Origin of the sequence: Williamsia sp. 1138 (assembly GCF_002095435.2) — a bacterium.
Taxonomy (GTDB): domain Bacteria; phylum Actinomycetota; class Actinomycetes; order Mycobacteriales; family Mycobacteriaceae; genus Williamsia.
Window position 1 is genome coordinate 1 of sequence record NZ_MJEJ02000026.1, and the last position, 57671, is coordinate 57671.

Below are 57671 nucleotides of genomic sequence, written 5' to 3' on the forward strand. Positions count from 1 at the left end.
GGGCCGTGCTCGGCGATGGCGGTGGTGAACATGTCGATCGCGGCGGGCTTGTTTTCGGTGTACTCGATGCGCCAGCAGACCGGGTGGCGGGAGAACACGTCGATCGCGAGGTAGAGCTTGTAGCGGTCGTCGTTGGTCGGGCCGTGCAGGTCGGTGATGTCCCAGGACCACAACTGACCCGGGCCGCTGGCATGAATGATTGGTTTGGATCGACTGTGGTTGCCGGGGCTGCTGTGGTGGCCGCGGCGGCGGTCACCGACCGTGCCGTAGCGCGCAGCGATCCGGTAGAACGTGCGTGGTGAGCAACCGATCTCACGCTTGTCGAAAGCGCGCCAATATGTTTGCTGCACAGACAGATCCGCGTATTCTTCACGGTTCAATATCTCGACAATGACCTCTTCTTCGGTGGCGGTCAGCGCAGCCGGCTGGAACCGCTGCGTGTGCGGCACCGGATCCTGGACCGGCTTGTAATGACGGTAACCGCGCTCGATCCGGTAGTAGGTCGAGCGAGCCAGACCGGTCAATGCGCATGCGGCTTTGACCCCGATCCAGGTGTGAGTGGCCAAGGCGGTGACCAACTCGGTCAGGAAAGATGATGTCGCTTGAGCCAGGCCTGGTACTGCTCGGCGCTCATCAACGCCGGTGGGATCTGCGGACCCTCGTCCTCGGTCGAGCTCTTGGTGATCCCGTCCAAGAGCTCGAAGGCTTTTCCCATGATCTCCAACGCCGCCTCGGACTGGGCGTTCTTCTTCTCCAACCGGGCGACTTTGGCGCGCAACCGGGCCAGCTCAGCGCGGTCTTGGCTGTCCATGCGGTCCCTCGTTTTGTCGGCGGCAGCGACCATCGAGTCACTGAACGCACCAGACTCGCGGGCCTCTAACCACTCTCGCACGGTCGCCCGAGTCAGGTTGTACTCACGCATCAACCGAGTCTTGGCGCCGCGTTGCACCGCCAGGTCCCAGCGCTGCAAAAACGCAACCCGGAACGCGATCGGGAACGACCGCCGCCCCTTCGCTGACCGTCCAATCGGGATATCGATCGGGGTATCCAACAAATCCATGTCACACTCCATCCCCACCACCCCTACCACACCTTGTGTCTTACGACCAGGATGGCAGAGAGGGAATTGCGGGTGGGCACTGGGAATTCGGGTGGACCGGAAGTGTCAGGCGTCCAAGCGGAGGAGCATCGAGCCCGCCTCGGGACCGCCACCAATACCTACCGCTGCGACAGACAGATCCTTCTTGATCTGCCGGTCTCCCGCCTCTCGCCAGAGTTGAGTGCAGGCTTCGTGAAGGAATCCGTAGCCGTGCAGGCGTCCGGCAGAGAGTTGTCCTCCATGAGGATTGATGGGCAACGTGCCATCGATCGCGTAGTAGCCCTCATCGTCGAGGAACTGCCCGACCTTCCCGTGATCGGCGAATCCGAGCGCTTCGATCCACTGCGAGCACAGATAGCTGAATCCGTCGTAGAGGGTCGCGAAGTCCACGTCGGCCGGCGTGAGGTCGGTGCTGTCCCACATCGATGCGGCGGCATCGTGCGAAGCCATGGTGGTGAAATCGGTGCGCTGGTCCCACGTGTGCCGCTCATAGAGGGCCGAACCGGCTGCCTCGATGGTGATCGGCGTATGGGCGAGCCCACCGGTCTCCTCCCGCCGAGACAGGATGATCGCCGTTGCGCCATCGCACGGCACATCGCAGTCGTAGAGCCCCATCGGTGTGGAGATCATCCGCGCATCGAGGTAGTCGTCCATCGTCATCGGCTTGCGGTAGATCGCGTTTGGATTCAACGCTGCGTTGTTGCGGGCGTTGATCACCAACTTGCCGAGATGCTCACGCGTCAGACCGAATTCGTACATGTAGCGCTGGGCGTACATGCCGATCCAGTTCGCGGGAGAGGCAGCCCCGAAAGGCATTCTGAACTCTGCGTGGCCCGATGCCCGCATCGCCTTCCCGGTCAGGGCAGCAGCCCGCCCGGATGCCTGCGCGGTGGCCTCCCATACGGACCGGAAGCACAGGACATGTGTCGCCCGCCCGGACGAGATCGCTGCCGCGGCGTCGAGCAAGGTGCCGATCTGGCCGGAGGTCTCGACACCGCTGACGTGCCACTTGGTCTTGAGACCGAATGCGTCGCGAACGTCATGAGTGGTGGCTCCGACGAAGCCGCCCTCGGCGAGGACCGGTCCGGGATAGCTGGCGACGCCATCGATGTCGTCGAACGACAGGCCGGCGTGGGCCACTGCCCGTTCGGTGGCCTCGAGTGCGAGATCGATGCCCGAGCGTCCGATCCGCCTGCCGATCTGTGATTGGCCGATACCGCTGATGACGGCCTTGTCGTCTACGAAGCTCATGCCGCCACCGGCCTGAAGAATGGCAGGGCCACGTCGTCATGCTCTTCGAAGACGACCTCGACCGCCATCCCGATCTCGACTGCGTCGACGTCGATCTCGACGATGCAGGTGGTCAGCCGCACATCCGGCTGGTCATCCAGCTCGACGACTGCGATGACGTACGGCGGCGGGAATGCAGGCAGCCATGGGTGATGGTTGATGGTGAAGGACGCGATGCGCGCACGTCCGGACGCCGCTTCGGGCCCGACATTCCGGCTCCGGCAGCGCCAGCAGGCGCCGACCGGCGGATGGATCCAGCCGCGGCAGTCCTGGCAGCGGTAAATGCGGAGTTCGCCCTCGAATCCACCAGTCCAGAAGGCCTGGGATTCCAAGGTCACCTCCGGGAGCATCCGGCCTGTCTCAATAGACATCGTCTAATTCCTTCCGAAAACCACTGGTTGCCCAGGTGGCAGTACGTGGTGCCGGGCGTGACGCCGGTCACGAGAGGTCAGGCTACCACTTATGGTCATACCGTCAGATCACTTCAGCCCGATCCAGTGGTGGACGGGCACAATCTTCCCAGATAGTCCTTTGCACCAGCAGTATCGTCTCAAAATTTGGTAGTGATGCGCGACACAAAACGGACAAAATTATGTGTACACTCAGTCAGATACTGGTCGATGGGATACGCCGACACTCGGTCGCGATCCGTTCCATCGAAGTCTGGACCGAAAGGAACAATGCCGTGGTCGGTGTGATGAATGGAATCCGTGTCGTCGAGGTGGCGGCCTGGACGTATGTGCCGGTCGCGGGGGCGATCCTGGCGGAGTGGGGGGCCGACGTGCTGAAGATTGAGCACCCCGAATCCGGCGATCCTCAGCGCGGTCTGGTCACGTCCGGCCTGATCCCGGCTGGCGGGGTCAACCACATGTTCGAACTTCCGAACCGCGGAAAACGCAGTGTTGCAATCGATCTCAAGTCCGAAGAGGGACACGAGATTCTCATGAAACTGATTGCGACAGCTGACGTCTTCCTCACCAACTTCCGCCCCGACGCTCGCAAAAAGCTCGGACTGGACGTCGACGACGTCCGGGCGGTCAACGACAAGATCGTCTACGTCCGCGGATCTTCGACCGGCCAGCGCGGCGAGGAATCCAACCGTGGTGGATACGACATGACGTCCTTCTGGAGTCGTGGCGGGGCTGCCGACAACGTCAGCCCGGACGAACTCGATTACCGACTCACCATGCCCGGGCCCGCCTTTGGCGATGTCCTCGGGGGACTGACCATTGCCGGTGCTATCTCCACCGCACTCCTGCACCGCGAGCGGACCGGCGAGGCACTCACCGTCGACAGCTCGCTGCTGGCAATGGGCGCCTGGTCGATGGGTGCCACGATCGCAGGTGCGCACGCATTCAACATGGAGCGCTACCCGAAGCACACGCCGTCGACCGCCGCGAACCCCTTGGTCAACATGTACAAGACGTCGGACGGCCGGTTCATCTCCCTGGTGATGCTCGAGTCCGATCGCTTCTGGCCGGAGCTGGTCACCGCTCTGGGTATTCCGGAGATGATCACCGACCCCCGATTCGAGAACCACGCCAAGCGCGGCGAACACCGGCTCGAGGCCATCGAGGTTCTCAACAACGCCTTCGGCAAGCGGACCCTCGAAGAATGGAAGAAGGACCTGGCCAACATCGACGGCTCCTGGTCCGTTGTCCAGACACCTCGCGAGGTCGTCACGGACCCACAGGTCCTCGCCAACGGATACATCTCGGACCTCACCGATTCCAACGGCGTGGACTACAAGTTGGTCAACACACCGATCCAGTTCAACGAGACGCCCAACGAACTGACCCGAGCACCCGATCACGGCGAACACACCGACGCCGTGCTCGAAGAGCTGGGACTGTCGATGGACGAGATCATCGGATACAAGGTCAGCGGCGCCATCCTGTAGCTCGCAGTCAACGAAAAGGGAGTGCACCGAAAGGTGCACTCCCTTTTCCATTGCCGTCGATCGTGCTCTAATCGCCATCGACCGTGCCGTTATCGCCGCCAGGGCACGGTCGGCGTGCGCGGATCAAACTCCGGCAGAGGCGGTTTCCAACACAGCGGCATCGGCGGCATCGGCGGCCGGATACCGCAGGATGCCGCGGACGTTCTTACCGGCACGCATGTCGTCGTAGCCGTCGTTGACACCCTCGAGCGGGTAGCTGCGGGTCACCATGGCGTCGAGGTCGACAAATCCGCCGCTCCACAGTTCCAGGATCTTGGGGATGTCGGCACGCGGGTTGGCCGAGCCATAGAGGCTGCCGACGATCTGCTTTTCCTGCAGGGTCAGGTCCATCAGATTCACCGACACCTCACGCTCCATCATCGGATGGATGTTGGTGACAACGAGCCGTCCGCGTTTGGCGGTCATGGCCAAAGCCTTTGCGATCAAACGACCTTCACCCACACCCATGGCGCAGATGAACTTGTCGGCCCCCCGGTGCCAGGTCGCCTCGGCGACCACCTCCGGCGCTTCTTTCCACGACGCCGCGACGTGCGTGGCTCCCATGGACAAAGCGATCTCGCGCTTGTACTCGGACGGATCGATCACCGTGATGGTCCGGGCACCGGACAGCTTTGCGCCCTGGACCGCGGCGGCACCGATGCCGCCGACACCGGCCACGACGACGTTCTCCCCCGGTTGCACGTCTGCGGTGTAGACCGCCGAGCCCCACCCGGTGATGAATCCGCAACCGAGCAGGCAGGCACGGTCGAGCGGATGGTGCGGTTCGATCTTGATGCAACTGGCCTCGTTCACCACCGTGTGGTGGGCGAAGGAACCGACGCCGCACGACAGTGCCAGGTCTTCACCCTTGGTGTGATGCCGGGCGGTGTCGTCCTGAATCTGATTGCCGGAATATATCTTTGCACCGAGATCGCACAGGTTCTGGTGTCCGTTCGAGCACGACGGGCACCGGCCACACGACGGGATGAATCCGAAGACCACATGATCACCCGGCTCGAGCCAGGACACATGGGAGCCAACCTGCTTCACGACACCCGCACCTTCGTGTCCACCGATGCAGGGCAACCGGAACGGCATGTCGCCGGTCACGATGTGCTCGTCGGAGTGGCACATTCCCGACGCATGCAACTCGACGAGCACCTCTTGCTCCTTGGGTGCATCGAGTTCGATCGTCTCGATCTGCCATGCAGCATTGCGCTCCCACAGGACCGCGGCCTTGGTCTCCATATTGATTGTCCTTCCACACTGAGTTTTTGACGAGACGTCAGAGAATGATCGATTGCGACTCGAGATATGCCGCGATGCCTTCCGGCCCACCTTCACGCCCGATACCCGACTTCTTGAATCCACCGAAAGGACTTCCGAAATCAAGCGGCGCGGGAGAATTGATCGACACCGAACCGGTTTGCATACGCGTCGCGACGCGCGTGGCCCGGGCGGGATCGGCCGACCAAACCGCACCCGCAAGTCCGTATTCGGAATCGTTGGCCACGGCAACCGCATCGTCATCGTCGTCATAGGCGATGACAACGGCCACCGGACCGAACAACTCGTCCCGGGCGACCGCCATGTCGTTGTCGACATCCGCGAGCACTGTCGGGCTGACATACGACCCGTTGAAACCCTCCGGCCGGTTTCCGCCTGCGACCACGCGGGCGCCGGCCTCGATCGCGGCGGCTACTGCAGTCTCGATCCGGTCACGTGATGCGACGTTGATCACCGGGCCGACTTCGGTGTCGCGCTCCGCCGGATCACCGATTCGCATCGCGGTGACGGCAGCGGCGAAAGGTTCGAGTATTTCGTCGTAGCGGCTGCGCGGCAGCAAGATACGGGTCTGTGCGGCGCAGATCTGACCGTTGTTGGCCATCACGCCGGTGACCAGACCCTTGATGAGTTTGGAGTCTACGACGACGTCGTCGAGAACGACGGCGGCCGACTTACCGCCGAGTTCCAGCGTGACGCGGCGGACGTCCTGCGCGCAGGCGGCGCCGATTTGCTTTCCGGCACCGGTCGATCCGGTGAAGCTGACCTTGTCGACGCCGGGATGCGAAACGAGTGCCACGCCGGTGTCGACGCCACCGGAAACGATGTTGATCACGCCGGGCGGGATCCCGGCCTCTTCGATGCACTCACTGAGCATCGACAAACCAAGAGGCGCATCCGGCGACGGTTTGAGGACGATCGTGCACCCGGCGGCCAACGCCGGCGCCATCTTCAGCGCGGCGGTGAACAACGGGGCGTTCCAGGGAACGATCGCTCCGACCACACCGACCGGGACTCGGCGGACCAGTACCTCGCCACCCATCACGGAAGGACGTTTCGCCTCGAACTCGTAGTCCGGAACGATTGCGGCACAGGACCGGTAGACGCCGAGAGTGGTGGCCAGCTGACCGAACGGTGTCCACTTGCGCGGCGAGCCGACTTCAGCCGAGATGACGTCGGCGAAGACCTTGGTCCTGGATTCGATCGCGTCGGCCAACGCGCCGATCGCCGCAGCGCGCTCGGTGGGGGTGCTGCGGCTCCAGGGACCGTGCTCGAGGGCCGCGCGGGCAGCCTCGACGGCGACCCCGACGTCGGATGCCGTCGCCTCGCTGACCCGTCCGAGCACTTCACCGGACGCCGGGGACCGAACCTCGATCTCGGGCCCGGACGTCGGGCTCCACTTGCCCGACACGTACATGCCTTCGTATTCGTACAACGTGCAACCTTTCATTTCTTCTCCGCGAGCGTCGGAGCCAAGGTGCAGCGGTCGCCCATCGAATCGGATCAATTCTGGCAGTAATGTCACTCTAGGGCAAGGATCGCTCCCTGCCACCGTTTCAGCCGAACAGGGGCCCGAGTTGATCAGGCGTGCTGCCGTGTAGGACCAGTTCGTCGGCACCGGCGTCGCGGTACTTCTCGAAGGTCGCCCAACAGTCGCTCGCCGAGCCCACCGCTGACGCGGAGCGGATCCACTCCTCGGGCAGCGAAGACGCCACCTCGGTGAGTTGCTCGCGCGTCCGCACCGAATCCGCGGCCCCACGCACGCCGACCAGGTGTGGGTGGGCACGCAAGGCGTCGAGGTCATCGACCGACCAGCCGTTGACCTTCGCCAACTGCTCGCCGAAATTGGGTATTTGGTAATACGTGACCGCACGTCCCCCGACGACGGCCATCTCCTCGGCGGGATCGAGGCCGGTCGCGACAACGACCGTCGCGTAAACACGCACGCTGCCGGCCGGCCGGCCGGCTTCCTTCTCGGCCTCCCGAACAATGTGCACCGAGCGTCCGACCGCCTCCGGCGTCAGGAACGGGTGCAACAGGACCCCGTCAAAGTGCCGGCCGGCGATGCCGAGCCCCTTGGGCCCGATGGCCGCGAACACCAGCGGAGGAACCCGCTGGTCAGGAAGGTCCGTGAGTCGCAGGGACGGGTACTTGCCTGCGGGCCCGTCATATTTGACCTTCTCCCCGCGACACAGTCGCCGGAAGAGTTCCACCGAATCGACGATCGACGCATTCGTCGACGGCGGCAGGCCGACGGCTTTCCACATCGCGTCGACGGACCTACCTATACCGATGACGATGCGGCCATTCGACATCGCCTGAGCAGTCATCGCCATCGATGCGAGCATCGCCGGATGCCGGGACTGAAAATGCGTGATGCCCGAGGCGATCTTGATCGAATCGGTGACCTGGCCCATCGCACCGGCGAGGACCCCGAAATCCTTGGTGCCCCATCGTTCGCTGAGCCAGAGTGTGCGCAGCCCCAGTCGCTCGGCCTCGATCGCCTGACCGATCGCCGGTCGCGGATCGGGCACCCGCCCCGGAAGCGTGTACGCACCGAGCGCGAGGGACGTCTGCTGCCCCGCGTCACCGATCGGGTTCGGCGCAATTTCCACATTGTTGGATTTTCTGTCCGTCATAGCCCTATTCTGACAGTATTGGTCACTTTAGGAAAGGGCGTTCGCTTCCGAGTTCTCGGTGGCGTGCAACCCAGGGAAGGCATTCGCATGGTTTACACACCGACCCGAGGTGAACTCGGCGGCGGCGCTCGCGAGATTCTGGACTCGTGGTTGCCCGAACGTGTCGCTCCGGGCGGCACCGGATTCGAGATCTCGGACTTCTCCGCGCCCGACGCGGGCTACTCGGGCAAGACAGTCTTCTTCACTGCCAATTGGACGGACACCACCGGCACCCGGCAGGAAGTCGATCTGGTGCTGCGCATGCAGGCTTCCGACCATCAGTTGTTCACTGAACCGGACGCTCCCCGGCAGGCGGAGATCATGCAACGTCTCGGACGTAGCGCCGGCATCGCGGTGCCCCAGATCGTTTGGATCGAACACGACGACTCGATCCTCGGAGCCCCGTTCTATCTGATGCGTCGCGTCACCGGCCGGACGCCATCCGATGTCCCCAGCTGGCACAAGCGCGGCTGGACCACCGAGCTGTCGACATCCGAACGAGAGCTGTTGTGTGACAACGCGATCAAATCGCTGGTCGCAATACACCAAGTCGACGACCGAGAACTGCTGAACTTTCTCCGCGCCGACCCGGCCACCGGAACCACCGGGCTGGCGCGCTATCTCGACAACCTTCGCAGGTGGTACGAGTGGGCGCGCGAGGACCTCGTGGTCGGCGCCGATGTGCTGGAGCGGGCATTCGACGTCATCATGACCGAGGCCCCGGCCACCGACCGCGACGGCGTGGTGTGGGGCGACGCCCGGGTGGGCAATATGTCTTTCGCCGACGACATGTCCGTCGCCGCGCTCTTCGACTGGGAAACCGCCACCACAGGCCCACCCGAGATCGACCTGGGTTGGTGGTTGATGTTCGAGGAGTTCCTCTGCGAGGCCTTGGGGTTCGCCCGGATGCCGGGAGTTCTCGACACCGACGGCACCATTGATCGCTACCTCGAGTTCGGCGGCCGGATCGACGGCGACATCACCTATTACAAACTGGTGGCTGCGTTTGTGTTGTCGCTCATCAACAATCGACTGGCCGTCCTGCTCGCCAGAGACGGCCTCGACGTCGATGTCGCACACAGCTATCCGAAAACCGTTGTCGCACTCGTCGAGCGATACCTGTCCGAACTGCATACCGAAGGAACGAGATGACCAGCACCTCCAACCCAGAAGCCTCGCCTGTCGGCGCCACCGGGCAACCCTGGGACATGGTGATCGAACAGGGCAAGATTCGTGAGTTTGCGGCCGCCATGCAGTCGGACAACCCCGCATACCAGGGTCCGGACGCGATCATCCCTCCGACCTTTCTGGTCAACGCCGCGCACTGGGCCCCGGCCGGCGTACGGGTCACAGTCGGATTCGAACGCAAACGTCTCCTGCACGGCGAACAGGAGTACACATTCATCGGTCCACCGCCGAAAGTCGGTGATGTGTTGACCGCGCAAGAACGGCTTGTCGACCGATACGAGAAGCCGGGCAAGCGAGGCGGGCAGATGCGTTTCGCAGTGGTGCTCACCGAGTACCGCGATCGGGACGGCAACTTGGTTGCCCAGGCACAGGCCACCTTCATCGAACGAGCGGCACGAGGAGCATCTCAATGACCAGAACACAGGCCTCACTCGCCGTCGGCGACACTGCGACCCCGCGCGACTTCGGCCCCATGACCCGTCAGATGTTCGTCCGCTATTCCGGCGCCTCGGGTGACCTCAACCCGATGCACTACGACGACACCATGGCGCGGAGTGCTGGAAACCCGTCCGTGTTCTCCCAAGGCATGCACCAGTCGGCACTGCTGGCGACGTTCGCGACCGACTGGCTCGGCGCCGAGAACGTGCGACGGTTCGGCGTCCGGTTCCGCGAGCAGGTCTGGCCGGACGATGTCTTGACCTGTACCGGGACGGTCACTGCGATCATTGACGGAGCCGGCGGCGAGGTCCTGGTCACCGTAGAACTGCTCTGCACACGGCAAACCGGTGCCGTCGCGATCGCGGGATCAGCCGATTTCGTCGTCCCAGGGGCCACGACGTGAGGAAATCGACGGCACCCGACCCGGGCTGTCGTTCGTCAATCTCGCCGATCAGCAGTTAGGCTGACCTCCAGTGTCAGATACAACGCCGATTACACGCAGAGCCAGCTACGGCCCGTCCAGCCCCGACGTGGGCAGCCGGGGCGCGAACACGCGTACCAAGATCGTCGACGTCTCGTTGGAGCTGTTCGGCCGGGTGGGGTTCTTCAACACCTCGGTCGATGCCATCGCCAAAGAAGCCGACATCTCCAGGGCCACTCTCTACCAGTATTTCCCGGGCAAGGACGAGATCTTTCTCGAGCTGCTCGATGTCTGCGGGCGGGCTCTCTTCCGCGTTGCGCGGCGCATCGGGCCGCTGGGCCCGACCAAGGTCGGGTTCGACAATCTGAACTGGTGGCTCGGCGAGTGGAGTTGGGTCTTCGACCGGTACTCGACGATGTTCGTGCAGTGGACGAGTGTGGCGATGGCAGACACCTCGGTCCGACCGCAGATCGATACATTCATGTCCGGATACACGAGAATGGTCACCGCCCGCCTCGAGCAGTCCGAGTTGCAGGGCATGGAACCGCGGGTGGCTTCGATGGCGATGATCGCGATCGTGCACCGCATCAACCTGTTCCTGGCCACCGACCGAACCTACGGGCGGGACACCCAGGCCGTCGTCGACTCGCTGTCCGTCTATCTGCAGTTGCTGCTGTTTCCGGAGACACCGTCATCCGTCCTGAACAGCATTCCCCTGGAGACGCCACCAGAAGATCCGGTCATCGAAGTACCCCCGCTGCCATCGACCGCCGGCCTGTCGGCCGCCGACCGAACCGCGAACCTCAGCAAGCGTGCGGTCAATACCGTTCGCACCCTTGTCGATGCCGGAGCAACCCAGTTCCAGCTCAAGGGCTACCACCGCACCAGCGTCGACGACATCGTCGAGCAGGCCGGTCTCGCCCGCGGAACGTTCTACAAGTATTTCAGCGAAAAGCAGGATCTTCTCGTAGCCATCAGTATCGAGGGAACCGAGCAGGCGATCGACCATGCCGCACGCTTGAGCAAGATCGATCTCACTGATCCCGACACGACTGAACTCCGCGCCTGGATCAGCAGCTTCACCGCGTTCATGACGCGATACTCGGGTTCCATCGGTGCCTGGACCGAGAAGACCACGGACAACGATGTCGTGACCCAGTTGGGTATCTGCGGCCAGGCGGCGATGGATTCGGCCATGGTTGCGGACCTCATCACCAGAAAGCGGGACTACCCTTTCGATCCCGTGGTCGCGGCCATCATCTTCAGGTCACTTGTCGCGAGGATCCCGCAAGCCGCACAAGAGCTTTCACCGCCGTTGTCGGACGAAGCAACTGCCGACCTCTTGATCGACTGCATCAGGCGCGGTTTCTTCACCCACCTGACCTGAGTCACCCCTCTTGAATCTGACCACAGATCTTCATCTTCTGGCAGTCATTAGTACTGCCCTACTGCGTGTTTGAATCTCGATCACCGGCGCTCTTGATTGTTTCTGACAATTATGTCATCTTTGATGAGGTTCTATTCGCCACGTCGGTACTCGATCGGGGTACCGCGGCAGGAGAGGAAACTCCAGATGGATATAAGTCGCGCATCCGCACTCGTCACCGGTGGCGCCGGTGGTCTCGGCGAGGCCACGGTTCGCACCCTGGCCGCAGCCGGTACGTCGGTCGTCATCGCCGACCTCAATGACGAAAAGGGCAAAGCTCTCGAGGTCGAACTCGGTGACCACGTCCGCTACGTCAGCACCGATGTGCTGGACGAGAACAGTGTCAACGCGGCACTGGCGGTCGCCAATGAACTTGCGCCACTTCGTATTGTCGTCAACGCCCACGGTGGTTCCGCGGGTGCATCGCGCGTTGTCGGACGCGATGGCGAGCCGGCATCGTTCGAACAGTTCCAGTGGTACATCAACCTCTTCCTCAACGGCACGTTCAACGTGCTGCGCCTGGGCGCTGCCGCGATGTCCAAAAACGAGCCCGATGAGGTCGGCAACCGTGGCGTCATCGTGAACACCGCGAGTATCGCTGCGTTCGAGGGCCAGATCGGCCAGACGGCCTACTCGGCCGCGAAGGGTGGTGTCGTAGGACTGACGCTGCCTGCCGCACGCGATCTGACGAAGCAGGGCATCCGCGTGATGGCCATCGCCCCCGGCACTTTCTTCACCCCCGCTTTCCAGATGGAACGCGAAGAGGCCGAAAAGCACTGGGGATCAACGGTTCCCTATCCGAACCGGATGGGCAGCCCGTCAGAGTACGCGGCTCTGGTCGAGCACATCGCCAAGAACGATTACCTCAATGGTGAGGTCATCCGTATCGACGGTGCACTGCGCTTCCAGCCGAAGTAGCAGGTTCGACACGTACGACGAACAAAGTACACCGTTCAGTCACAACCACATGTGGTCATGTCTGAACGGTGTACTTTGTGTTGCGGCCGGCTATCGCGCCACGGGGTCGCGCGGCAGACCGAGCAGGCGTTCGGCGATGGTGTTGCGCATGATTTCCGACGTGCCACCGGCGATGGTCAGACAACGCGCGAAAAGGTACGCGTAGGTCAGCTCCGGGGTATCCCCCGTGACCGCCGCGGTACCGGCCAGATCGATACCGAGCTCGGTAATACGCTGCGAATGCTCCGCTTTGACCAATTTCGTCACGTTGGCCTCCGGTCCAGGACCGGCGCCGATCACCGCGCGAGCAGCCTGCCGGAGATTGAGCAGACGGAGTGTGTGAGCCTCGGCAATCATCTCGCCGACGCGGTGCTCGCCGTCAGATGAGCCGGTCTCATCGAGCAACTTCACCAACTCTGCGGTACCGAATGCGATGGAACCGCTACCGCCACCGATGGATACGCGTTCGTTGCCCAGGGTCGCGCGGGCGACCTTCCAGCCCTCGCCCACTCCCCCGACCACATCGGAGTCGGGCACGAACACATCGTCGAAAAACACCTCGTTGAACAGCGCATCACCGGTGATCTCACGCAATGGGCGGATCTGGACACCCTCGGACGAGAGGTCGATCGCCATCATCGACACTCCCGCATGCTTCGATGCATCAGGATCGGTCCGCACGGTTGCCAGACCCCACTGACATTCGAGTGCCACACTGGTCCAGACTTTTTGACCGGTCACGCGCCAGCCCCCGTCCACCTTCTTCCCGACGGTCCGGACGGCGGCGGCATCCGACCCGGCGCCGGGTTCGCTGAACAATTGGCACCATTGGTCCCGCCCGCGGAGCACAGGCTCGATCCAGCGGTTGCGCTGATCATGCGAACCCACCTGCGCGATGGTCAGATTGACCCAGCCTGTGATTCCCAGGTCGGGCAGGTCGATGCCCTCGAATTCTTCCTCGATGACCAACTGCTCCATGGCCCCGGCCTCGCGTCCCCAGGGCTTACGCCAGTGCGGGACAAGATATCCGCTGTCGACGAGGTGGTCACGGCGTTCCGCCTCCGACAGGGGCCGTACGGCGTCCGCTTCGGCGCGCGCGGCGGCCCTGAATGCCTCGGCTTCCTCGGGGAGCTCGAAGGACGCACCCTGTGCCTGTCCGGCCCGGTAGGCGGCGACGATGTCGGACAGCGGATCAATATCGTCGGACAGGATGGCGGCGACCGTGGTCGCGCGCCGCAGGTACAGGTGCGCGTCGTGCTCCCAGGTGAAGCCGATGCCACCGTGCAGCTGGATGTTCATCCGTGCGTTCTTGAGTTGTGTCGGGCCCGCGTAGGAGGCCGCGACAGCCGCGGCGAACCAGGTTCCGTCGATGTCGTTCGCGCGAGCGGCATCCCATGTGCTCGCAATGGTCGCCTCGGTGGCGATGAGCATGTTGGCGCAATGATGTTTGACCGCCTGGAATGAACCGATGGTCCGCCCGAACTGTTCGCGAACCTTCGCGTACTCGGTCGCCATCTCCAGACATGCCAATGCACCGCCGATGGCCTCGGCCGACGCGAGAATCCGCAAGATGCTTCGGCTCGAACGCGCTGCGCCGCCAAGGATTCGATGGGCCGGGGCCGCGACGCCGGCACACGAGACAGTGCCGAGACCACGCGTGGTGTCGAGAGCCTTCGCGGCGGTGACCTCCACTCCTGCGGTGTCCTTGTCGAGGACGACGATATCGTCGCCGAGCGCGAGAACCAGCACGTCGGCCTCTGGCGCTGACAGGACGGCGCGCACCTGGCCGCTGATCAAACCTTCGGCGTCCAGCGTCAATCCAGCGGACAGCCCGACGCCGCCGACCGCGGATCCATCGCCGAGACCCTCGAGGAGTGCCGACTTGAGGCCGGCGTCGCCCGCATGCGCGATGACAGCCGATGCGACGACTGTCGCCAGAAACGGACCGGGAGCAAGCTCGTGACCCAGCGCTTCGAGCACGACGGTGAGCTCCGCGATGCCGTAGCCCGAGCCGCCGTATTCCTCCGGGAGATGCAGGCCCAGCCAGCCGAGGTCTGCCGTGCTCGACCAGAATTTGGCTAGGTCGGCCGATCCATCGAGGGAATCACGCGCAGCACCGCGGACATCGTGGCGCTGCAGATGGCCGGCGGCGGCATCGGCCAGCTCGATGTGTTCGGAGGATATGGCAAGCGCCATCTCGGCCACCTTTCGATTGCGAACTCGTTCTAGGGCTGTCGGCATACGCAACTGACCCTAGATGTCAGATGAAGGATATTCAAGGTTCAGTCCCAGACGGCTTTGGGAACCGCCCCAGACACCGTCTGGCAAAGATCGATACGTGCTGAACTGCACAAACAAACCCATGTGAAGCCACAGAAAACCGATTCGTCCAACTCGTAGACAATGTGTCAGATGATCTACTATGGTTTCAGCCAGGAGTGACCCACGTCATTCACATGAGAGATTTGGAAGTCTTGTATGAGCATCTCGCTGATCTTGGACATGGCGATGTCGGGCAACCCCGACCAGAAGGCCATCACGGTCGATGGAACCTCGCTGACCTACGCCGAGTTCGGCGGGCTGGTCGCCGGTGCCGCAACCGTCATCGCGAAGGCCGACGCCAAGAACGTTGTCTTCTTGGGCAACTCCGGACTGGAACTCCCGGTGCTGTTGTTCGCCGCCGCCCATGCGGGTGTGCCCTTCGTTCCGGTCAATTACCGGTTGGCCACCGCACAGCTCGAACAGTTGATCGCACGCACGGAATCACCGCTGATCATTGCCGACCCCAGATACGTGTCCGAGCTGTCGTCCTTCCCCGGTGTGATGACGACCGACGAGGTCGCGACCGCCGCGCGTGCTGCCGCGGCCGATCCGCTGCCGGCCGCGATGGTCGATCCGGATGACCCGGCCATCGTTCTGTTCACCAGCGGAACAACGTCCGCGCCCAAGGGCGTGATCCTCCGGCACAGCCACCTGCTCAGCTATGTGATGGGCACCGTCGAATACGGTTCGGCGGCGGAGTCGGACGGCGCACTGATCAGCGTTCCGCCGTACCACATTGCGGGTATGGGAACGATTCTGACGAACGTCTACGCCGGGCGCCGCATGATCTACCTGCCGCAGTTCGATGCGCGGGCCTGGGTGGAACTGGTGCGCCGCGAAGGTGCGACGTCGGCGATGGTCGTGCCGACGATGCTGGACCGTATCGTCGACGTCCTGGCCGGCGAGCAAGCGGATGTCCCCAGCCTGAAATCACTGTCGTACGGCGGTGCGCGGATGCCGCGTCCCACCCTCGAAGCGGCTTTGCGTGCCTTCCCAGGTGCCGGTTTCGTCAACGCCTACGGTCTGACCGAGACCAGTTCGACCATCGCACTTCTCGGGCCCGACGATCACCGGGCCGCCCTCGAGAGCGACGTCCCGTCCGTCCAGGCCCGCCTCGGATCGATCGGACGCCCGGTGCCCGGCATCGAGATCCAGCTACGGAGCGCCGACGGCATCCCGGCTGCATCTGGCGAGCAGGGTGAACTGTGGGTCCGCGGACCGCAGGTGTCCGGCGAGTACATGGGTGCCGGTTCCGTCCTCGACGCCGAGGGCTGGTTTCCCACCAAGGACCTCGCGTACACCGATGACGAGGGGTTCCTGTTCATCGTCGGTCGGAACGACGACACCATCATCCGCGGCGGTGAGAACATCGCGCCCGCCGAGATCGAAGACGTCCTGGTGAATCATCCACTGGTTCGCTCGGTGGTCGTTGTCGGTGTGCCCGATGATCATTGGGGCGAGGCCATTGTCGCCGCCGTGGTCGTCGAGCCGGCGGCGAACCCCGATCCCGAAGAGCTGCGCACCTATGTTCGTGAACGCCTCCGGGGCTCGCGCACACCGGATCGCATCGTGTTTCTCGACGATCTCCCGACAACCGCGACGGGAAAGATCCTGCGCAAGAAGGTCGTGGCAGACATCGTCGAGCCATCGGCGGTATCCCGCTCGTAGTAGCGGACCGAACTGTTGAAGTAACAAACCAGAACAAAGGAGACACCGTGTTGAAAACCGGAAGTCGTCTGCAGAGCCAGGTGTGCGGTACGCAGGTCATCGTCATCAAAGCCACGACAGCCGATTCAGAACTCGATTGCGGCGGCCAGCCCATGGTCGATGTGGCACAGGCGCCGTCGTCCGGACTGACCCCGGCGGCCGGGTTGGACGGTGGAACGCAGATCGGTAAGCGTTACGTCGACGCCGCCGACACCGTCGAAATCCTCGTCACCAAGTCGGGTGCCGGGAGTCTGTCACTCGGCGGCACGCCACTGGACATCAAGAGCGCCAAGCCACTTCCCTCCAGTGACTGATCGCAGCATTCCTGCCGGCGGTCCGCTCGCCGGAATCCGCGTGCTCGAACTCGCGGGCGTCGGTCCCGGTCCCCACGCCGCCATGGTGCTGGGAGACCTGGGTGCCGATGTCGTGCGGGTTCAGCGACGTGGTGGACTCCCGACACCCGGGACGCCGTCGAGCGCCGGCCTTCGCAATCGGACGATCGTGGAGGCCGACCTCAAGAACCCTGATGACCTGGTGGAAGTGAAACGATTTGTGCAACAAGCCGACATCTTGATCGAAGGATTTCGCCCGGGTGTGACGGAGCGGGTCGGCCTCGGTCCTGACGATGTCACCGCCCTCAATCCCCGGCTCATCTACGGTCGTATGACCGGCTGGGGCCAGACCGGACCCCGAGCAATGGAGGCGGGTCACGACCTCAATTACATCGGGCTGACCGGACTGTTGCACGCCGTGGGGCGACCGGGTGAACGCCCGGTGCCGCCACTGAACCTGTTCGGCGACTTCGGTGGCGGCTCGATGTTCCTGGTGATCGGTCTGATCTCCGCGCTCGTCGAGCGCCAAACGTCCGGGCGCGGACAAGTCGTGGATGCGGCGATCGTGAACGGCACTCCGGCTCTGGGCCATCTGTTGTGGTCCATGCGCGGATCCGGCCGGTGGTCTGATGATCGTGGTGAGAACGTCTTCGACGGGTCCGCGCCGTTCTACGACACCTACGAATGCTCCGACGGCAAGTACGTTGCGGTCGGAGCCTTGGAGCCCCAGTTCTTTTCGACGCTACTCGACACTCTCGGTGTCGATCCCGCCGAGGTGGGCGCTCAGCGCGATCCGGAGAACTACCCGCGAATGCGCAAACTCTTCACCGAGCGCTTCGGCTCTGCGCCCAGGGACCATTGGGCAGCTGTCTTCGCCGGAGTCGATGCCTGCGTCACCCCGGTGCTCACCTTTGCCGAGGCCGAAGCCGATCCGCAGCTCATTGCCCGTGACGTGTTCACGACCATCGACGGAGTCACCCAGCCCGCACCGGCGCCCTCGTTCTCCCGCACTCCGTCCTCGACTCCGGCGCCACCACCGCGACACGCGGTCGCGGCCTCCGACATCTGGGCTTGACGATCAGCATTGCCAAACAACAACTTCTAAGGAATCGACATGACCGAAACACTCGAAGCCCCCGCTCTCATCGAGCGCCGCGGACACGTCATGCTCATCACCCTCAATCGTCCGCAAGCGCGTAACGCCGTCAACGCCGAGATGTGCATCGTTGTCGGCGATGCGCTTGCCGAAGCGGACAAGGACCCCGACGTCCGGGCAGTGGTTCTCACCGGTGCCGGCGACAAGGCGTTCTGCGCGGGCGCCGACCTCAAGGCCCTCATGCGCGGCGAGGCCGTGATCCCGCCCGGACGCGAGAAATGGGGCTTGGCCGGTTACGTCGGGCAGGCGATCAGCAAACCCACAATCGCGGCCGTCAACGGACCGGCGCTCGGTGGTGGCACCGAGCTGGTACTGGCCAGCGACCTCGTCGTCGCAGCCGACACCGCGGTGTTCGGATTGCCGGAGGTGACGCGAGGCCTGATCGCCGGAGCCGGCGGAGCGTTCCGCCTCGCCGCCAAACTCCCACCGGTCGTGGCCATGGAGCTGCTGCTGACCGGTGAACCGATCACCGCAGCGCAGGCACTCGCGCTGCACCTGGTCAATCGGGTCGTGCCTGCTGCCGACGTCCTCGACACCGCACTTGCCCTCGCCGAGAAGATCGCGGCGAACGCCCCGCTGGCGGTCGCCGCCACGAAGCGCATAGCGCTGGCACAGGGCGAGTCCGGGGAGCGACCGGATGAGAGCCTCGGCTGGGAGATGACCAACGCAGCTCTCCCGGGCATCGCCTATTCCGAAGATGCCAAGGAAGGTCCGCTCGCGTTCGCCGAGAAGCGCGCCCCTGTGTGGCAGGGTCGCTGACCGGCACCCACGCCAACTGAACAAGGACTGCCCCGCAGCAACGTTGCTGCGGGGCAGTCCTTGTCGCCGTCTGTCAGTGCGAACGGACGCCGAAGTCGATCTCGTGAATACTCGTAAATGGCGTGAAGCCTTCGCGGTCGACCCAGGAGGGCCGGGCCACGTGTCCGGGGTCGGGTCGGGCCCATTCGACCCATGGGCCCCAGTCGTTGCGGCTGAGCTTCTCGTCGATCGTCTGCGGCCACTGTGCCGATGCGTCGGCGTAGGTCTTGGCAAAAGCCTTCATCTCCCCCATCACCCACACGTCCTCTTCCGACCGCCACTTACCGTCACCGGCGTACTCGATGATCTGGAGCGAGTAGAAATCTATGGGTGGGGCGCCGGGCTCGGGATTGTCAGCGCGGTTGACCAGCTTGTAGACCACCCGATGGCCGTCGATGACGTACCAGACCAACGGGTTGTACACATGTGGCGCACCGCCCATTGTGCCTTCGATGAAGCGAACGATCTCGTTCGGTCCGGTGAAGGTTCCGTAGAAGTGGTCGGTGTAGGTGGCGTCGTCGGTGAACAGATTCGCCCACGCTTCCCAATCCTCGGCTACTTGACCCACCATGAAGTAGTGCCGGAACGCGGCCTCTACTTCTGCTCTGTCGAAATGCGCCATCGAAGTTCCGTTCTCCCGTGCTGTCGAGTTGCTTGTCGTGTGCGTCTCACCGCGAGACGGCGAGTCCCATTCCGGTGATCCATTCCTCGACCGGCTGGTAGACGACCGCGTCGAGCGGCTTTCCACCGCCCGCGGCTCCCGCGGCGAGCCAGGTTCGTACCTCGTTGGCGCCGACGCCGGCCTGGGCGCGCGCATCATCGGTGAGGGAGGCCAGCTCGGCGCCATCCCACTCGGCCAGTGCACTCAAGAATGCCTTGTCCCACTCGGGCCTTATCTTCTTGCGCGCAGCGGCAGCGCCTTCGGCGATCACGCGGCGTCGCTCTTCGTCGCTGATGTCGTAGGCATCGAGTTCCAGGCTCGGCGGCGAGTGGGACAGCCCGCCGGTTCCGATGACGAGCACGCGAGCATCGATGGTGTCCAGATACTGTCCGACGGCTTCTCCGAATGCGAGCACCCGTGCCGCCGACGGTAGCGGCCCGGTCGCGCAGTTGATCGGCACCGGGATGACCGGATAGGTGTTCAGGTCACCGGTGAGATCCCGGAGGGGCTGCGCAAAAGCATGGTCGAGGCCGACGCCCCGGCAGATCGAGATGTCGAACTCGGCGTCGAGGAGATGTGCGGCAAGATCAGTCGCGACGTCGACCGGGATGTCGAGTGTCCCTTCGTCATGTCCGCCTTCGGGCAGGATCGATGCCGACATGGCGACAGCGAACGTCGGCACGACGTGCCGGAACGCCCGGCGGTGGTCGCCGCCGAACAGGATCGTGAAGTCGGGATCGAACTCGGTGACCATGGCGCGCGCATCTGCGAGACCGGCCCGGAACTCGGAGCCGAAGACATGCTCGGTGTCACGCTCCATGCCCGGGCTGTGACTTGCGCACACCACCAGGCGCTTCTGTTCGGTCATGACACTCCTTGTCAGCACCCGTTCGGCCGCCCGGCCGACGCGGTGTGCGAAACCAATAGTGACACTGACGTTAGATCAAATTCTGGCGCTAGTCGAGAGTCAGGTCTTACACACTTGACAGAACGGTATATCGCCACCCAAAGTGGACGTAACTGTCAGATACTGGAGGGCGACACTCGTGGCTTTTGTGATCCTGCAAGCTTGTTGCAATGACGCCTCGTGCGTCGACGTATGCCCGGTCAATTGCATCCACCCCACACCCGATGAACCGGACTTCATGCGTACCGAGATGCTGCACATCGATCCGCAGACCTGCATCGATTGCGGCGCGTGCGTTGAAGCATGCCCCGTCGAGGCGATCAAGGCCGAGGACGAATTGGACGACCCCGAGCTCCCGTTCATCGAGCTCAACGCCGACTACTTCGAACAACACCCCATGCAGACCGGCCAACTCGACGTCCCGAAACCACTGTGGCGGAAGGCGGACTTCTCGGAGATGCGCGTGGCCATCGTGGGGTCCGGGCCGGCCGCGTTCTATGCGGCATCCGAACTGATAGCACTCAAGGGCGTCCAGGTCGACATGTTCGAACGCTTGCTCACGCCATACGGTCTGGTGCGCTCCGGGGTCGCCCCCGACCACCCGGGCACGAAAGCGGTCACCGACATCTTCCGAACCCTGGAGCGTCGCAAAAACTTTCGGTTGCATCTCGGCGTCCAGATCGGCGTCGACCTCACACACGAGGAACTCCTGGCCCACAACCACGCTGTCATCTACGCGGTTGGTGCATCATCAGATCGCCGCCTCGGCATCAACGGAGAAGATCTGCCGGGCAGTCATACCGCCACCGAGTTCGTCGGCTGGTACAACGGGCACCCCGACTATGCGGAGCGTACCTACGACTTGAGTGGCGAACGTGCCGTCATAGTCGGCAACGGCAACGTCGCGCTCGATGTCGCGCGTATCCTGCTCACCGATCCGGACGACCTCGATCGCACCGATATCGCAGACCACGCATTGGAAGTCTTGCGCACCAGCAATATCCGCGAGGTCGTCGTCCTCGGTCGGCGCGGTGTGGCGCAAGCCGGGTACACCAATCCCGAAATGATGGCGTTGCGTCACCTACCCGGGGTCGATCTCGTGATCGACCCCGACGAAGCGCAGATCGATCCCGTCACGCAAGGCATCCTGGATTCGCCCGAGACCGAGTCATCGGTGAAGGCCAAGGTCTCCCTGGCCCGCAAGGTTGCCGACGAAGGGGGAAGGGGCGCAACGAAACGTCTCGTGCTGAGGTACCTCACCTCCCCCACCGAGACCTCCGGCACCGATCGGGTCGAGTCCGTCGACGTCACGCGCAACGCACTCGAGCTGACCGACTCCGGGGCGGTCGTCGCGGTCCCAACGGACACTACCGAAACCATCGAGACGACACTGATCCTGCGTGCCGTCGGCTATCGGGGCGTTCCGGTGCCCGGAGTGCCCTTCGACGACGCTCGCGGTGTCATCTCCAACAACGAGGGCAGGGTTGTCACGTTGGTCGATGAGGAGCCCATTCAGGGCGTCTATGCCACCGGGTGGGTCAAGCGCGGTCCATCCGGGGTCATCGGAACGAATAAGAAGTGCGCCGCCGACACAGTTGATCTGCTGCTGCAGGACTACGTCGCCGGAGCCCTCGCCGATCCCCCACAGGACGCTGAGTCGTTTGCGGACCTGGTCTCGGAACGGGCGCCCGAGGTCGTCGACTTCGCCGGCTGGTCGCTCATCGACAAGGCAGAGAAGGCGGCCGGCAAGCCACGGAAGCGACCCCGCGTCAAGTTCGTCGATGTCGACTCGATGATGGCTGTCGTTCGCGGCGATTGACTCGCCGCACCAGAACCACTGCCCGAACTATTCTGACACTCGCGGTTATCTCTTGCATCGACTGAGCAATTCCGAACCAGGGATTAGTGATATGGATTCAGCGACACTGGTTTCGCCTCCGCGTGCCCTTTTACTGGTCTGACATTAACGTCTCTCCGGACGGGAACATCACGGTTCGATAACATTGTCCGAAAAGGGTAGGAGTGACGCCCGTCATAGTCCACGATTCAGAGGTTCGTATCTGACACTGCGTCTTCAAATAGTTTGAACTTTGTGATCGCTCGCAAGACAAGTACGACGCTCAACGGAACAACCCATGTGCGGGCGCAGCTTCTCTCGTCCCGACCTCAGGAGCACAACATGCAGAAATCAAGGACAGGCCGGCGGTTGATCGCAACGACTCTGCTGTCGGCCGCCCTCACCGCCGGAATGGTCGCCTGTAGCAGTTCGGATGATGGAGGCGACGCAGCTGCCGAGCCTTCGGCAAACGAGTCCGTACTCGGCACGCCGAACAAGGCCACCGGGACTCCGGTCACCATCGGATTCGTCAGCGAGGGACAGTCTCAGTCCATCGACGTCACCGACGAGATCCGAGGCGCCGAAGCTGCCGCCAACTACGCCAACGAGTACCTCGGCGGTATCGGGGGCCACCCCATCCAGGTCAAGTCCTGCCAAGCGCTGGCGCAGCCCGCCGTCGCGACCGACTGTGCCAACCAGATGGTCCAGGCCAAGGCCGCGGCCGTGGTCGGGCCGACTCCCGGTGAACTCGACAACCTCGTCGACGTCCTCTCTCCCGCCAAGATCCCGCTGGTGATCCACAGTGGGACAACGCAAAAGGGTCTCAGCTCTCCCGGCGTCTTCTCGCTGACTAACGGCACCGCCTACTTCGCCATCTCCGCGACTGCGGCGAAGGACGAGGGACTCAAGAACACCGTCGGTGTCGCCATCGGCGTACCGGGTGCCGAGGGGCCCACCCGTCAGCTCGGTAGCCTGATCTGGGGCAACGCGGGTCTCGACTTCAGTGTGGTCGGCATTCCGCCCGGCACCGCCGATATGACCCCGCAGATCAGCGCAGCAGGTGCCGACGCCGACAACTTCTTCGTCATCGGCAACGACAGCTTCTGCACCAGCGCGTTCAAGGCGATCAAGACCACCAAGCCAAATGCTCCGATCTTCGCGATCGACCGATGCGTCACCATCGGCGGCGGTTCCTCGATCCCGAACGGCTACGAGGACATCAACGTCGCCACGGCACTGAACCTCAGCCCGGATGCACCCGACTCACAGCTCTACTCAGCGGTTCTCGCGAAGTACGGCGACGGCGCCAAGTTCGGCCAGCTGTCCTCAGCCGGATACGCCCCGATGCTCGGCATGATCAAGGCACTCAACGCCGCCAAGGTCACCGACCCGACGCAGCAGACCGTCATGGAGGCCATGAAGACGGCTCCGCCGACCGAGTACCCGCTCACCAACGGAATCATGTTCCAGTGCAACGGCAAGCAGATCCCCATCTCGCCCAACATCTGCAGCGCCGACGGCATTCTCGCCAAAGCAACCAAGAACGGTGAACTCACCGACTTCCAACAGGTGACCATCGATCCGAAGCTGTACGCAACACCGAGCGCCTGATAGACCAGCTCGAACTCAGCTGGCCGTCAGCCCGAAAGGGCTGGCGGCCAGTTTCGTTGTGTCTCAATGTTCCCGGCCCTCCGTCGACCGTGCCGATAACACCGTCGACCGTGCCCATCCAACCATCGATCGTGCCGATATCACCATCGGCCGGCCCATCCGACCATCGAGCGGGCCGATATCACCGCCGAGCGTGCCAATATCGCCATCGACCGGGCCCTCGTTTCAGTCGACCGTGCGAATAATGCCGTCGCGCACCCGATGTTGCAGACTCACCCAGCGACTCGCTCGCACCAGGAGCACACTCGATGGCCACATCGGCACGGTCGGTGGTTGATTGGGCACGATCGACGGTCGGATCGGCACGATCAACCGGTGGTGCACGGGCACAACAAAGCCGGCCACCCTCCGCAGTGCGGATGGTGGCCGGCTCTGGTGTCGAAAGGGTCAGACAGCCTCTCCGAGGTAGGCCTGCTCCAGGAGTTCGGGATTCTTTGCGAGATCGCGTGCGGAGCCGCTGAGCCGGACACCACCGTGGACGATGACCAACGCCTCATCGGCAACCTCGAGAGCCAACTGGACGTGCTGTTCCACCAGCACCACAACAGCATTGGTCTCATCGGCGATCCGGCGGACGATCGGCAGCAACTCCTCGACAATGACCGGTGCCAGCCCCATGCTCATCTCGTCGATGAGGAGAACTCGGGGATTCTGGGTCAGAGCGCGAGCCACGGCCAGCATCTGTTGCTCACCACCCGACAGCGACCCTGCATTGACCTTGATTCGCTTCGCCAAGGCCGGGAACATCTCCATCGCCGCATCAACGCTGAGGCCTCCGGACCGCTTCGCGATCGATAGGTTCTCGCGAACCGTCATCGACGTGAAGAGCGCCCGGTCATCCGGGACCAGCACCAGCCCGCGACGATTGGCCTCGCCGGGTCGGCCACTTCGCAATTCTTTGCCCTCGACGACAACGTCACCACCCTTGCGCGGTAGCAATCCCGCCAGAGTGTTCATCAGTGTCGACTTGCCGGCACCGTTCGGGCCCAGGATCGCGAGCACAGAACCGGCCTGGAGCGAGAAGCTGACATCGCGGACCACCCGCACCGAGCCGTAACCGGCCGACACCTCCCGGCACTCCAGGATCGGAACCGCGGTGGGCCCGGGATCGTTCGAATGGTTCGCTTCGTCAGCCAGTTTCAAGTCAGCCATGAACCTGAGCCTCTCTTCCTAGGTATGCGGTCGCGACGGTCCGGTTGGCCCGGATCTCCGCAGGGGTTCCGGAGGCGATGAGCTCACCGAAGTTGAGGACGTGGACCTCGTCGCAGATGTTCAGAACCAGATCCATGTCGTGATCGACCATGAGAATGGTGATCCCGCTGTCGCAGATCCTTCTCAGTCGCTCGCCCAACCAACGGCTTTCGGTGCTGTCCAGACCACCGGCCGGTTCGTCGAGCAAAAGCAGGTTCGGTGAACCGGCAAGAGCGCGAGCGATCGAAACCAGCTGGCGCTGTCCCTGAGACAATTCGCCGGCCGGGCGCTCACTGATGTCGCCGATACCGAGCAGTTCGAACACCTCGGTCAGATGACCGATGTCATTGTGCTCGGCCTTGACATCGGGACGGTGCACTGCGGCGGTCCGACCGACTTTGACGTTCTCGGTCACACTGAGGTCGTCGTACAGTTCGATCGCCTGGAAGGTACGACCCAGACCTGCCCGGATCCGATTGTGCGGTGCGAGCCCGCCCATCGAGGCACCGGCCAGCGTCACCTCGCCGGTGTAGTCGGCGAATCCGGTGATCGCGTCCATCAGCGTCGTCTTGCCGGCGCCGTTCGGGCCGATGAGCCCGACCAGTGCACCCTTGGGAATCTGCAGCGATACGTCCGACAGTGCTACCGCACCACCGTATTTCACCGAAACATCGGTGAGGGCGAGCTCAGGCAGCGCTGCGCGGTCGAACACCCGGGGCTCGGCCGACAGGTCCTTGGCAGGAACGTCGGGAGCGGTGTCCGACGCCGGCGCCGCCTTGGCCTTCGCTTTGAGCGACGCAGCGCGACGACTCGCCAGCAACGTATGGGCCGGTCCGACGATGCCCTCGGGATTGAGGATGACGGTGAAGATCAGCAGCACGCTGGAGATGACGACGTACCACCCACTCACCGACCACATCTCGTCGACGAAAATGAACAACAACCCGTTGGCCGCTGTGACGCCTGCCAAGATGCCACCGGCCACCGAGGTGATGCCCGCCAGATAGACAGTGGCGAACAGAGCCACACCACCCAATGCAGCATAGGAATCGAAGGTCACCGTCTGCTGCTGATAGGCGAGCAGGGAACCACCGATGCCGGCGATGAATGCACCGATCGCGAACGCCAGGATCTTCACCCGGACGACGCTGACACCAGCCGCGGCAGCGGATCTTTCGTTGGCCCGCACAGCGAGCATTTCGGTGCCGAGGCGGCTACGACGCAACAGGGCGACGAAGACGGCGACGGCGACGAGGACCAGGAGGACCAGAATACCGAAGGTGACTCGCGGATAGTCCAGTCCCTGACCGATACCCAGATCCCAACCGAACAGGCTGGGCTTCGGTGCCTTGACACCCTCGGCGCCCACGATGTCGACGTTCCGGAACCAGATGGCCTCGACCGCGAATGCCATTGCCAGCGTCACCACCGCAACGGTGAGCCCTCGAATCCGCAAGGCGGGCAACCCGATCAGAACACCGAGTGCGGCCGCACACAGCGCCGCCACGATCGGAGCGATCGGGAAGGGCAAATGAAATGTGTTGGCGATCGGACCGAGCAGGAAGCCCGCGACACCGGCGATGGTCAACTGGGCCAGGGAGACCTGTCCCGCGTAACCGGTGACGACGACCGACGACAGCGCGACGATGGCCATGATGAAGCTGACGATCAGACCGGTACGCATGCGGTCATCGAGCAGCACCAGAGCCAGGACACCAACGATCGTCATCACAACGGCGGTAGGTGCCACATGATTCGGTCTCGGCGCACGTCCAAGGGTCTGCAAGATGATCGCACCACGGGCAGGCAGCGGCTTGGCACGGATCAACAGCACCAGCAGGATCAAGATCAGCGGAACCAGTTCGGGCAGTCCGGCGGCCGGCAGCCAGTCGAACGTCGTTGCCAGATACTGCGCCTCGGACTGAAGCATTCCGACTGCCAGACCGGCGAATACGGCGACCACGACGAGATCGAAGCGGGCCAGGATGGCTGCTGCCAAGGCCGGGACGATGAACAGGGTGTAGGCAACCGGCACCAACGGGACGATGGGCGCGATCAGGATGCCCGCGAGTCCGGCAACCGCGGAACTGAGCATCCAGTTGTAGGCCGCGATCCGGTCGGGTGAGATACCGCTGACGTAGGCACCGCGCTCGGTTTCGGCAGACGCGCGAGTGGCGAGGCCGAACTTCGTGTAGCGGAAGACCAGTGCCAGCAGAATTGCCAAGACAACGATCGTGAGCGCGAAGTAGAAGCGGTCGGCCGACAACTGCAGGTCACCAGCCTGCCAGATATCGGTCGGGAAGATCGGGTCGACCGATATCGGGTCAGTGCCGAGTTTCTGTGCAACCAACCCTGCGATCAGGAGCGAGATTCCCAACGCCGCGACCGCGCGTGCCACCAGAGGCGATGTGCGCAGCGGCCGGAAGACCAGCAAATACAGGATCAAGCCGAGAAGCGCGGCGATGACCAGTGAGAGCGCCATTGCAGGCCACATTCCCATCGGCCCGCCGAGGTCTATCGAGTCCGGCAGACCCGGGATGAGGATGAGTAGCTCGCCCTCACGTAGGTATGCGTACGTGTACGCAGTGTACAGCGCGATGGCTCCCGTCGCGAAGTTCACGACGCCCGAGCTGCGATACGTCAAGACGACAGCCAGTGCCAAAGCGCCGAAAACTGCGCCGTTGCCTAGCCCGAGTAGCAAAAACACCAGATGCTGCATTGTGACGCCAATCCTCACCGGAGATCTTTCAAAGGTGACACTGATGTTAGATCATGCTGCGACGTACGTCACCATATTTCTCCGAATTGATGTCGTTCACATTTTCGGGCCAGCCGACGGGACCGTCAGTCCTTGGCAGGCGCCGCGTTCCAGTAGTCCCGGTTGCTGGCCACTTTCCCGTCACGCAGCGTGCCGACCGACGATCCACGGAGTCCCACCGGATGCATGATCCACTCGACAGCGAAACGGTCTCCGCTCACCAGGCCGGTCACCACTTCATAGGTGGCCCCGGGCACCTTCGTGATGGATCCCTCCACGAACGCGCGCGCCTGCGCCAGGCCTCGCGCCGCATGCCCGGATGGAACATCTTCCAAGACAACATTGTCCGCGAACCAGTCGGTGATCGCGTCGACGTCCGCCGAATCCCATGCCGCGTAGTACTCCGTCATCCAGCCGGTATTGTCATTGATCATTGCTTCCTCTTTTCTCTTCGGTTGACATTTCATGTACGGCAAACAGCTGCCGCAGCGAAGACTCCAGCGCATCGATACCGTCGTTGCCGGGAGTATCGCCACCTGCTGCGGCGAGCGCTGGATGAATCGATCCACTCTGCGCCCGGCCCCGGGTTGCGAGCCAGCCGACGAACATCAGGTACGTGGCCGTGAAGATCTCCCTCGCGTCCTTTTCCGCGAACCCGGCCCCGCGCAGGATGTCGAGCGCGGTCGTCGTGAGTCGCGCGGCCGCGGCTGATGGACCCTGCGCGGTCAGCGCTCGCAGTCCGGTACCCGGATAGCGAAGGAAAGCACGGTCCATGGCCGCCACCAGCCCGATGTACTGGTCGACCCACGACTCGTCCGGATCGATCTCGATGTCGATCTGTCCGGCCACGGCTTCGACCACCCGATCGGCGAGATCAGCCTTACCCCGCAGGTGATAGTGGATCGCCGGGGCAGTCACCCCGCATGCCTCGGCAACAGCGCGCACGGTCATCTCCTGCAGTGAAGACCCTTCCACCACCTGCAATGCCGCGTCCAGCAATTGATTCTCCGACATCGGCGACGGTTGGGTCCCTCCGCGGTTTCGCACCATCTCGACTCTGCCTCTCGCTCGGCTCCTCTGATTATGTCATAGTAAATGAGAGCGATTGACTGTATGTAAATGACAAAAGGGGATCAGATGAAGGCGGACATAGTTGTCATCGGCGGCGGCATCGGTGGTTGCGCTCTGGCCGCTCGAATGGCGACGGCCGGTCTGGCGGTGACCGTTCTCGAACGTGAGCCCATGTATCGCGACATGGTGCGCGGAGAGGCCATGGTGCCCTGGGGTTTTCTCGAAGCAGTCGAACTCGGCGTGGCCGAAGCGGTGCTCGAGGCAGAAGGAGCCTCTGTCATCACCCGGATGACTCCCTACGACGAGACGCTCACAGTCGAACAGGCGCGACGCCGGTCCAAGGACCTCTCGGCCTCCGTCCCCGGCGCGCCCGGTGTCATCGGAGTGGGACACCCCGAACTCCGCGAAGCGCTGGCCAATAGCGCGGTCAAAGCTGGAGCGACCGTGGTTCGAGGTGTGCGCCGATCGACGGTGGTCGCCGGCGACGCCCCACAAGTCACCTTCGAACTCGATGGCAGTGAGCGTACAGTCGACTGTCGCCTGGTCGTCGGCGCGGACGGCAAGTTCTCGACAACCCGCGCGGCACTAGGTATTTCGATGTTCACCAACGAGGCGCGCGTCAAATTGACCGGGATGCTCGTCGATGACGGCGGAACTTGGGACCGCGCGGTCACCACAATCGCCGTCGACGGCCGCAATCAATTCATCGTCATCCCCCGCGCCGACAGCAAATTGCGGCTGTACGTCGGGCGAAACGTGAACGACCCGGAACCGTTGAAAGGACCGGCGACGATCACCGAGTTCCTCGAGTCGTATCGAACTCCCATCTTCCCCAATCATGATGAGCTGGCGGTGTCCGAACCCATCGGGCCGTGCGCTACCTTTCCGATGAACGATGCGTGGACCGATACACCCGTCGTACCGGGAGGAGCACTCATCGGTGATGCCGCGGGATGGAGCAACCCAGTCACCGCGCAAGGGCTCAGCATCGCTCTTCGCGATGCGCGAGTATTGTCAGAAGCATTGCTGGACAACGCCATATGGACGCCCGAGACGTTGTCCGGGTACACAATCGAGCGAAGTGCACGAATGGCCCGCCTGCGTTTCGCCAGCGCCCTCACCGATCTGATCGCCGGCTTCGGGATGAGCGACCGCGCGACACGTCGACCGCGCATCTTGGGTCTCCTCGGACAACGGCCTGAACTCGGGGCTGCACTCACAGCAGTCCACTCCGGACCGTGGAGTGTCGAGGCGGAGTCCTACTCCCCCGACATTCTCACCACTGTCGCATTGGCTTAGCTGAGTACTTCAGCTTCTGCACCCGCCGTGTGAGCCGTCGCATTATCCTCGCTCTAGTCACTCGAACTCCGTAGCCGCTAACTGCCTTGGGCGCAGATGGGCCGTTGACGTCATCGGTGTGCGTGTTGCGCATAGGCTTCAAGGAACAACAGTTTTTGCGCCCGAAGCAATGCCCGAAGCTACTAGGCGATCTGGCGTCTACCAATTGTCCAGCCGACCGGAAGATGGAACGACTGCAGATTGACCCCAAAGCCGATAGATGGCCTGCCGAGGCCGCGAACTGCCTAGGAAAGGGTTGAAGAGAAACGATGACGCGCCTGTTCACGAAACCGGCCTCCGACCACACCGCCGTGCAACTACTGCTCCGCGCCGCCATCGGCGGCACGATGATCGCGCACGGGGTCAAACACGGCCGCAGCCTCGACGGCACCGCCGGTTGGTTCGGATCCATCGGCTTCAAACAACCCAAACTCCAGGCACAAGCCTCCGCAATCGTCGAAGTCGGCGCCGGAACCGCCATCGTCGCCGGCGCCGGCACACCGCTCGCCGCAGCCGCTGTGGTCGGCACCATGGCAGTCGCCGCGCGATCGGTACACCAACCGAACGGCTTCTTCATCACCTCAGAAGGCTGGGAATACGTCGCCAACCTATCCGTGGCAGCCATCGCCCTCGCCGACATCGGACCCGGACGGTTCAGCATCGACCGCGCCTTCGGACTCGACCACAAACTCACCTCGGGTCAAGCCGCCGGAGTCGCTGCCGGGGTCGGACTGGTCGCTGCCGGAGCACAACTCGCAGCGTTTCACCGACCGCAGAAGACAAACCCGCTGTGAGAGCAGACCCTTCCAACTCAGAGCAGGCTGGCGCGGAACTTCCAGGTGTCACAGCGGATCCATGCAGGCCACCCGCCTTCAATCTGCGCTAATTGGATTTAGCGCAGAAGATCCCGCGCCTTGACGACGTGACTATCTCCCATCCATCGCACATATGCCCGTCGCTCCCGAAGATGGTGGATTCTGGCGAGCAAAAGCCCAGGTGGGCCTCACCAGAACCCACCATTTTCGGGAGGTCAGGAGTTTGCCAGGACGGGGCGGACCGAACGCATCCGGCGGACGACGAGGTCGACCACTCGGGGATCGGCACCGAGGGGCTGGGCGACACCGTCTGCTCCTGCAGCGTGCAGCCGGTCGTGAAACAGTCCGTGTGCCAACAGATATGAGGCGATGAACACCCGACGACCGGTGCGTGAGCGCGTGTCGGCGACCACGTCCGCGATCCGCGGACTCGCGGTGGCGACGTATCCCACCGGGACCCGCTCACCGATCATCGCTCCCAGGAGCGTCGCGGCCCGGCGAACCTGACCGAGCGCGAACAGGTCCGACGACCCGGCCGCGGCTAGGACCACCGAGTCACCACGCCGCCAGCCACATTCGGTGAGCCGCTGCGCGAGCACCCTGGCGAGTTCCGGATCGGGACCCAGGGCTCGCGAGACCGACGTCGCCGCGTGACCGCTGGCGGCGATGTGGTCGGGCAGGTCTTTGCGGACGTGATATCCCTCGGCGAGAAACGCCGGAACAACGATCGCCGACCCATCGACCTCGCGGAGGATTTCTGACGGCGACGGCCCCAGGACGTCGACGAATGCCACACGCGTGGAACCGATCTGCGCCGATACCTTCTCGGCCAGATCCGCGATCATCGCGACCCCGTGCTCCGAACGCGTGCCGTGAGCGACCAGGATCGGGGTCGCGCCGACACCTTGGATACTCAGCGACTCTCTGATACTCACGTGTTCTCCCCCTCCTCGTATTCGACGTCGACGGACAACCGGTAGCCGCGTTTGACGACGGTCTGGATCATCCGCGAGTCACCGAGACCGGCACGCAATCTGGCCATCGCCGTCTCGACGGCATGGGTGTCGTCGCCACCGCCCGGGAGTTCGGTCAGCAGTGCCTGCCGCGACACCACCCGGCCCGGCCTGCGGGCCAGTGCCTTGAGCAGGGTGAGCCCCGCCGGAGACAAGGGCCGAAGCGCAGAGTCGACCATCACAGAACGGCTCCGGATGCTCATGTCATGCCCTGCCACCCGGAACGTGGGAACCCGCCGCGGCAGTTCTTCGGTGATGTGCCGGGCAAGTGCGCCCAGCCGGTAGCGGGCCGGACGCGAGGTCGGGACGCGTAAAGCGGCCAGAGGCCCGGCCGTGATGGACCCGACACACATCGCGTGCACGTCGGTCCGCAACGCCTCGAGCAGAGGTTCGAGCCGGCCGGTGTCCTGCGCGCGGCCCAGCATCGATGCGACAGCCGGGGCACTCGTGAACGACACCGCATCGAGGTCGAAGTTGATGATCTGAGAGATCATCTGATCGATGGCCGTGGTGTCGCGAGGTGGCAGCCACCGGTACACCGGGATCGGCAGCACCTCGGCGCCCGCCTCACGCAGTACCTCACAAAAGTCCGGCAACGGTTCCCACTCGGTGGTCGCACCGTGCAACTGGACGCCGATACGAGTTCCCTCGACACCCTCGTCGAGGAGGTGTTCGAGGACCTCGCTCGACGACTCGTTGGGCGGTGACCATTCCTCGCGAAGCCCTCCGGCCCGGATCGCCCCCTTGGCCTTCGGTCCGCGCGCAAGGACCCGCGAGCGCTCCAGCGACGCGATCAGACTCTCGGCGATCCCCCAGTCCTCGGCGGCCTCCATCCAGCCCCGGAAGCCGATACCGGTTGTGGCGACCACGATTTCGGGTGGATCGGCAACGATCAACTCGGTGACCGAGCGCAACTCTGCGTCATCGGCCAGGGGAATGATCTGAATGGCAGGCGCATGCTCGACCTGCGCACCGCGTCGCTCCAGCAACGCGGCGAACTCGTCGGCACGGCGCGCAGCCGTGATCCCGATCGTGAACCCGGTCAACGGACCGGTTTCGCATTCGGTTGTGGGATCACCCGCTTTCACAGCACCTCCATGCTTCACGCTATCTGGGCCTGACCTGGATCAGGTTTGCTTGTACACGCACGTCGTAGACGGGCAAAGATACATTCTCGTCGCTCAGGCAGCGCCCGTCCACCAGGGAGAAGACCTGCTTGAGCAGCGGGGACGCCACAGTGGGCTCGCCGGACCGGTCCCCGACCAGGCCGCGGGACATCACGGCCGCCCGCCCGAACGGATCGATGTTGCCGACGGCATACAGTGTCGGCGCGGACTCACCCGCCGCGTGCGCGTCCGGTACGAGGAACAGGGCTACCTGCTCGCCGTCAGGCAGCAGCACCGCGACACCACGTCCCGGCACCAACTGGCCAAGTCGGCACGCGTCTGTCCAACTGGTCGCGACGTCCGTCGCGCGTGTGTCATCGACGAGACTCATCGTCAGATTCCTCCGTTCGCCGGCGGGCTGCGCCGGGCTGCGGTGTTCCCAACAGTACCGGCACCTTGCGGCCGGCACCCTCCGAGAACTCGATGGTTGGGTCGGGCTCGGCGGGAGCATTGACGAACGAGACGAAACGGGAAAGTTTTTCCTCGTCGTCCAGCACCCCCGCCCATTCGTCCTTGTAGCCGGCGACGTGCTCTGCCATCGCCGACTCGAGCTCGGCGGCAATGCCGAGACTGTCATCACACACAACGGCTTTGAGGTGATCCAGGCCACCTTCGAGGCCGGCGATCCAGGGGGCCGTGCGCTGCAGCCGATCAGCGGTCCGGATGTAGAACATCAGGTACCGGTCGATGTAGGCGATGAGCGTCTGATCGTCGATACCCGAAGCGAGCAGCTGGGCGTGGGCCGGACTCTGACCACCGTTTCCGCCGACGTACAGATTCCAGCCGTGTTCGGTCGCGATCACACCGACGTCCTTGCCCCGCGCCTCCGCGCACTCGCGGGCGCACCCGGACACCCCGAACTTGATCTTGTGGGGTGAACGCAAACCGCGATAACGCCTTTCGAGGTCAACTGCCATCCCCACCGAGTCCTGGACCCCGTAGCGACACCAGGTGCTGCCGACACAGCTCTTGACGGTGCGCAGACTCTTGCCGTACGCCTGCCCCGACTCCATCCCGGCCTCGACCAGCCGGCGCCAGATCTGCGGGAGCTCTTCCACCCGCGCACCGAAGAGATCGATCCGCTGACCGCCGGTCACCTTGGTGTACAGGCCGAAGTCCTTGGCGACCTGGCCGATGACGATCAACTGGTCCGGCGTCACCTCACCACCCGGCATGCGCGGCACCACCGAATAGGTGCCGTTCTTCTGGATGTTCGCCAGGAAGTGGTCGTTGGTGTCCTGCAGCGCGGCCTGCTCCCCCGCCAGGATGTGATCGCTGGACGTCGACGCGAGGATCGAGGCCACTGTGGGTTTGCAGATCTCGCAACCCGCGCCGGTACCGTGGCGCGCGACCAGGTCGGTGAACGTACGGATACCCGTGGCCTGCACGATCTCGAACAGCTCGCTACGTGACTGGGAGAAGTGTTCACACAACGACTTCGAGATCTCTACACCGGAATCGGCGAGCAGTCTCGTGATCGACGGTATGCACCCACCGCAGGTGGTACCTGCCTTGGTGCAAGTCTTGACGGCCGAGACATCCTGGGCGCCATGGGCTATCGCCCCGCAGATATCACCCTTGCTGACGCCGTTGCAGGAGCAGATCTCGGCACCGTCGGGCAACGCCGAGATACCCACACCTTCTCCGGCGGCCGGCGCGATCAGCGCTGCCGGATCACCGGGAACGGGACCGCCGACCATCGGCTTGAGCAACGCGTACTGCGTGGCGTCCCCGACCAGTACCCCGCCGAGCAAGGTCTTTGCATCGTCGGAGACGACGACCTTCGCGTACGTCCCCGCCACGGGGTCGTTGAAGACGACCTCAAGGGCACCTTCGGTGGCACCCATCGCGTCACCGAAGCTGGCCACGTCCACGCCCAGCAATTTGAGTTTTGTCGACAGATCGGCGCCCGGGAACTCCGAATGCCCTCCGAGCAGACGGTCCGCGACCACCTCGGCGGTGTGGTAGCCGGGAGCCACCAGCCCGTAGCAACGACCGTTCACCGCCGCGACCTCACCGATGGCGTAGATGTCCGGGTCGTCGGTCCGGCAGCCGTCGTCGACGAGTACGCCGCCACGCTCTCCGACCGCAAGGTCGGCGTCGCGGGCCAACTGATCACGCGGCCGGACCCCGGCCGAGAAGACCAGCAGCGCAGCGTCATCGATGGTGCTCTCGTCAGACAGCGTGACGGTCATCATTCCGTCGTCGTGCTGCTCGATCGCGCTGGTCCCGACGCCGGTGTGCACGGCAACCCCGAGCCCCTCCACGAGATTCGCCAGCAGCGCCCCACCGCCCTCGTCGACCTGCAACGGCATCAGCCGGGGCGCGAACTCGACGACGTGCGGTGCCAGCCCCAGCAGTTTGAGGGCGTTCGCCGCCTCGAGACCGAGCAGACCACCGCCCACCACCACGGCTTTCGCTCCGTCCGGCGCAGATTCCGCCCGCGCCCGGATCTGGTCGAGGTCGTCGAGGGTGCGGTACACGAAACAGTTTTCCGAGTCCGAACCGGCGACCGGCGGCACGAACGGGTACGAGCCGGTGGCCAGCACGAGCGCATCGAAGACGATGCTGGAGTCGTCGTCGAGCACCGCGGTTCGCGCGACCCGGTTGACACGCGCGACGCGCCGACCGGTCAGCAGATTGACCAGAGGATCACCCGGATAGGTGTTCCCGTCCAGCGCCAACGCAGCGGGATCCCAGCTGTTGACGTAGGACGACAGGCCCACCCGGTCGTACGCGGGCGCGGCTTCCTCGCAGACCACAACGATCCGCCATTGGTCGGTGACATCACGTTCGCGCAATTCCTGGACGAACCGGTGACCGACCATTCCGTGGCCGACCACGACCACTGTCTTGCTGGGCATATCTACTCCTGTGTTGGATTGTTCGCTTCGGCTCGGGCCTTGTTGCGCGCTCTTCGCTCGTCACGTGGCCGCTGCGCGTCCGCGTTCCTCAATGCATCGCTCGCGGCCCGAACCTGCGCTCACTGTCAGGCATCTGCGGTCGCGAGCCATTCGCACAGTCCTTCGACCACCGATTCACAACTGCCACAACCGGTCGTGGCACGTGTTGCCTCTGCCATCGCGAGTGGATTACGCGCCCCTTTGCGCCACGCGTCGGTGAGGTTCTTCTTGGACACCGTGTTACAGCGGCAGATGATGGCCTCGCCGGGCATCTGCGCCGGGCTCGCCGATTCGGTTGCGCCACCGGTCAGATGACCGAGCAGCAATCGCATTCGATCTGTGGGCACCGGCGCACCCGAATCGAACAGCTGGGTGATGGTGCCCACCACTTCCGGGTTCCCGAGCAGCACCGCGCCGACCAGCCGCTCCTTGCGCACCACCACTTTGGCGTAACGGCCACGATGCGGATCGGACAGGGTCAGCACCTCGGCCTCGAGATCGCCCGGGTCGGTGTCGACCTCGCCCATCGAGGCCAGATCGATATCGTGGGCTTTGAGTCGCAGGATCTGCTGCGTGCCTTCATATCCTGTTGGTTCGGAGGCGAGCAGGTTCCGGGCCACCGTCTCGGCCATCTCCCACCCGGGTTGCACCAGGCCGTAGACGATATCGCGATGCTGGGCGCATTCACCGATCGCGAAGACGGCTCGATCGCTCGTCCGCAGATGATCGTCGACGAGGATGCCGCGTTCGGTGGCGATGCCTGCCTCTGCAGCGAGTTCGATGTTGGGTGCGATGCCGGCGGTGACGATCACCAGATCCGCCCCCAGCGTCGACCCGTCGGCGAGGACCACTTCGCGGCCGGTGCCGGGGGCGTCGCGCACCGCGGTCACGCGCGTTCCGAGCACCACATCCATCCCGATCTCACGCAGCACCCGAGAGAGCACCGCGCCACCGGCGGCATCCATCTGCTTCTCCATCGGATACGCACGCGGATGAACCACCGTCACCTGGGCGCCGCGCAGCAGTGCACCGCGAGCGGCCTCGAGACCGAGCAGGCCGCCGCCCACGACGACGACACGGGTGTTCTCGTGCAGCGCCGAGACGATGGCCTCGCAGTCGGCGAGGTTGCGGAAGGCGATGACCCCGGGGATCGGGGTGCCGGTAACTGTGGTCGCGCCGGCGATCGGTGGGATGAACGCCCGGCTGCCGGTGGCGAAGACGAGGTTGTCGTACTGATGCACGGTGCCGTCGTCACACTGGACGCTCTGCGCGTCTCGGTCGATCGAGGTGACCCGCACCCCGGTGTGGGTCTGCAGGTTGCGCTCGGAATACCAGCCGGCCGCGCGAATCATGGTGTCGGCAGCGCGGATGCGGCCGGCGACCACATTCGACATCAGGATGCGGTTGTACGCCGCGTTCGGCTCGTCACCGATGACGACACTGGTCACCTGGGCGCCGGTCGGGTCGAGCCGGTGCAGTTCTTCTTGCAGACGGGCCCCGGCCATCCCGTTCCCGATGATCACGACGCGCTTGCTCATAAGACCTCCAGTCGTACTGCGCAGGCCTTGAACTCAGGCATCCTGCTGGTGGGGTCGAGTGCCGGGTTGGTCAGCAGGTTGGCGCGCTGGTCCCCGGCGTAGTGGAACGGGAGGAAGACGGTGTCGGGTCTCAGCGAGTCGACGCAGCGGGCCGCTGCTGTTGCCGATCCGCGTCGCGAGGTCATCAAGACCTGTGCGCCATCGGCGATCCCGAGCCGCTCCGCGGTATCGGTGTTCACCTCGACGAACATTGGTCCCGCCGCGTCCGCGAGGGCTTTGACGTGCCTGGTCTGCGCACCCGACTGGTAATGCGTGAGGACCCGGCCCGTGGTGCACACCAGCGGGTACTCGGCGTCGACCGGCTCGGTGGGACCGTGATGGTCGACGGCGATGAACTTCGCCCGGCCGTCGTCGGTTGCGAAGCGCTGCAGGAACATCCGTGGTGTTCCGGGGTGCCCGACCTCGGGGCACGGCCAGTGGATCGCCTCGTCGTTGTCGAGCCGGTCGTAGGTGACACCGGTGTAATCGGCCGGTCCGCCCGCCGAGGCCCTGCGGAGCTCGTCGAAGACCTCACGGGGATCGGTCGGGAAACGCTCTGCGGGCTGCCCGAGCCGGATGGCCAGTTCCGCGAGCACCTCGAGCTCGCTGCGGGCCCCATCGGCGACCGGCACCGCCTGCCGCCTGCGCAGCACGCGACCCTCGAGGGAGGTCATGGTGCCCTCTTCCTCGGCCCATTGCAGCACGGGTAGCACGACGTCGGCCATGGCGGCGGTCTCCGAGAGCAGGAAGTCGTTGACCACCAACATGTCCAGCGACGACAGCCGATCGACGACGTGCCCTGCGCGCGGTGCGGACACGGCGAGGTTGGCGCCGTGCACCATCAGCATCTTGGGGCCGCCCGGTTGGCCGAGCGATTCGAGCAATTCGTACGCGCTCTGCCCGGGTCCGGGCAGATCGTCGGGGTCGATCCCCCACACCTTCGCGACATGCGCCCGCGCGGCCGGATCGGCGATCTTGCGGTAACCCGGGAGCTGGTCGGCCTTCTGCCCGTGCTCGCGGCCACCCTGCCCATTGCCCTGGCCGGTGATGCAGCCGTAGCCACTGCCCTTACGGCCACACAGCCCGAGCAGCAACGACAGGCCGATGACCGCGCTGACGGTGTCGGTTCCCGTCGAATGCTGTTCTGCGCCACGAGCCGTGAGCACGTAGGCACCCGTTCCGTTGTCCCGGGCCGCCGCGAGCAGTGCCACTGTGCGGCGCATCGCGGCGACCGGCACCCCGGTGACCCGCTCGGCCCGCTCGGGCCACCATTGGCCGGCAATACGCCAGAAGTCGTCGAATCCGGATGTGCGGTCGGCGATGTAGTCGAGGTCGGCGTAACCCTCGGTCACCGCAATGTGCGCCATTCCCAGTGCGAGCGGCAGGTCGGTGCCCGGGGCCAACTGCAGGTGCACCCCGCCGTCGGCGACCGCACGTTCGACGGTGGCGGTCCGCCGCGGATCCGCCACCACCAGCCCGCCGGCCCGTGCGGCGGTCATCAGGTGACTGACCATGGGTGGCATCGTCTCCGCGACGTTGCCTCCGAGGATCACGATGGCCCGCGCGGACCCGATGTCGGCGAGCGGGAACGGCAGGCCTCGATCGAGTCCGAACGACTTGATCCCGGCGGCGGCCGCCGAACTCATACAGAACCGGCCGTTGTAGTCGATGTTCGACGTGCCCAGTGCCACACGAGCGAACTTGCCCAGCTGGTAGGCCTTTTCGTTGGTCAGCCCGCCACCGCCGAAGATTCCGACGGCGTCGGCGCCGTGCTCCCGACGTGCTCTGGCAAACCCCGACGCGACCACATCGAGTGCGTCGTCCCAGGTCGTCGGGGTCAAGACGCCGTCGCGCCGTACCAGGGGCGTGGTCAGCCGGTTGGGGTTGCGCAGTACATCGGCTGCGGTCCAACCCTTCTGGCACAACCCGCCCTTGTTGGTCGGGAACTGCCGCGGGGTCACCTCGGCGTCAGCGGCGCCTTTGCCACTGATGCTCATCGCGCACTGCAGACCGCAGTACGGGCAATGGGTCTTCGTCCCCACCGGGGCCGCCACGGCGGGGGCCGACAACGCCTCCGCGGTCACGGGATGACAGGCGCCGGGTTGGCAGGATCGGCGGTCGGGGCGTCGGAAGGCGCTGCACTGTTCCCGGGTGTTTCGATGGAGCGCCGCACGTAGAACCACCAGGTCACCAGCGCGGCGACCACATAAAAGGCCATGAAGATCGCGAAAGCCTGCGTCGCAGACTGATTGGACTTGTAGCTGTCCCGCAGCACCAGGTTGATGGCCACCCCGCCGAGGCCACCGAACGCACCGGCGATACCGATGAGCGCACCGGACATCGAGCGTGACCAGTTTGCCTTCCCGATCGAGTTGAGCCCCGGATTGACCTTCGCCTTGTGCTCCCAGATGGCCGGGATGATCTTGTACACCGAGCCGTTCGCGATACCGGAGATGATGAACAGCAACACGAATCCGATCACGAACGCCGTCAGGGTGCCGCCGGTGATCTTCTTGTCGTTGGCGTCGGACATCGCGCTGGCCACCACCAGGATCGACGACGCCGCGATCATCGCCGCGAAGCAGTACATGGTGATCTTGCCGCCACCGATCTTGTCGGCGAGCTTGCCGCCGTACGGACGGGAGATCGAGCCCAGAAGTGGTCCGATCCAGGCGATCTGGGCTGCGGCGAGGGCTGGTTTGGTGGCGCCGTTGGCGGTGAACGAGATGTTCAGCACCTGGCTGAACGCGAACCCGAAGCCGATGAACGAACCGAAGGTGCCGACATACAGCAGCGAGATCAACCAGGTGTCCTTGTACTTCAGCGTGTCGAGCATCGCCCGGCCGCTGGAGGTCTGGTGGTCCAGGTTGTCCATGTAGATGGCCGCGCCGACACCGGCGATCGCGAGCAACACCAGGTAGATGGCGCAGAGGATCTCGGGTTGGTCGGAGGCGATCCAGATCACGAAGAGACCGACCAACTGGATCGCGGGGACGCCGATGTTGCCGCCACCTGCGTTGAGACCGAGCGCCCAGCCCTTGAGGCGCTGCGGGTAGAAGGCGTTGATGTTGGTCATCGACGAGGCGAAGTTGCCACCACCGAAACCGGTCAGCGCGGCGACGAAGAGGAACCAGCCGAACCCGAACTCACCGGGGTTCATCATCAGCATCAGGGTCAGCCCGGTGGGGATCATCAGGACGACCGCGGAGAAGATGGCCCAGTTACGTCCACCGAAGATCGCGGTGGCCTGGGTGTACGGGATCCGCAAGCATGAACCGACGAAGGTCGCGGTCGCGCCGATCACGAACTTCTGGTCGAGGCTGATGCCGTATTCGGGACCCATGAGCAGTGCCAGCGCGGAGAACATGGACCAGATCGAGAAGCCGACGTGCTCGCAGATGATGGACCAGACGAGGTTGCGCTTGGCGATCGCGGCGTTGCCGTTGTCCCACGCCTCGACATCTTCTGGGTCCCAATCAGTGATGTAGTGCTTTCGTTTTGTGCCCGAAACGGTCACAGGAGTCCTCCTCGTAGGTCCGGCGCCGGGGCCGGGTTGACTTGAGGAGAACGGTAGGAAACCGGTGTTGCCGCAATTTTGCAATCAGTGACCGAACAATCACAGTGTTCTCACACCTCCCTGGCGGCAGAGGTGAGATGAGAGCCCGAAAATGTCGTACAGCCGCCGGTGACCACCGGCATCACTGCAGATCAGAAGGGTGTTAGACCAGGAACCGAACCATGTCGGAGACCCGCTTGAGGCCCGGCAGAGCGCCTGCGGTGGACCTCGGATGTAACGCATGCACGGCCAGCCTGAACATCACGGCACGCAACATCATCTGTGGCCACTCCGGCAGATCGCCCCACCGTTCGATGAGGGCGTCGTCCGCTCCACCCCATGCGAGCGCGTCGACGACGACGACCGCCGCGGCCCACGATGCGGGTCGCCAGTACGGCGTGATGTCGGTGATCCCCGGCGCCGCGGCACCCGCGAACAGCACGGTGCCGAACAGATCACCGTGCACCAACTGCGACGGTGACTCGACCTTTTTCCGAAGGGTGGCCAGGTTGTGCAGGATCTCCAGGCTGGTGACGCCGTCCGGCGAGGTCGGATCGCCCATCCCGGCGGCTCGGGCCGATCTCATCGGGACGTCGTCCCAGGCCGCGCGGTCGGAGGCGGTGAACACGTCGACGTCGGTGTAGGGCGGCGCCGGCGGCTGCATCAGGAATCGGGGACGTTCCAGCGAAGCGGTGACCTCGTGCAACCGGTCCGCCAGCGACACCACCTCGTCGTAGCGAGGTTCGGGGGTGCCGGCGATGTAGGTGTCAGCACGCCACCCCGACACCACGTAACGCCCGTCGGAGGATCGCACCGGCCGAGCGATTCGGACCCCGTCGACGTAAAGGGCCTCGCGAACCTTTGCCGACCAGGCCGCACGCGCGTGATCAGGGACCAACGACAACACGGTCTCGCCGATCCGCCAGCCGCCTTCCCAACCGTCGCCGAGAGCCACCACGGGATCCTGTGTCAGTCCGAACGTCTGCAGCACATGCTCCGGCGGCTCGACGGAGGTCAAGTCAGAGGTCACGTTGTCGAGGTTACCGGCGCGAGGCGCCGGAGCCCCGCAGGCGCTGCGGGTGTCCCCACCGCGAATCGTTGCGCCCTCGGCGAGAGTGCGGTCAGTAGACGGGAAGGGTCGTATCGACCTGCTTGGCCCAGGCGGTGATGCCACCTTGCAGATGGGTGGCGTCGGAGAAACCTGCCTTCTTCACCGCGGCCAGCGCCTCAGCCGACCTGATGCCCGTCTTGCAATAGAGCACGGCCGGGCGGTCATGCGGCAGTTTCGCCAGCCCCTCCCCGGACTCGATATCGCCCTTCGGGATGAGGGTCGCGCCGTCGATCTTGACGATCTCCCACTCCACCGGCTCCCGCACGTCGATGAGTGCGATCCGCTCCCCGGCGTCGAGGCGTTCCTTGAGTTCGACAGCGGTCAGCGTCGAGTCGGCGGCCGCCGACACACCTTCGTCCGAGACGACACCGCAGAACGCGTCGTAGTCGATCAGTTCGGTGATCTTGGGCGCCTGCGGATCCTTGCGGAGATTGATCGTCCGGTAGCGCATGTCGAGGGCGTCGTACACCATCAGGCGCCCGAGCAGGGTCTCGCCGATCCCCGTGATCAGCTTGATCGCCTCGGTACCCATGATCGAACCTATCGACGCGCACAGGATTCCGAGTACGCCCCCCTCGGCGCACGACGGCACCATCCCGGGCGGCGGCGCTTCGGGGTAGAGGTCGCGGTAGTTCAATCCGAGGCCGTCCGGGGCGTCCTCCCAGAACACCGACGCCTGCCCCTCGAACCGGTAGATCGAGCCCCAGACGTACGGCTTGCCGGCGAGCACGGCCGCGTCGTTCACCAGGTATCGGGTGGCGAAGTTGTCCGTGCCGTCGACGATGAGGTCGTACTGCTCGAAGAGCCCGACGGCGTTGTCGTTGTCGAGGCGGAACTTGTGGGTGTGGACCGTGACCAGGGGGTTGATCTCCAGAATGGAGTCGCGGGCGGAGTCGGCCTTCGGCCGGCCCACGTCGGACTGACCGTGGATCACCTGACGCTGCAAATTCGATTCGTCGACCTCGTCGAACTCCACGATGCCGATGGTGCCGACGCCTGCGGCGGCGAGATAGAGCAGCGCCGGTGACCCGAGTCCACCCGCGCCGATGACGAGGACCTTCGCATTCTTGAGACGCTTCTGGCCGTCCACACCGAGGTCGGGGATGATCAGGTGCCTGCTGTAGCGGGCCACCTCATCGCGGGTGAGCTCTCCGGCGGGCTCGACCAGCGGGGGCAATGTCGACACGGGCGGTCTCCTCAGCGTGATCAGCGGACGACCGTCGATCCGGTCGTCCCATCTGCTACCTGCAACGAGTATGTGCCTGCGAAGATTCCAACCGGCGCGAAGCACCGCGTCACCATCGGGCGCCCCGGGATCACCGATCTGGGAACGGCCACGGATTCGGTGTGCAGACATAGCTGCGGTTGGCCTTCATGTCCGGATCGAGCGCCATGATCTCGCCATTGGCCGTTCCGAAGGTCTGCTGCATCATGATCGGCGCCAGGGCCCCGTTCACCTTGCACGGCTCGTGATTGACGAATCCGATCGCGTGACCCACCTCGTGGTTGATCAGGTACTGCCGATAACCGAGGTCGTCGCCCTGGTAGGACGACGCGCCGCGGACCCAACGGGCCTCGTTCAGGGTCACCCGCGACTCGGGTGGGTAGTAGCAGGACGACTCGAGCTGGATCTCGTAACCGCACAGTTCCCGGGTGGTGTCCGGAGAGGTCAGGGTGACACGGAAGTCCGGTTCACCGCTGTCGATACGGCGGAACGAGAACTTCCCGTCTCCGATCCAGCTCTTCGGGTTCGCGAGGGTGGTGTCGACGAATTTCGCGTAGGTCGGGTCGCCGCCGAAGTCGCCCGACGCCACTCCGTTCTCGACCTCGATCGTGTACGTGAACTCCTGGCCACCGGTTCCGATCCGCGGGGTCGACCCGGGGACGACGTGATAGCCCTCGGCACCCTTCGCGGTGAAGGGCCCGCCGTTCGGCAGGGCACCGGCCGGCAGCTGCTCGGCCTGTATCTGCGCCGGCGGCGCGCCGATCGCAGTGGTCACGTTGTTGACGTCGGTGTTGCGGACCGCATCGGGATCGGACTCCGCCGCCCCACTGGAGTTGCCGTTCTGATGGGACTGCACGGTGACCACGATCATCACCACGGTCAGGACCACCAGCACCGGAATCGCGTACGCCCGCCACCCGTAGGTGCTCACGAACCGTCCGACCGCGCTCTGCTTCTTGCGGTCCTTGTCGCGGTCGGCGCGCTGGCGTCCGGGGTCTTCCGTCGGATCCCAGCGAGCGCGCAGAGGCTGGTCCGGGGCGGGCCGACCCGACGTCGGCTGGTGGACGTCGGTCCGCTGGTTCGCGAGCCGGGCGTCCGCCTCGGCCTCGCGGCGAGCGGCGCGCTGGGCTCGCTCGGCGCTGCGACGAGCTTGTTCGGCGTGGTCGCGGCCACCTGCAGCGGTATCGGCGCGGGCGCGCCGACGACGCGGCGGATCACCCTGCTGCGGGCCTGCGTCAGCCCGCGCATCACGAGGTGCGCGCCGCGTGCCCGTGGGCCCCGAACCTCCAGCACCAGTCACCCGTAAACCTTCTCACAAGGACCGGCCGTTGCCCGGCAGGCGCAACCACCGGTGGCGGATATCGGGAGCAGATATACGCTCGGGCCATGGACAAATCGGCCGCCGCGGGCACAGGTGTGAACGCACCCACGACAGGTGGGCCCCGACGCAGCGTGCGCATGCCACGCAGCGCCCGGCGGTTACAGCTCCTCGACGCGGCCAGCGAGATCTTCGTCGAACGGGGCTATCACTCTGCGGGGATGGACGAGATCGCCGTACACGCAGGGGTCAGCAAACCTGTCCTCTACCAGCACTTTCCCAGCAAACTGGATCTGTACCTCGCCGTCCTGGACTCCCATGCGGAATCGATGGTCAACCGCGTCACCGGTGCGCTGCTCAGCTCCACCGACAACCGTCATCGCGTTCGCGCGGCGGTGCAGGCCTTCTTCGATTTCATCGACGAGGACAGCCAGGGATATCGGCTGATCTTCCGGTCGGACGCACTCGACCCCGCGGCGATCCGCAGGGTCGAAGGAGCGACCGAAGCATGTGTGGACGCGGTGTACGGACTAGTCATGCACGACTCGGGTCTCGACCCCCACCGCTCGCGGATGCTCGCGGCAGGACTCGTGGGCCTCAGTCAGGTCAACGCCAGGCATTGGCTCGATGCCAAGCGTCCGGTGACCAAAGAAGAAGCCGTCGACATCACGGTCACGATGCTCTGGGGCGGATTGTCCCGAGTGCCCATGCAACAGTCGAACGGCTTCTCCTGAGAATCAACTGACGCGATCTCAGATCGCGCCGAAGCCAACTTTCCGGGCGTCGGAGACACCGACCTCGACGTACGCGATCTTGGTGACGGGGATCAGGTAGCGAGAACCCTTGTCGTCTTCCAGACGCAGCAACTGCTCGTTGCCTGCCAGTGCGGCCTCGACCGCGGCGTGCGCTTCGTCGCTGCTCTTCTCGGTGTGTACAACCACTTCGCGAGAGCTGTCGGTGATCCCGATCTTCACATCAACGGCCACAAAATCCTCCACAGATATACGTTCGAACTCTCGGGTCTAACTCTGCTCTTGCAATCCTGCTGGCCTGAATCTAGCCCCACCGGCCTTGCGGCGGACAGTCAGCCCAACCCCATATCCGCCATGCGCTGTGCATGCCGATCCTGGATCGAACCGAAGAAGTCCACGATCTGGTTGAGGTCGGCCTCGACGGAGAACAACAGCTCGGTGAGCGCCTCTTGGCCGGCCAGCACGTACTGGGTCTGCGTGATCGCCTCACCGAGCAGCCGCCGGCCCCACAACGTCAGGGGCGAAGAGAGCGCGGGGTCGGCCGCGACTGCTTCGCGGATGGCTGCCACGGCGAACTCCGAGTGTCCGGTCTCGGCCATCACGGTGCGCACCACGGCCTCGGCGTCTTTCGGCAGAGTGCCCGCGATCTCCATGTAGAAGTCGGCGGCCAGACCGTCGCCGACGTACGCCTTCACCAGCGACTCATGCCAATTACTCGGCACCGTCGACGAGTGGTACTTCTCGAGCACCGGTGTGTACGCGGCAATCGACTCGTAGACGTCGACCCCGCGAGCGCCCAGGGCTTCCTGCAGGATCTCGAAGTGACTCATCTCTGCGGCGGCCATACTCGCCATCTCGACCCGGCCACGCATGTCGGGCGCCATCGTCGCCTCCGACGCCAGGCGGTAGAACGCGGCCAGTTCGCCGCAGGCCAGTACCCCGAACAGTTCGGTGATACCGGGATGAGAGGCTGACGAACCGGCGGCGACATCGGACACCGGCGGCTGCGTTTGTGAACCAGACGACATGAGAGCGAGTGTAGTCAGCACGTCGGAACCGGGCATGCGGACGACGACCCGGGTGCGGCATCCGGGGGTGCTACACGATGCGATGTCACCACCTGGACGTGGGCCACGTACACTGCCAGGGGTGAGCCGTGCGCATGAGCCGGCTCGCAGGAATTTGTGCGCGCACCGATGGCGGTCCGATATCTGTTGGGCCCGATTTGACCAGATGCAGGTTGCCCGAGTCCGCCTTTGCACCGCGGCCAGTGAGCTGATCTGACGGTTGATCTTTGCAGTGCGCGCGGGAGCACATTGCGAAAGGCAATCAACTGAACATCGAACAAGAAGCCAAAAACACCGCCTTGGATGACATCGTCGAAGAAGAGCACGTCATCGTGGCGGAAGACCACGTCTCCCCCACGTTCGCCGAGCTCGGCGTCCGGCAGGAGATCGTCGACGCCCTCACCGCCGACGGCATCACCAACACCTTCGCCATCCAGGAACTGACCCTGCCGCTGGCGATGGCAGGCGACGACCTGATCGGTCAGGCCCGCACCGGCATGGGCAAGACCCTCGGTTTCGGCGTACCGCTGTTGCAGCGGGTGTCGCAGGCGACGGCCGAACCCGGCGAGCGCGGCATCTGGAAACTGGACGGCACCCCGCGCGCACTGATCATCGTGCCCACCCGCGAACTCTGCATCCAGGTGACCGATGACCTCGAGATCGCGGCCAAGGGCCTCCACGTCGACACCGCAGACGGCCAGAACCGGCCCATCCGGCTGCTGTCGATCTTCGGAGGCAGGCCCTTCGAACATCAGATCAGCGAGCTCAAGATCGGTATCGACGTCGTCGTCGGCACCCCCGGCCGCCTCCTCGACCTCGCCCGTCAGGGCCACCTGATCCTGGGCAAGGTCCAGGTTCTGGTTCTCGACGAGGCCGACGAAATGCTGGACCTGGGCTTCCTGCCCGACATCGAGCGCCTCATGAGTTCGCTCCCCGACGCCCGTCAGACCATGCTCTTCTCGGCGACGATGCCCGGGCCGATCGTGACGCTGGCGCGCACCTTCCTGACGAAGCCGACCCACATCCGGGCCGAGCACGCCAACGATTCGGCGATCCACGAGCGCACCACCCAGTACGTCTACCGGGCCCACGCACTGGACAAGGCCGAGCTGGTCGCACGCATCCTGCAGGCCGAAGGTCGCGGCGCGACAATGATTTTCACTCGCACCAAGCGCACCGCACAGAAGGTCGCCGACGATCTCGCCGAACGCGGATTCGCAGTCGGCGCCGTACACGGTGACCTCGGGCAGGTCGCTCGAGAGAAGGCACTCACCGCTTTCCGTGAGGGCCGCATCAACGTGCTCGTCGCCACCGACGTCGCTGCACGTGGCATCGACATCGACGACGTCACGCACGTCATCAACTATCAGTGCCCCGACGACGAGAAGACCTACGTCCACCGCATCGGTCGCACGGGTCGCGCCGGCCGCACCGGCATCGCGGTCACCCTGGTCGACTGGGACGAGCTGCACCGCTGGGAGATGATCAGCAAGGCGCTCGACCTCGCCAAGGACGAGCCGGTCGAAACCTATTCCAGCTCACCGCATCTGCGTGAAGAGATGGGCATCTCGGAGTCTGCCACCGGTCGGATCGGTCAGGGCCCGGCCGTGGTGCGCGACGACCGCAAGGACCGCGATTCGCGCTCGGGCGGCGGGCGTTCGGGCGGCGGAGAGAAGCGCGAACTCGCCGGCCAACGCAGGTCGACATCATCGGCATCACGGCAGCGTCGGCGCACCCGCTCCGGAAGCAGCGATGCGCCCGCCACCGGTGACGCCGCGTCGACCACGGCAGCCGTCGCGGACACCGCAGCGGCTTCTACCGCTCCGGACACCGGATCGCCTGCAACGACCTCCGAGGGTGGAGACCGCCCCCGGCGTCGTCGTCGCCGCCGGAACGGTGGATCTGCCGACAAGTCATCGGCCTCCGGCGACACCGTGGGTAACGCCTCGGAGTAACTGACGTGCTCAAGCCTGAGCGGCGCACGCCGGTCGACCTGTTGATCGTTGCCGTCATCGCGGCGGTCGTCATCGTCGCCGGCGTGGCCATCTGGGCCTCCAGTTCGGTGGAGAACACCGAGTCCGACCCGTCCCCGGTCGCTGCGGCGCCGCCCGCGTCGGCGACCGCGGTGCCTGCCTCGTACTCCGAGGCCTGGCGGACCCCCAGTGACGCCACAGCCGGGCCGGTCATCGTCGGGGGTGTCGTCGTCACCGGCGATGGCGACACCGTCGTGGGCCACGACGCGGAGTCCGGCCGTCAGCTCTGGTCGTACCGTCGAGACCTCCCGCTGTGCGGGGTGTCCGGCTGGAGCGCGTCCGGTCGCGATTACGCGATCGCGGTGTACCGCAACTCGCGCGGTTGCAGCGAGGTCACTGCGCTGTTCGGCTCGACGGGCAAGCGCGCGACCACCCGCAGCAGCGACGCCGACAACTCTCTCGACTTCAGCTTCGACCGGGATTACTTTCTGGCGCAAGGTGATACGCGACTCGAGATCTGGCGCAGCGACCTGGTGCGGACCATCGAATACGGCCGGGTCGATGCTCCGGTCAATCCCGGATCGCAACCGCGCTCGGGTTGTGAACTCGTCTCCAGCGCCGTCAGCAGCCCCAAGGTCGCCATCGTCGAGCACTGCGGGATCGAACCGGGTTACCGCCTCACCGTCCTCGGATCCACCCTCGACAGCAACGAGAAACTCGAAGAATTCGGCTCGACCCTGATCACCGCAGAGCTCGGTTCGCCACCTCGCGTCGTCGCGGTAGGGAGCAACAGTGTCGCGGTGTACGTGTCCTCCCCCGAGCCCATGCTCGAGACCTATGCGTTCGACGGCACACTGCAGAACCGGACCTCCCTGCTGGGCGGACCCGTCGGCGCCGAGAGCAAACCGATCACCGGCGACGGCATCGTCACGTTCTGGACGGGCAAGGCAACCGTCGTGCTCGACGCCGAGACCCTGCAAGCCCGCTTCCAGGTCCCCGAGACGCTGGGACCGGGAGTGGTCATGGCAGGTTCACTACTGCTGCCCAGTGCCACCGGGATCAGCGAACACAAACTCGTCGACGGCCAGCCGATCCGGTCGATCCCGGTTGCCCGGGACGGCTACACCGGCGGGGTGATCACGCTCGGCGTGATCGGCGATGAACTGGTGCAGCAGTGGGGTTCGACTGTCTCGGTGCTCAGCCCGTAGCCGAAAGCTGCTGCAAATACACACGTTTGAGTCAAAATCACACGTTGCAACGTGTGATTTTGACTCAAACGTGTGCTTTTGTCGGCCTGCCCCGGCGTTGCCGTCAGACCGCTTCGATGGTCACCAGGTCTGCGCCGCCGTTCCAGTGCTTCCACAGGTTCTCCGACAGCTCGCGGTACGCCGTAGACCCCTTGTTCTTACGGCCTCCCACCACGCTGACACCCGAGGCCGAGGCCTCGGCGAACTTCACGGTGCGCGGAATGGCCGGCGAGAGCACCGGTAGGTCGTAGCGATCGGACACGTCGGCCAGCACATCGCGGCTGTGGGTGGTGCGCGCGTCATACAGCGTCGGTAGCGCTCCCAACAGTTGCAGATCGGGGTTGGTGATCTGCTGCACCTCGGTCACGGTCCGCAACAGCTGCCCGACCCCGCGGTGTGCCAGCGTCTCGCACTGCAAGGGCACGATCACCTCGTCGGCGGCGGTCAACCCGTTGAGCGTGAGCACCCCGAGCGAGGGCGGGCAGTCGATGATGATCACGTCGTAGTCGCCCTCGACGGTCTTGAGTGCACGCTTGAGCGCGTACTCGCGACCCGGCCGCATCAGCAGCAGCGCCTCGGCACCCGCGAGGTCGATGGTCGCCGGCAGCAGCGACACCTTGTCTTCGGTGTCGAGCAGGGCATCGGCGATGGCGCCCTCACCCAGCAGGACGTCATGGACCGATATGGTCAATTTGTCCGGATCATGCCCCAGCGAAAAGGTAAGGCAGCCTTGCGGATCCAGATCGACCACCAACACCGACAGTCCCATGTCGGCGAGCGCCGCACCCAGTGAGACAACCGTGGTGGTCTTGGCGACCCCACCCTTCTGATTCGCCACAGCAAGTATCTTGCTCATTCCCTGACCCCCTTCGCCTCGAGCAGCACTCTCCATTTCCTTGACCCTATGCGTCAACCGGGCAGAATGTCTGGAGTGACTGCTTCCGGCTCGGCCATTCATCGCCTCATCCTCATCCGACACGGCGAAACGGAGTGGTCCAAGACCGGTAAACACACCGGATCGAGTGACATAGCCCTCACCGAACTCGGCGAAGAGCAGGCGAGGAGTCTGCGCGAACCCCTCGACGAACTCCTGCTGACCGACCCGCTGGTGCTCTCCTCGCCACGGCGGCGCGCCATGCACACCGCAGAACTGGCGGGCCTGGAGATCAGCCGGACCGGCGAGGAGTTCTCCGAGTGGGATTACGGCACCTATGAGGGCCTGACCACGCCGGAGATCCGCGAGAGCGATCCCGGATGGACGGTATGGAGCCGGGGCGGCCCCGGCGGAGAATCACCCGCGCAGATGAGCGACCGGATGGACAGTGTCATCGGCGAGCTGTTGGATTGCCTGCTCACCAGGTCCGTCGTCGTGATCGGACACGGGCACTTCTCCCGATCACTGCTCGCTCGGTGGATCGGTTCGCCTGTGGAGTTCGGTGCGCATTTCGCCATGCTCCCGGCGTCGGTGGCGGTCCTCGGCTTCGACGGTGAGACCCGGCAGATCCAATCGATGGGGATCACCGGCTATCGCAGCGCCGACTACGTGGACGCCGGACGTCCGGCGCACGTCCGCACGTCGCTCTGACGTCCCCGACGAGCGACAAGGACCCCGAATCCGGTCAGGAGCGCTTTTTCTTCTTCGCGGGGGCCTTCCTCAACGGCGGCGCGGGATCATCGACGTCCTGCGCCGGAGGATCGATCTCGTAGGCCGCCGCAAACCACTTCATCGCCGACGGACTGAACAGACAGACCAGCGCCGCGACGAGTACCACGAGCAACGGGGTGCCTATCAGCGGAAGGTTGCTGTCGGTCATCAACGCGAACGCGACGGGTAAGAGAAGGATCTGTGCCACCACCGCGATCGCACGACCCCAGCGCCGCCCGGTCAGCAGCGCGACACCGCCCGCCAACACGCCGCCACCGAGTATCGCGAACCACGCCGCAGTGCCGTATCCGCTGATGAAGTCTTCTTTGTGACCCATCAGCTCCCTGATCACCATCCAGATCGCGGCCCCGACAGCGAGCACTCCTTCGAGTGTGACTATCGCGCCGGCACGGCGGACATTGAGGGGAGGAGGAGTTTCAGACACGCGGACCAGCGTAGTGGTTGCCGCTGAGCGCACGTCCGCCAGAGGACTGCGAAGGGCTGCACACGCAGCGGAAAGGGGACGACCGCGCGGTCTGCCGCTAGGCTCACTTCTCGTGCGCGCGATGCTGATCGTCAACCCCTTCGCCACCTCGACAACCGAGGCCGGCCGGGACGCGCTGCGTGACACCCTGACCGCATCGTTGCGGCGTCCCGGCGACGCGGTCACCACCTCGAACGGCTTCGACGTCACCGTCGAGCACACCACGCATCGTGGTCATGCCGGCGAACTGGCGGCGATTGCTCGGGCCGAAGGATATGACGTGGTGGTCGTGCACGGAGGCGATGGCAGCGTCAACGAGGTCGTCAACGGACTCCTCGACTCCCCCGCCGTGCCGGCAGTCGGTCCTCCATCACCCGCGCTCGCCGTGGTTCCGGGCGGTAGCGCGAACGTCTTCGCGCGTGCGCTGGGCATAGATCCGGACCCGCTCAAGGCGACCGGACAGCTCGTGGATCTGCTCGCGACGGGCCAGCGACGGCGAGTCAGCTTGGGGCACACCGACAATCGGTGGTTCCTGTTCAATGCCGGACTCGGTGTGGACGCCCGGGTCATCAAGTCGATCGAGGAGCAGCGCACGGCTGGGCATCAGGCCACGGCGGGCCGATATTTCTGGACGACCGTGCGGACCTTCATCGGCGCTGCGCGCGACACACCGACGCTGACCGTGCGGATACCCGACGCCGATCCTGTCGACGGGGTGCACTTCGCGTTCGTCTCGAACGCGAGCCCTTGGACCTATCTGGGTACCCGGCCCATCGAGACCAACCCCGGCACCAACTTCGACAACCGTCTCGGCGTCTTCGCCTCGCGGTCGATGAACCCGATCCGCAATCTGCCGCTCGCACGGCAACTGCTCTCGAAGCGATCCACACCCCATGTTCGGCATCTGCTGCGGGCCGACGATGTGGACGCCGTGGAAATCACCAGCACTGAACCCATCGACATGCAGATGGATGGCGAATACCTTGGAACACGGACCGCGTTGACGGTGCATTGCCGGGCCGCCGCGGTCGAGGTTGTCGCTCCCAAATCGTGAAGCAGTGACTCTTCACACAGGAGGAGTCCGAGGTCACACCCGGTTTCTGCCGTAAATCACGGGCGTAACCGGCGGCAGAGTAGTACAAAGGTGGGTGGACCCATGAAGGCACCCCCTACACAGTGATATTGCCCACGTGTTAACGCAACACCATTGACTTCATCTGGATTCGTGAAAGTATTCACAAGCAACAGTGCGGAAACAAAACCTACGCACACATGAACTGACGGTTACGAGCGGCGCGAAGAGGCGCCTGAAGGAGCAGTAGGATGGACTGGCGTCACAACGCAATTTGTCGCGACGAGGATCCGGAGCTGTTCTTCCCGGTGGGAAACAGTGGCCCGGCTATCGCGCAAATTGCTGATGCGAAGCTCGTCTGCAACCGCTGCCCGGTTACAGCTGATTGCCTCACATGGGCACTGGAGTCGGGACAGGACGCAGGCGTTTGGGGCGGGATGAGCGAAGACGAGCGTCGTGCGCTCAAGCGGCGTAACGCACGCAGCCGCACCCGCAGCTCGGTCTAAACACCGAGCGGGTGGTGACAGCCCAAAGACCACCAAAACAGACAACCAACCCGGTGGCACATGCCACCGGGTTCGTGTTGTTCTAGGGCCCGAGGGCTTTTGCGCGACTGCGCTCTGAACCACTGTCAGCACAACGTAATTCAGCGCAGCGGCACGGTCAGGACCGCTTCGGTGCCGCCGTGCGGACCACCTCGGAGTTCGAGCTGGCCGGCGAGTTCGATCTGCACCAGGGTGTGCACGATCTGCAGTCCCAGCCGCTCCGACTTCGACGGGTCGAAACCGTCTGGCAAGCCGATTCCGTTGTCGTGCACGGTTATGACGAGCTCACGAGTGCTACGTGAGGTGTCGATGAGCACCCGTCCGGACTGTTCCGGCGCGAAACCGTGTTCCACCGCGTTCTGTATCAATTCGGTCAGCACCATCACCATCGGCATCGCGAGATCCGACTTCAGAACACCGATCTTGCCGATCCGCCGCACGGTGACCTGACTGCCCCCGGATGCCACATCCGCCATCACCGGCACCAACTGGTCGATCACGACGTCGAGGTCGACTTCCTCGTCAACACTCCCGGACAGCAGTTCGTGGACCAGCGCGATGGATGCCACCCGACGGACGGCCTCGCCGAGCGCGTGTTTGGCCTCTGCGTTGGACGTCCTCCGGGCCTGGAGCCGCAGCAGCGCGGACACACTCTGCAGATTGTTCTTCACGCGGTGGTGGATCTCGCGAATCGTTGCGTCTTTGCTGATCAGGGCGAGATCCCGACGTTTGACCTCGGTCACGTCGCGCACGAGGATGACCGCACCCACGAGGGCGCCCCGCGGGCGGAGCGGCACCGCCCGGATGAGCACTGTTGCACGGTGGGCATCCGCCTCGATCCGCATCCCGGCCTCCCCGGCAACGGCGGCCCGCAACATCGCCGCGGCCTCCTCCGATTCGAAGGGGTCGGTCAGCAGTGAGACCGTGACGTCCGCGAGATCGTTTCCACCAAGCTCGGAGTTCCACCCCATGCGGTGGTAGGCCGACAGGGCGTTGGGGCTCGCGTACTGGACAACACCGTGTTCGTCGACACGAATGAGGCCGTCGCCCACCCTCGGGGTCGACAGGCCGCGAGGGTTGCCCTCGTACTGCGGAAAGGTCCCTTCGGACACCATTTGGCACAAGTCATTGGCGCAGTCCTGGTAGGACACCTCGAGCGGTGAGGGTAACCGCGGCTGCGTCAGATTGATCGCCCGGGCAAGCACCGCGATCACGGCGCCCTCGAACCGGACCGGAACCGCTTCTCGCCGGATCGCCACCGAACCGACCCAGGTCGGATCCTCTTCGCGCAGGATACGGCCGGATGCCAGGGCTCCGAAAACCTGCGGGTTGTCTCCGAGAGCTATCGAGGTACCCACCACATCGGAAGGAAAGACCGTCGGCGCCGTGTTCGGGCGACACTGCGCGACGCACACCATCTGCGCGGCGTCATCGCCGTATGCAGTGCTGCTGCCCCGCTGGGAATGGACCCACAACTGCAGATCCGCGAACGAGAGGTCGGCCAGTAGCTGCCATTCGGCCACCACCCGTTGCAGGTGTGCACCCGCGGAACCGATCAGTTCGGTGTGTTCGGCCAGAAGTTCGGACAGGGTCGACATGAGGAACGGGACCTACCGTCGTCTCAGTGTTCCGCAGTTCTCAATTCTCGATGACGGCGATGAGATCGCCGGCTTGGATGACCTCGCCGACCTTGACCTTGACCTCGGTGATCGTGCCCGCCTCTTCGGCCAGCACCGGGATCTCCATCTTCATCGATTCCAGCAGCACCAAAGTGTCGCCCGCATCCACCGTCTGACCGGGGGTGACGACCACTTCGAGAACGCTCGCCACGATCTCTGCCACGACCTCTTCTGACATCGCCATCCTCCCGGAGTTGGTGTTCCGGTATCAACCTATCGCACCGAAGCGCGCAGCCGATTCATCGCGACGGCGTCGGCCGGTTTCCGCAACAGCCACGTCCTGTCTCGGCCTCGGGGCGTTGCCGCATTTCAGCCGATGCCACTACTCGTGTCACAATGGATCGCTGTCGAAAGGAGACTGCCATGGGAAAGCGTGGACGTAAGAAGCGGGCCCGCAAGAAGAATGCCGCGAACCACGGTAAGCGTCCCAACGCCTGATCGGTGTTGGTCCTCACCGGGGCTCGGCCCTTTTGTCAGGCCGTGATCGTCCCGCGCGCGAAGGAAGTGAAAACTATCCGCGCGTCTCGCGGATGATCACGGTCTTTCGAATTTCCAGGGTCAGCCGCTCCCGCAGACCGGCCGGAGCTTGCTCACCGCCACATTTACGGCTCACCAGACTCTTCAGCTGCTGTTCGATGCCGTAGTGCTCGAGGCAGGGCGCGCAGGTGTCGATGTGTGACTGCAGGCGTGCGCGGGCGTGCGTGTCGCACTCGTTGTCCAGCAGCAGCCAGACGTCCGCGATGACCGCCGAGCAATCGAGTCGCTCCGCTTCGTCGATCTCTTCGGGCGATCCGCTGCCCGTTACGTCTCCGGTGCTCATCGGGCAACCTCCTGTTCCTGGTCGGACTGGCCGCCGGCGCCTTGGCCGGGAGTTCCTCTGTTGAATCCACGCTCGCGCGCGACATCACCGAGTAGTTCTCGCAACTGCTTGCGACCACGGTGCAGACGCGACATGACGGTACCGATCGGGGTGTCCATGATCTGGGCGATCTCCTTGTAGGGCAGACCCTCCACGTCGGCGTAGTACACAGCCATCCGGAAGTCTTCGGGCAACTCCTGCAGAGCCGCCTTGATGTCGTCGTCCGGTAGCGCATCGAGCGCTTCGATCTCGGCCGAACGCAACCCGGTGGAGGTGTGCTCTGCTGTCGCAGCCAACTGCCAGTCGGTGATCTCGTCGGTGGGATACTGCGCAGGCTGCCGTTGCCGCTTCCGGTATCCGTTGATGTAGGTGTTCGTCAGGATGCGGTACAACCAGGCCTTCAGATTGGTACCGGCCTTGAACGACTTGAAGGCGGTGAACGCCTTCACATAGGTCTCTTGCACCAGATCTTCCGCGTCCGCGGGATTGCGCGTCATGCGCAGTGCGGCTCCGTACATCTGATCGAGCAACGGCAGCGCATCACGCTCGAATCGGGCGAACTGCTCTTCCGGTGTCTCGGCTGTGGCTTCGGCTTCTGTCACGACAATCCCTTCAAGACCCGCGGGAAAATCAAGTCTGTCGAGCAAGCCTACCGACCCGGTCTGTTCCGAGTTACTGTGCACACCACACCTCCTTCGCAGATGACTCAACACCGCGCCGAGGTGGCTTGTTCCGGATATGTCCACTTTCGCCGACGCTGCATCTAAATCGCCTGGGAGAATGACCGGCTATGGCGGCAACAGCGGCGATCAAGGCTCTGGACCTGGGCGGGATCAACCACCGTGTTCACAAGTACGCGACGGCCTCTGACGGCGCATGGGGACCCGAGGCCGTCGAGCACATGGCCGGCGTCGGAGCCGTACCTGAACAGATCTTCAAGACGCTCGTCCTCGACGTCGGAGGCACGCTTGCGGTGGCAGTGATCCCGGTTCCCGAGCGGTTGTCGCTCAAGTCGGCCGCCGCAGCCTTGAACCTCACCGGAAAAGCGATGATGGCCGACCCGAAGGACGTCATGCGGGTGACCGGTTATGTACTCGGCGGTGTCTCGCCCGTCGGCCAGAAGAAGACACTCCCGACAGTCATCGACGACAGCGCGCACCTCTGGGACACCGTGTTCTGCAGCGCCGGCAAGCGC

At 64.4% G+C, this 57671-nt stretch carries 53 protein-coding genes (1 of these 53 running past the window's edge); 21 read left to right on the top strand and 32 right to left on the bottom strand.

Features of this window, described 5'->3' with window-relative positions; translation table 11 throughout:
- The 4 genes from BH683_RS03545 to BH683_RS03560 form a co-directional block, all read right to left on the bottom strand.
- On the bottom strand, window positions 1-578 hold a 578-nt coding region (locus BH683_RS03545; RefSeq protein WP_143695939.1), incomplete at its 3' end, for a DDE-type integrase/transposase/recombinase.
- Window positions 579-583: 5 nt separating this feature from the next.
- Complete coding sequence (locus BH683_RS03550) at window positions 584-1060, bottom strand: hypothetical protein (RefSeq protein WP_084834288.1); 477 nt, start codon at window positions 1058-1060, stop codon at window positions 584-586.
- 105 nt (window positions 1061-1165) lie between these two features.
- Entirely contained in the window at window positions 1166-2350 is a 1185-nt protein-coding gene (locus tag BH683_RS03555; protein ID WP_084834899.1) for a thiolase family protein, read from the bottom strand.
- Window positions 2347-2760, bottom strand: coding sequence for an OB-fold domain-containing protein (locus BH683_RS03560; RefSeq protein WP_084834900.1), 414 nt, complete (start codon window positions 2758-2760; stop codon window positions 2347-2349). The genes BH683_RS03555 and BH683_RS03560 overlap by 4 nt, the downstream gene beginning before the upstream one ends.
- Window positions 2761-3086: 326 nt before the next feature.
- On the opposite strand from BH683_RS03560, the gene BH683_RS03565 reads away from it, so the two are divergent.
- The gene (locus tag BH683_RS03565; RefSeq protein ID WP_084834944.1) at window positions 3087-4289 is read left to right on the top strand and encodes a CoA transferase; all 1203 of its coding nucleotides are present in this window, start codon (window positions 3087-3089) and stop codon (window positions 4287-4289) included.
- Window positions 4290-4412: 123 nt separating this feature from the next.
- On the opposite strand, the gene BH683_RS03570 is transcribed toward BH683_RS03565, so the two are convergent.
- From BH683_RS03570 to BH683_RS03580, 3 genes are all read right to left on the bottom strand, one after another.
- Complete coding sequence (locus BH683_RS03570; RefSeq protein ID WP_084834901.1) at window positions 4413-5576, bottom strand: NDMA-dependent alcohol dehydrogenase; 1164 nt, start codon at window positions 5574-5576, stop codon at window positions 4413-4415.
- A gap of 37 nt (window positions 5577-5613) precedes the next feature.
- Window positions 5614-7047, bottom strand: a complete 1434-nt coding sequence (locus tag BH683_RS03575) for an aldehyde dehydrogenase family protein (protein ID WP_084834945.1) — start codon at window positions 7045-7047, stop codon at window positions 5614-5616.
- Between the two features lie 121 nt (window positions 7048-7168).
- A complete protein-coding gene (locus tag BH683_RS03580; protein ID WP_084834902.1) occupies window positions 7169-8251 on the bottom strand; it encodes a TIGR03857 family LLM class F420-dependent oxidoreductase in 1083 nt (360 codons plus the stop codon).
- 87 nt (window positions 8252-8338) lie between these two features.
- Between BH683_RS03580 and BH683_RS03585 the strand changes: the two genes are divergently transcribed.
- From BH683_RS03585 to BH683_RS03605, 5 genes are all read left to right on the top strand, one after another.
- A complete protein-coding gene (locus BH683_RS03585) occupies window positions 8339-9442 on the top strand; it encodes a phosphotransferase family protein (RefSeq protein WP_084834903.1) in 1104 nt (367 codons plus the stop codon).
- On the top strand, window positions 9439-9891 hold the full coding sequence (locus tag BH683_RS03590; RefSeq protein WP_084834904.1) for a MaoC family dehydratase N-terminal domain-containing protein: 453 nt from the start codon (window positions 9439-9441) through the stop codon (window positions 9889-9891). Before BH683_RS03585 ends, BH683_RS03590 begins: the two co-directional genes overlap by 4 nt.
- The gene (locus BH683_RS03595) at window positions 9888-10319 is read left to right on the top strand and encodes a MaoC/PaaZ C-terminal domain-containing protein (protein WP_084834905.1); all 432 of its coding nucleotides are present in this window, start codon (window positions 9888-9890) and stop codon (window positions 10317-10319) included. Before BH683_RS03590 ends, BH683_RS03595 begins: the two co-directional genes overlap by 4 nt.
- 70 nt (window positions 10320-10389) lie before the next feature.
- On the top strand, window positions 10390-11724 hold the full coding sequence (locus tag BH683_RS03600) for a TetR/AcrR family transcriptional regulator (protein WP_245937932.1): 1335 nt from the start codon (window positions 10390-10392) through the stop codon (window positions 11722-11724).
- 186 nt (window positions 11725-11910) lie between these two features.
- The gene (locus BH683_RS03605; RefSeq protein WP_084834907.1) at window positions 11911-12681 is read left to right on the top strand and encodes an SDR family NAD(P)-dependent oxidoreductase; all 771 of its coding nucleotides are present in this window, start codon (window positions 11911-11913) and stop codon (window positions 12679-12681) included.
- A gap of 90 nt (window positions 12682-12771) precedes the next feature.
- On the opposite strand, the gene BH683_RS03610 is transcribed toward BH683_RS03605, so the two are convergent.
- The gene (locus BH683_RS03610; protein WP_084834946.1) at window positions 12772-14916 is read right to left on the bottom strand and encodes an acyl-CoA dehydrogenase; all 2145 of its coding nucleotides are present in this window, start codon (window positions 14914-14916) and stop codon (window positions 12772-12774) included.
- Between the two features lie 282 nt (window positions 14917-15198).
- Between BH683_RS03610 and BH683_RS03615 the strand changes: the two genes are divergently transcribed.
- From BH683_RS03615 to BH683_RS03630, 4 genes are read left to right on the top strand one after another with little or no spacing between them, the layout of a single operon-like run.
- On the top strand, window positions 15199-16710 hold the full coding sequence (locus tag BH683_RS03615; RefSeq protein ID WP_084834908.1) for an AMP-binding protein: 1512 nt from the start codon (window positions 15199-15201) through the stop codon (window positions 16708-16710).
- Window positions 16711-16757: 47 nt separating this feature from the next.
- Window positions 16758-17063, top strand: coding sequence for a hypothetical protein (locus tag BH683_RS03620; RefSeq protein ID WP_084834909.1), 306 nt, complete (start codon window positions 16758-16760; stop codon window positions 17061-17063).
- Window positions 17056-18156 carry a CaiB/BaiF CoA-transferase family protein gene (locus BH683_RS03625; protein ID WP_084834910.1) on the top strand — a complete coding sequence of 367 codons (1101 nt, stop codon included), beginning with the start codon at window positions 17056-17058 and terminating at the stop codon, window positions 18154-18156. Before BH683_RS03620 ends, BH683_RS03625 begins: the two co-directional genes overlap by 8 nt.
- Window positions 18157-18195: 39 nt before the next feature.
- Complete coding sequence (locus tag BH683_RS03630) at window positions 18196-18996, top strand: crotonase/enoyl-CoA hydratase family protein (protein ID WP_210405154.1); 801 nt, start codon at window positions 18196-18198, stop codon at window positions 18994-18996.
- A 73-nt stretch (window positions 18997-19069) separates the two neighbouring features.
- On the opposite strand, the gene BH683_RS03635 is transcribed toward BH683_RS03630, so the two are convergent.
- Together BH683_RS03635 and BH683_RS03640 are read right to left on the bottom strand one after the other, a co-directional pair.
- Window positions 19070-19657, bottom strand: coding sequence for a nuclear transport factor 2 family protein (locus BH683_RS03635; protein ID WP_084834912.1), 588 nt, complete (start codon window positions 19655-19657; stop codon window positions 19070-19072).
- Between the two features lie 46 nt (window positions 19658-19703).
- Complete coding sequence (locus tag BH683_RS03640) at window positions 19704-20564, bottom strand: 3-carboxyethylcatechol 2,3-dioxygenase (RefSeq protein ID WP_210405155.1); 861 nt, start codon at window positions 20562-20564, stop codon at window positions 19704-19706.
- Between the two features lie 178 nt (window positions 20565-20742).
- On the opposite strand from BH683_RS03640, the gene BH683_RS03645 reads away from it, so the two are divergent.
- Window positions 20743-22422 carry an FAD-dependent oxidoreductase gene (locus BH683_RS03645; RefSeq protein WP_084834913.1) on the top strand — a complete coding sequence of 560 codons (1680 nt, stop codon included), beginning with the start codon at window positions 20743-20745 and terminating at the stop codon, window positions 22420-22422.
- Window positions 22423-22782: 360 nt separating this feature from the next.
- Window positions 22783-24051, top strand: coding sequence for an ABC transporter substrate-binding protein (locus BH683_RS03650; protein ID WP_084834914.1), 1269 nt, complete (start codon window positions 22783-22785; stop codon window positions 24049-24051).
- Window positions 24052-24498: 447 nt separating this feature from the next.
- Here the strand turns inward: BH683_RS03650 and BH683_RS03660 are convergent, their stop codons facing one another.
- From BH683_RS03660 to BH683_RS03675, 4 genes are all read right to left on the bottom strand, one after another.
- On the bottom strand, window positions 24499-25263 hold the full coding sequence (locus BH683_RS03660) for an ABC transporter ATP-binding protein (RefSeq protein WP_084834916.1): 765 nt from the start codon (window positions 25261-25263) through the stop codon (window positions 24499-24501).
- Window positions 25256-28021: a branched-chain amino acid ABC transporter permease/ATP-binding protein gene (locus BH683_RS03665; protein WP_084834917.1), complete on the bottom strand. Its 2766-nt coding sequence runs from the start codon at window positions 28019-28021 to the stop codon at window positions 25256-25258. Before BH683_RS03665 ends, BH683_RS03660 begins: the two co-directional genes overlap by 8 nt.
- A 125-nt stretch (window positions 28022-28146) precedes the next feature.
- Window positions 28147-28494: a nuclear transport factor 2 family protein gene (locus BH683_RS03670; protein ID WP_084834918.1), complete on the bottom strand. Its 348-nt coding sequence runs from the start codon at window positions 28492-28494 to the stop codon at window positions 28147-28149.
- Window positions 28484-29110 carry a TetR/AcrR family transcriptional regulator gene (locus BH683_RS03675; protein ID WP_084834919.1) on the bottom strand — a complete coding sequence of 209 codons (627 nt, stop codon included), beginning with the start codon at window positions 29108-29110 and terminating at the stop codon, window positions 28484-28486. Before BH683_RS03675 ends, BH683_RS03670 begins: the two co-directional genes overlap by 11 nt.
- 69 nt (window positions 29111-29179) lie before the next feature.
- Between BH683_RS03675 and BH683_RS03680 the strand changes: the two genes are divergently transcribed.
- On the top strand, window positions 29180-30430 hold the full coding sequence (locus BH683_RS03680) for an NAD(P)/FAD-dependent oxidoreductase (protein ID WP_246833172.1): 1251 nt from the start codon (window positions 29180-29182) through the stop codon (window positions 30428-30430).
- Between the two features lie 308 nt (window positions 30431-30738).
- Complete coding sequence (locus tag BH683_RS03685; RefSeq protein ID WP_084834921.1) at window positions 30739-31263, top strand: DoxX family protein; 525 nt, start codon at window positions 30739-30741, stop codon at window positions 31261-31263.
- A 236-nt stretch (window positions 31264-31499) separates the two neighbouring features.
- Here BH683_RS03685 and BH683_RS03690 read toward each other — a convergent pair whose 3' ends face one another.
- The 10 genes from BH683_RS03690 to BH683_RS03735 all read right to left on the bottom strand — a co-directional run bounded on the left by BH683_RS03690 (window position 31500) and on the right by BH683_RS03735 (window position 45135).
- A complete protein-coding gene (locus BH683_RS03690) occupies window positions 31500-32219 on the bottom strand; it encodes a sirohydrochlorin chelatase (RefSeq protein WP_094647223.1) in 720 nt (239 codons plus the stop codon).
- Window positions 32216-33385: a uroporphyrinogen-III synthase gene (locus tag BH683_RS03695; protein WP_246833173.1), complete on the bottom strand. Its 1170-nt coding sequence runs from the start codon at window positions 33383-33385 to the stop codon at window positions 32216-32218. Before BH683_RS03695 ends, BH683_RS03690 begins: the two co-directional genes overlap by 4 nt.
- A 19-nt stretch (window positions 33386-33404) precedes the next feature.
- A complete protein-coding gene (gene nirD / locus BH683_RS03700) occupies window positions 33405-33794 on the bottom strand; it encodes a nitrite reductase small subunit NirD (protein WP_084834922.1) in 390 nt (129 codons plus the stop codon).
- Window positions 33778-36327: a nitrite reductase large subunit NirB gene (nirB, locus tag BH683_RS03705; RefSeq protein WP_084834923.1), complete on the bottom strand. Its 2550-nt coding sequence runs from the start codon at window positions 36325-36327 to the stop codon at window positions 33778-33780. The genes nirD and nirB overlap by 17 nt, the downstream gene beginning before the upstream one ends.
- Before the next feature lie 125 nt (window positions 36328-36452).
- Window positions 36453-37904 (bottom strand): FAD-dependent oxidoreductase, encoded by a 1452-nt coding sequence (locus BH683_RS03710; RefSeq protein ID WP_084834924.1) that lies wholly within the window; start codon window positions 37902-37904, stop codon window positions 36453-36455.
- A complete protein-coding gene (locus BH683_RS03715; RefSeq protein WP_281492280.1) occupies window positions 37901-40027 on the bottom strand; it encodes a molybdopterin-dependent oxidoreductase in 2127 nt (708 codons plus the stop codon). Before BH683_RS03715 ends, BH683_RS03710 begins: the two co-directional genes overlap by 4 nt.
- The gene (locus BH683_RS03720; RefSeq protein WP_084834925.1) at window positions 40024-41460 is read right to left on the bottom strand and encodes a nitrate/nitrite transporter; all 1437 of its coding nucleotides are present in this window, start codon (window positions 41458-41460) and stop codon (window positions 40024-40026) included. Before BH683_RS03720 ends, BH683_RS03715 begins: the two co-directional genes overlap by 4 nt.
- A gap of 202 nt (window positions 41461-41662) precedes the next feature.
- Window positions 41663-42517: a TIGR02569 family protein gene (locus BH683_RS03725; RefSeq protein WP_084834951.1), complete on the bottom strand. Its 855-nt coding sequence runs from the start codon at window positions 42515-42517 to the stop codon at window positions 41663-41665.
- A gap of 103 nt (window positions 42518-42620) precedes the next feature.
- A complete protein-coding gene (gene moeZ, locus BH683_RS03730; protein WP_094647231.1) occupies window positions 42621-43796 on the bottom strand; it encodes an adenylyltransferase/sulfurtransferase MoeZ in 1176 nt (391 codons plus the stop codon).
- A gap of 130 nt (window positions 43797-43926) precedes the next feature.
- The gene (locus BH683_RS03735; protein WP_084834926.1) at window positions 43927-45135 is read right to left on the bottom strand and encodes a DUF3152 domain-containing protein; all 1209 of its coding nucleotides are present in this window, start codon (window positions 45133-45135) and stop codon (window positions 43927-43929) included.
- 86 nt (window positions 45136-45221) lie between these two features.
- Here BH683_RS03735 and BH683_RS03740 point away from each other — a divergent pair, with 86 nt between their 5' ends.
- A complete protein-coding gene (locus BH683_RS03740) occupies window positions 45222-45887 on the top strand; it encodes a TetR/AcrR family transcriptional regulator (protein WP_084834927.1) in 666 nt (221 codons plus the stop codon).
- Window positions 45888-45905: 18 nt separating this feature from the next.
- On the opposite strand, the gene BH683_RS03745 is transcribed toward BH683_RS03740, so the two are convergent.
- Window positions 45906-46139 (bottom strand): DUF3107 domain-containing protein, encoded by a 234-nt coding sequence (locus BH683_RS03745; RefSeq protein ID WP_084834953.1) that lies wholly within the window; start codon window positions 46137-46139, stop codon window positions 45906-45908.
- Between the two features lie 98 nt (window positions 46140-46237).
- Window positions 46238-46933, bottom strand: coding sequence for a ferritin-like fold-containing protein (locus BH683_RS03750; protein WP_084834954.1), 696 nt, complete (start codon window positions 46931-46933; stop codon window positions 46238-46240).
- Window positions 46934-47271: 338 nt separating this feature from the next.
- On the opposite strand from BH683_RS03750, the gene BH683_RS03755 reads away from it, so the two are divergent.
- A complete protein-coding gene (locus tag BH683_RS03755) occupies window positions 47272-48927 on the top strand; it encodes a DEAD/DEAH box helicase (RefSeq protein WP_246833174.1) in 1656 nt (551 codons plus the stop codon).
- Window positions 48928-48932: 5 nt separating this feature from the next.
- Window positions 48933-50153, top strand: coding sequence for a hypothetical protein (locus BH683_RS03760; RefSeq protein ID WP_084834928.1), 1221 nt, complete (start codon window positions 48933-48935; stop codon window positions 50151-50153).
- Window positions 50154-50256: 103 nt separating this feature from the next.
- Here BH683_RS03760 and BH683_RS03765 read toward each other — a convergent pair whose 3' ends face one another.
- Window positions 50257-51048: an AAA family ATPase gene (locus tag BH683_RS03765; protein ID WP_084834929.1), complete on the bottom strand. Its 792-nt coding sequence runs from the start codon at window positions 51046-51048 to the stop codon at window positions 50257-50259.
- 66 nt (window positions 51049-51114) lie between these two features.
- On the opposite strand from BH683_RS03765, the gene BH683_RS03770 reads away from it, so the two are divergent.
- Window positions 51115-51777 carry an acid phosphatase gene (locus BH683_RS03770; protein WP_084834930.1) on the top strand — a complete coding sequence of 221 codons (663 nt, stop codon included), beginning with the start codon at window positions 51115-51117 and terminating at the stop codon, window positions 51775-51777.
- A 34-nt stretch (window positions 51778-51811) separates the two neighbouring features.
- Here BH683_RS03770 and BH683_RS03775 read toward each other — a convergent pair whose 3' ends face one another.
- Window positions 51812-52282: a hypothetical protein gene (locus BH683_RS03775; protein ID WP_084834931.1), complete on the bottom strand. Its 471-nt coding sequence runs from the start codon at window positions 52280-52282 to the stop codon at window positions 51812-51814.
- 121 nt (window positions 52283-52403) lie between these two features.
- On the opposite strand from BH683_RS03775, the gene BH683_RS03780 reads away from it, so the two are divergent.
- Window positions 52404-53375 (top strand): diacylglycerol kinase family protein, encoded by a 972-nt coding sequence (locus tag BH683_RS03780; protein WP_084834956.1) that lies wholly within the window; start codon window positions 52404-52406, stop codon window positions 53373-53375.
- Window positions 53376-53644: 269 nt separating this feature from the next.
- Entirely contained in the window at window positions 53645-53899 is a 255-nt protein-coding gene (locus tag BH683_RS03785) for a WhiB family transcriptional regulator (protein WP_023955875.1), read from the top strand.
- Window positions 53900-54039: 140 nt separating this feature from the next.
- On the opposite strand, the gene BH683_RS03790 is transcribed toward BH683_RS03785, so the two are convergent.
- From BH683_RS03790 to BH683_RS03805, 4 genes are all read right to left on the bottom strand, one after another.
- Window positions 54040-55536, bottom strand: a complete 1497-nt coding sequence (locus tag BH683_RS03790; RefSeq protein ID WP_084834932.1) for a histidine kinase N-terminal domain-containing protein — start codon at window positions 55534-55536, stop codon at window positions 54040-54042.
- A gap of 40 nt (window positions 55537-55576) precedes the next feature.
- Window positions 55577-55795, bottom strand: a complete 219-nt coding sequence (locus BH683_RS03795) for a biotin/lipoyl-binding carrier protein (protein WP_084834957.1) — start codon at window positions 55793-55795, stop codon at window positions 55577-55579.
- A 333-nt stretch (window positions 55796-56128) separates the two neighbouring features.
- On the bottom strand, window positions 56129-56437 hold the full coding sequence (gene rsrA, locus BH683_RS03800; RefSeq protein ID WP_084834933.1) for a mycothiol system anti-sigma-R factor: 309 nt from the start codon (window positions 56435-56437) through the stop codon (window positions 56129-56131).
- Complete coding sequence (locus BH683_RS03805; RefSeq protein ID WP_281492283.1) at window positions 56434-57123, bottom strand: sigma-70 family RNA polymerase sigma factor; 690 nt, start codon at window positions 57121-57123, stop codon at window positions 56434-56436. Before BH683_RS03805 ends, rsrA begins: the two co-directional genes overlap by 4 nt.
- Window positions 57124-57266: 143 nt before the next feature.
- On the opposite strand from BH683_RS03805, the gene BH683_RS03810 reads away from it, so the two are divergent.
- Window positions 57267-57671: the 5' portion of an aminoacyl-tRNA deacylase gene (locus BH683_RS03810; protein WP_084834935.1), read on the top strand. It continues 75 nt past the right edge of the window; 405 of the gene's 480 nt are visible here — the first part of the coding sequence; it begins with the start codon at window positions 57267-57269; its stop codon lies off the right edge, out of view.

Bases quoted from the DNA above. Each gene is read 5' to 3' on its own strand.
- BH683_RS03550 (WP_084834288.1), bottom strand. From the start codon at position 1,060: ATGGATTTGTTGGATACCCCGATCGATATCCCGATTGGACGGTCAGCG.
- BH683_RS03555 (WP_084834899.1), bottom strand. From the start codon at position 2,350: ATGAGCTTCGTAGACGACAAGGCCGTCATCAGCGGTATCGGCCAATCA.
- BH683_RS03560 (WP_084834900.1), bottom strand. From the start codon at position 2,760: ATGTCTATTGAGACAGGCCGGATGCTCCCGGAGGTGACCTTGGAATCC.
- BH683_RS03565 (WP_084834944.1), top strand. From the start codon at position 3,087: ATGAATGGAATCCGTGTCGTCGAGGTGGCGGCCTGGACGTATGTGCCG.
- BH683_RS03570 (WP_084834901.1), bottom strand. From the start codon at position 5,576: ATGGAGACCAAGGCCGCGGTCCTGTGGGAGCGCAATGCTGCATGGCAG.
- BH683_RS03580 (WP_084834902.1), bottom strand. From the start codon at position 8,251: ATGACGGACAGAAAATCCAACAATGTGGAAATTGCGCCGAACCCGATC.
- BH683_RS03585 (WP_084834903.1), top strand. From the start codon at position 8,339: ATGGTTTACACACCGACCCGAGGTGAACTCGGCGGCGGCGCTCGCGAG.
- BH683_RS03590 (WP_084834904.1), top strand. From the start codon at position 9,439: ATGACCAGCACCTCCAACCCAGAAGCCTCGCCTGTCGGCGCCACCGGG.
- BH683_RS03595 (WP_084834905.1), top strand. From the start codon at position 9,888: ATGACCAGAACACAGGCCTCACTCGCCGTCGGCGACACTGCGACCCCG.
- BH683_RS03605 (WP_084834907.1), top strand. From the start codon at position 11,911: ATGGATATAAGTCGCGCATCCGCACTCGTCACCGGTGGCGCCGGTGGT.
- BH683_RS03610 (WP_084834946.1), bottom strand. From the start codon at position 14,916: ATGGCGCTTGCCATATCCTCCGAACACATCGAGCTGGCCGATGCCGCC.
- BH683_RS03615 (WP_084834908.1), top strand. From the start codon at position 15,199: ATGAGCATCTCGCTGATCTTGGACATGGCGATGTCGGGCAACCCCGAC.
- BH683_RS03630 (WP_210405154.1), top strand. From the start codon at position 18,196: ATGACCGAAACACTCGAAGCCCCCGCTCTCATCGAGCGCCGCGGACAC.
- BH683_RS03635 (WP_084834912.1), bottom strand. From the start codon at position 19,657: ATGGCGCATTTCGACAGAGCAGAAGTAGAGGCCGCGTTCCGGCACTAC.
- BH683_RS03640 (WP_210405155.1), bottom strand. From the start codon at position 20,564: ATGACCGAACAGAAGCGCCTGGTGGTGTGCGCAAGTCACAGCCCGGGC.
- BH683_RS03650 (WP_084834914.1), top strand. From the start codon at position 22,783: ATGCAGAAATCAAGGACAGGCCGGCGGTTGATCGCAACGACTCTGCTG.
- BH683_RS03660 (WP_084834916.1), bottom strand. From the start codon at position 25,263: ATGGCTGACTTGAAACTGGCTGACGAAGCGAACCATTCGAACGATCCC.
- BH683_RS03665 (WP_084834917.1), bottom strand. From the start codon at position 28,021: ATGCAGCATCTGGTGTTTTTGCTACTCGGGCTAGGCAACGGCGCAGTT.
- BH683_RS03670 (WP_084834918.1), bottom strand. From the start codon at position 28,494: ATGATCAATGACAATACCGGCTGGATGACGGAGTACTACGCGGCATGG.
- BH683_RS03675 (WP_084834919.1), bottom strand. From the start codon at position 29,110: ATGGTGCGAAACCGCGGAGGGACCCAACCGTCGCCGATGTCGGAGAAT.
- BH683_RS03680 (WP_246833172.1), top strand. From the start codon at position 29,180: ATGACAAAAGGGGATCAGATGAAGGCGGACATAGTTGTCATCGGCGGC.
- BH683_RS03685 (WP_084834921.1), top strand. From the start codon at position 30,739: ATGACGCGCCTGTTCACGAAACCGGCCTCCGACCACACCGCCGTGCAA.
- nirD (WP_084834922.1), bottom strand. From the start codon at position 33,794: ATGAGTCTCGTCGATGACACACGCGCGACGGACGTCGCGACCAGTTGG.
- nirB (WP_084834923.1), bottom strand. From the start codon at position 36,327: ATGCCCAGCAAGACAGTGGTCGTGGTCGGCCACGGAATGGTCGGTCAC.
- BH683_RS03710 (WP_084834924.1), bottom strand. From the start codon at position 37,904: ATGAGCAAGCGCGTCGTGATCATCGGGAACGGGATGGCCGGGGCCCGT.
- BH683_RS03740 (WP_084834927.1), top strand. From the start codon at position 45,222: ATGGACAAATCGGCCGCCGCGGGCACAGGTGTGAACGCACCCACGACA.
- BH683_RS03750 (WP_084834954.1), bottom strand. From the start codon at position 46,933: ATGTCGTCTGGTTCACAAACGCAGCCGCCGGTGTCCGATGTCGCCGCC.
- BH683_RS03765 (WP_084834929.1), bottom strand. From the start codon at position 51,048: ATGAGCAAGATACTTGCTGTGGCGAATCAGAAGGGTGGGGTCGCCAAG.
- BH683_RS03770 (WP_084834930.1), top strand. From the start codon at position 51,115: ATGTCTGGAGTGACTGCTTCCGGCTCGGCCATTCATCGCCTCATCCTC.
- BH683_RS03780 (WP_084834956.1), top strand. From the start codon at position 52,404: ATGCTGATCGTCAACCCCTTCGCCACCTCGACAACCGAGGCCGGCCGG.
- BH683_RS03785 (WP_023955875.1), top strand. From the start codon at position 53,645: ATGGACTGGCGTCACAACGCAATTTGTCGCGACGAGGATCCGGAGCTG.
- BH683_RS03790 (WP_084834932.1), bottom strand. From the start codon at position 55,536: ATGTCGACCCTGTCCGAACTTCTGGCCGAACACACCGAACTGATCGGT.
- BH683_RS03795 (WP_084834957.1), bottom strand. From the start codon at position 55,795: ATGTCAGAAGAGGTCGTGGCAGAGATCGTGGCGAGCGTTCTCGAAGTG.
- rsrA (WP_084834933.1), bottom strand. From the start codon at position 56,437: ATGAGCACCGGAGACGTAACGGGCAGCGGATCGCCCGAAGAGATCGAC.